We start from the raw sequence: 57671 nt of genomic DNA on the forward strand, positions 1-57671 counted from the left end.
CGAAGTTACATTTCGGTTATCAAAACGCAAACCTGCTTGTAACACATTGCTTTTCCATTCGTAATTTGCAGTTCCAAAAACACCAAAATCATTTGTTGTTGCATCTGGAATTAAAAACTCTTCTCCCGAATTGGTATTCGTTTGATGCATTCCCTGAACACCTACAATAGTTTCGATTTTACCCATTTTTGGCAAATGATATTTTGCACTGTAATTAAACGTTTTCAATTTCATGTGCAATGAAGCTTCATTACTATCTTCAAACTCACTTCTATCATTTGTGATGTAACCTAAATCAACATCTAGTTTTGAATTTTGAAAGAAGAATACGTTGTTCAAACTCAATAAGTGGTTAAAAACTCCTTGTCTAGGAAACTCAGTATTCTTTGTTGTTGTTTGTTCTCCAAATCCTTCTTCTGGGATTCCTAAATCCAGTTTATTGTAATTGTAACGCAATACACTTGAGAAACTAGAATTACTATATCCAATTCCTGTTTTGAAATCAGTTTCATTGTAACGTGTATTTGTTACACGGTCACTATCGCCTGCTTTATAATCTGAATGTGAATTAAAACTCCCACGTGCCAAAAACTTCCAATTTTCTGTAGATGTTTTTAATCCTATTGAAGAGTTACTTCCTTGTGTATTGGTGAAATATTTCTGACTGAAATTTGCCTTAAAATCTCCTGCATCAGCAAATTTTTCTGGATTAAAATACAGAACTCCTCCCAAAGCATCTGAACCATATAATAAAGACGCTGGGCCTTTTATAACCTCAACACTTTCGACTCCTGCATCGTTTAATCCTAATCCGTGCTCATCTCCAAATTGTTGATTTTCTAATCGAACTCCTTGCGAATACACCAAAACACGGTTTCCGCTTAATCCACGAATTACGGGTTTACCAATAGAAGTTCCTGTAGAGATTTGAGAAACCCCTGGTATTGTCGCCAATCCTTCTATTAATGTTGAAGTCCCTTTTTGCTGTAATGTTTTGATAGTTTCATGCTCAACTTTCATTACATTTTGCGATTGTAATTTGCTAAATGCAGTTGATACAATTACCTCATCCATTTCGAAAGCTGCTTGCGAAAGCAAAATATCTAGTGTATTCTCTTTTAATAATTTTTCGATGTTTTTATTTTGAGTCGTATAACCTACAAACGTAAATACAATACGCAATCCTCCTTTTGGAAGATTATTTAAAGTATACTTTCCGTTTTCATCGGTTGTTGTTCCTTTATGCAATTCTGATACATAAACTGAAACTCCTGGAACTGGTTGATTTTGTAAATCGGTTACTGTTCCTGAAACTGTATTCTGAGCATTAATCAAGCCCGTAAACCCTAAAATTAGGGCAATTATGATTTTTTTCATTGAAAATGATACTATAGTTAGATGATTACTTCTTTCTAAAAGATTCAAAAAAATGTATAAATACGCTCAATAACTCCGATAACTACCAGAATTAGTAAACCATTTTTACCATTCGAATCTATGACCGAAGATTTTGTTTGACTTTATGAAAATCAAAACTGGGTAAACACGTTGTATTCCGAATATATCGGATACTAAAAATCTAAACTATAGGAGGGCCTCGAAGTGAGTATAAACTTCCGGAAAATGAAATTGCTATTTCCGAAAAAGATATGAAATAAGGGATTTCATCGTGAAAAGTAGGCAACTGAAAAGTAAATTTTTCAGGTGTAATATAACTGCTTAAAGCAAAATGACACACATAGCAATAATCGAAATTATGATGCTGATGTGTTATTTCGGTATTTGTTACGTTATAATCATGATGACATTGCTTTTCTGAAAATGCTTGCACAATATGCTCATAACTATGGAATGACTGAAACAATATCGAGAACAATATTGTTATAGCCAAAGAAATACTTAGTATGAGTTGCTTCTTTTTCATGCGCTACAAAGGTATAAAAAACATGCTACAGAAATAAAAACTGTGTTAGTTTCATTAAAAAATATAACTGTAATACACAAAAATATAACATATATGCACCTTTCTTTATCTAAACCATATATTCTCGCAAAGATGCAAAGTCAAAAAATTCGAGCTTACTTGATACCTTTTCTATGTATTTCAGCGACTTTACGTAAGGTTTCAGAAATTAAAATCTAAGTTGTTTATTTCAAACAAGGCTTAAACAATTCAAAAAAACAGACAAATCATAACAGAAAACAGAATAATCACAATCAAATCACGACCGAAACACTCAAAATCTTATATTTGTATGGTTTATATCAAAATGCAAAAATCACTTATACTCTTGGAACAATCATTAAAACCAAAATCCAAAATGCGATTATTTTTTAGTTGTTTATTTTTAGTATCATTTCTGAATGGTTTCGCTCAGGAAGAAAAAACTCCTGCGACTGAAACTCCAAAAGTAAAAATTGATTCTCTATACCGAGAAGATCAGTTTTATTTTGCGATAACTTATAATGCATTAAATAATGGTCCTGACGGATTATCACAAAAGAAATTCTCAACAGGATTGAGCTTTGGTTTTTTAAGAGATATGCCTATTAACAAAAACCGAAACGTTGCAATTGCAGCTGGTTTGGGTTTGAGCTACAAAAATTACTTTCAAAATCTTGCCATTACTGGAACAAGCGATGCGCCTATTTATACTGTTGTAAATTATTCTGATGTTAATACAAACAAATTCACTCAGTATTTAGTCGATTTCCCTATTGAATTTAGATGGCGAACCTCTACTTTCGACAGTTATAAATTTTGGAGAATATATGGTGGAATAAAGTTTAGCTATGTATTGTTTGACCGATCTGTTTACAAAGATTCAGAACAGAAAGTAGTTATTAAAAACAATACTGATTTTGAGAAATTACAATACGGTGTATACCTATCAACTGGTTTCAACACTTGGAATGTCTATGCCTATTATGGTTTAAAACCCTTATTTAAATCGGCTAAAACTGCTACTGAAAGTATAGATATGAGAACAATGAATATTGGTGTAATCTTCTATATTCTATAGCCAAAAAACCAAAAACAACAATTGCGGAATTACCCCTATCAGTAATCCTATAATGAGTTCCTTATTGGTATGCGCATTCATTTCTAAACGAGATGAAGCTACCAAACCATTCATTAATATAAAAAATGCAACCCAATACATCATGCCTGGCACTTGAAGATGTCGGCTCAAACCAATTGCAAAAATTGTTAGACCACTAATAGCGATCATGTGCAAGCTGGCTTTTACTTTAAAAAAGGATAATACCAGTGCAATTATAGTACTAAACAATCCTCCTAGAAAGAAGAAATGCAACTCTGGATATCGCGTAATCACTACACTTCGCTTGACTAATAAAATAATTAAAAAACAATGAAGCACCAGCGGAATCTTACGTTGTGATGTTTCATGAATCATAATCGAATCTACATTTCCCGTTGAACGAAGCAGCAAGAAAAACAACATGGGAACCAAAACCGTAATGATTAATATCTGAAAAAGAATAAAAAATTTCTCCTCATTAGCAAATACATCTTCTTTAAAAAAAAGATAAAACACACTCGCATACATCGAAATAAACAATGGATGGAATAGATAGGAAATTATTGGAAGAATCTTTTTCAACGGCTTGAATTTATTGTCTTGAACAAATATAAAAAAATATAGATACGCTTATAGAATCTGGTTTATTTTTAAGAAAATATTAAAAACTCTTTTCTACCTTTAATGTTTCAAATTACACTATAATTTTCTGAATCTGATTTACCATCAATTTACCTATTACATTTCAACATAAAACAGTACACAACATAATGCCTATAAATCTTAAAAACATAATTCAAACACTTCATGCTAAATGGTTTGGTGGTAATTCTGATATCAACATCGACCATATTTCTATTGATAGTCGTTCTTTACAAAACGGACCTAAAACTTTATTTTTTGCTCTAAGCGGACCAAACAATAATGCCCACAATTACATTCCGGAATTAATTGAAAAAGGCGTTCATAATTTTGTGGTAACACAAATTCCTGAAAAATACACACAAAGAGCTAATTATATCGTTGTCGAAAATCCTCTAGCTGCTTTACAAGCTGTGGCTGCTTATTATCGTAGTCATTTTGATTTTCCTATTATCGGATTAACCGGAAGTAATGGAAAAACGATAGTAAAAGAATGGCTTAATTTTTTATTAAGTCCCGACCATAATATCATTCGAAGCCCTAAAAGTTACAACTCACAGGTTGGTGTTCCGTTATCGATTATTGCAATCAATGAAAAACACAATCTGGGTATTTTTGAAGCTGGAATTTCTACAACTTCAGAAATGGATAAACTAGAGAAGATCATAAAACCTACAATTGGACTTCTTACTAATATTGGCTCAGCTCACGATGAAGGTTTTTTGAATCTTGTACAAAAAATAGATGAAAAACTACTTTTATTTAAAGAATCTCCTATAATTATATATCAAAAAACCGAGGTAGTACATTCTTGTTTGACTCAATTTGCAGCTGAATATATGCTAGAATCCAGAGTGCTTTTCTCTTGGAGTTTTACTGATAAAAGTGCCGATGTTTTAATTTCTAAAAAAGAAACGCATAATGAAAGCACTCTAATTCAATACAAATACGAGAACGAAATAAACGATTTTACTATTCCGTTTCAAGATGATGCTTCTATAGAAAATGCTGCTTCATGTCTAATGGTTTTGTTGTCTTTAAAATATGATTCGGCTACCATTCAAAACAGAATGCATTTATTGTATCCAGTAGAGATGCGATTAGAAGTGAAAAACGGAATCAATAATTGCAGTATAATCGATGATAGTTATAGTTCAGATTTTCAATCTCTAAAGATTGCATTGGACTTCTTGGAAAGCCAACATAAATTCAAAAAGAAATCTGTTATTTTATCGGATATTCTTCAGAGCGGATTTACTAATGAAGAGTTGTATACAAAAGTAGCTCAACTTATTGAATCGAATAAGATAAGCCGTGTAATTGGTATTGGTTCAACCATTTCAAAATTTGCAGACAAATTTTCTAATTGCGTTGTCTTTCCTGATACTGCCGGATTTATTGCTCACTATGAATCATTGGATTTTGTAAACGAAACTATTCTTATAAAAGGAGCCCGCTCGTTTCAGTTTGAAGAAATAGTTGCGCTACTTGAAGAGAAAACTCACGAAACAATTCTTGAGATTAACCTCAACGCCATTGGTCATAATCTCAATTTTTTTAAATCTAAAATAAACCCTAGCACCAAAATGATGGTGATGGTTAAAGCATATAGTTATGGAAACGGTGGTCTTGAAATTGCCAAATTACTTGAACATCACAAAGTAGATTATTTGGGTGTGGCTTTCGCTGATGAAGGAATCTCTCTTAAAAATGGTGGTATAAAACTACCTATTATGGTGCTTAATCCAGAATCGACTAGTTTCTCTGCAATTATTCAGCACCAATTAGAACCTGAAATCTATAGCATAAAAGGTTTAAAAGCCTTTTTAAAAATTGCCAAAGAGAAAAAACTACACCATTTTCCAATCCATATAAAATTAGATACAGGAATGCATCGATTGGGATTTGAAGCCAATACAATCGATGAGTTAATTACCACTCTAAAAGGAAATTCAACCGTTGAAGTAAAAAGTATTTTATCTCATTTGGCAACTAGTGATGAAGAGAAGCATTTTGACTTTGTTCTTTCTCAGATTGACTTATTCGAAAAGCTATCTTCTAAATTATTAACCGCATTAGATATTAATCCGATTCGTCATATTTTAAATACTTCAGGAATTAGCAATTTCCCACAAGCCCAATACAATATGGTGCGCTTAGGAATTGGTTTATACGGAGTTTCTAATGACCCCGCTGAACAAAAATACTTGGAGAATGTAAGCACATTAAAATCAATTATATCCCAAGTAAGAACCATTCCTGTCAATGACAGTGTAGGTTATGGGCGTCGTTTTATGGCCGAAAAAGAAACTCGAATCGCTACAATTCCGATAGGTTATGCCGACGGAATTGCCAGACTTTGGGGTAATGGAGTTGGCTTTGTAACCATAAAAGGTCAAAAAGCACGAATTATTGGAAACATTTGTATGGACATGCTCATGGTCGATGTCAGTGTTATTGATTGTAAGGAAGGTGACGATGTGGTAATCTTTGGCGAAAGCCCAACCGTGATAGAAATGGCCCAAGAATTACGCACTATACCCTATGAAATCTTGACCAGTATTTCGCAACGTGTCAAACGTGTGTTTTTCCGTCAGTAATATTTTAGTCGATAATTAATTAAAATATGCGAAATATTACTTATTTTCGAATAAGTAAAAATTTCAAACTAAAACAATATCAAATATGGGAATGTTATCTGAATTTAAGGAATTTGCAATGAAGGGCAACGTAGTAGATTTAGCTGTCGGTGTCATAATTGGTGGAGCTTTTGGTAAAATTGTAAGCTCATTTATCGAAGATGTTATCACTCCATTGCTGTTAAAGCCTGCATTAGACGCTGCGCATTTATCAACAATCGAAGAACTAACCGCTTTTGGAGGAGTAAAATATGGTTTATTTATTTCAGCGGTAATTAACTTTATAATTGTTGCTTTTGTATTGTTTATAATCATCAAAGGAATAAACCATGCTAAGAAAAAAGAAGTGGCACCACCTGCTCCAACTGGACCAACTCAAGAAGAATTATTGACTCAAATTAGAGATTTATTAAAAAAATAATCCGCTACACTATTGTCTAACTAAACCGTTCAGGATCTGAACGGTTTTTCTTTTTTGTTACAAATATAACTTTTTGTTATTTTTTGTGAAGCCGATTGTTTTAATCTCCATTATGCCTATTTTTGCACTTTAAATATAAATATTCATAATAAAAAATATAAAGATGAGAATAGCGATTGTAGGCGCTACCGGTATGGTTGGCGAAGTAATGCTAAAAGTATTAGCGGAAAGAAATTTCCCTGTTACTGAATTAATTTTAGTTGCATCTGAGAAATCAGTTGGAAAACAAATTGAATATAAAGGAACAAATTACACCGTAGTTGGATTGCAAACAGCTGTAGATATGAAAGCTGATATTGCAATATTCTCAGCTGGTGGAGAAACTTCATTAGAATGGGCTCCAAAATTTGCTGCAGCGGGAACAACTGTTATCGATAACTCATCTGCTTGGAGAATGGATCCTACAAAAAAATTGATTGTTCCAGAAATCAATGCATCTACATTAACCAAAGAAGACAAAATTATAGCAAATCCAAACTGTTCGACTATTCAAATGGTCTTGACATTGGCTCCATTGCACAAAAAATACGACATTAAAAGAATCGTTGTTTCTACTTACCAATCTATTACAGGAACTGGTGTAAAAGCGGTAAAACAATTAGAGAATGAATACGCTGGAATAAAAGACGAAATGGTTTATAAATACCCTATTCATAGAAACGCTATTCCACATTGTGATAGCTTTGAAGAAAATGGATACACTAAAGAGGAAATGAAACTGGTTCGTGAAACACAAAAAATTCTTGGTGACAACACTATCGCTGTAACAGCAACTGCTGTTCGTGTTCCTGTTGTTGGAGGTCATAGTGAGGCTGTAAACGTTGAATTTACAAATGATTTTGTTGTAAATGATGTACGCGAAATTTTACATCATACAGATGGTATTGTTGTTCAAGATAACATTGACACATTTACTTACCCGATGCCTCTTTATGCAGAAGGTAAAAATGATGTTTTTGTAGGTCGTATTCGTCGTGACGAAAGCCAACCAAACACTTTAAACATGTGGATTGTTGCTGACAACTTAAGAAAAGGTGCTGCAACAAATACAATTCAGATTGCTGAATATCTAGTAGCTGCAAAATTGGTATAATACCCAAAATAATATTTACTAAAAAGCCGTAATCGCAATTTGTGATTACGGCTTTTTCTATTGAAAAATAACATTCTCAACAATAAAAAAGCCATATCTTAGCTATTAAAAATAAAAAACGCATGAACTTCGACAACTATAAAGTAATTCCGAATTACAACACCCACAGAACCGACTTGTTTCTTGCTGATGATGAAGACATTCAAGCCTGCGAACAAACATTAAACATAACTTTTGACAACAATTATAAAGAATATGTTGTAACATACGGAAGTGGAATTTTAGGCGGAACCTACGTAAGAATCTATCTTCCGGAAACAATCGTACTGACTATTACTGAATGGAAAAATAGAATTACAGAATATTGGTTTTGGGATGAAGGCGCAGCAGTCTTAACAAAAGAACAGGTTTTAGATTCCGTTAGAATTGGAGATACATTTGACGGGGATGAAATTATTCTTTACAAAAGCGAGTATTATGTATTACCTCGAAATAGCGAAATGATATACAAAGCTGGTAAAACACTCGAAGAAACTGTGAATTGGTTGTGCTCTTCGGGAATTTTAACTGAAGCTTTTACCGAAAGGGAATTCGAACCCTTTAACCCAAGCGAATGGGGAGATAAATTATAATAAAAAATAGCATTAAAATAAAATGGCAGAAGAACAAGACAATTATGTCAAAATACTTTTTAGATTTTTCAGTAACATCCTTAACGAATCGGCTGTAGAAACATTATGGGCAACAACAATTAACGCTGAAAATGGATTATATAAATTAGATAATATTCCGTTTTATGCTCCCGTTTCTTGTGAGGATGTAGTGTTTGCAGAATTTGACGAAACAGAACAAAAATTGGTCTATAAACAAACGATTGAACATTCTGGAAACTCAACAATTCAGGTTATTGTTTTAGACAAAACCGCTCAGATAAATGATTTACGCGAAATGTTTAATGAACTAGGCTGCGAATCTGAGAAATTCAATAATGACTATTTTGTAATACAAGTTCCATCAACACTAAAATACGAACCTATCCGACAAAAATTAATTGAATTAGAAGAAGCTAAAATTATAAATTACGCTGAACCTGATTTATCAGATAACCATTGGTACTAGATGATGTAAAATGTAGAATGTGAATAAGGTAAAATGAAAAATATAGACGAATTAATTAATACTACTGATCCAGGATGGGATATCGTAACCGAATGGATAAATGATGCTAGTAACAAAGTAGAAGTTTTAGAAGCTAATACTGATAAGGCTAAAGATGCACTATATAAAACTCAAGTATCTACTCGATCTCCGATGGGTGCAATAATTTTTAGTACTGGTGGAATATTAGTTGACAATGGATGGATTAGAATTCTTGGTTCAGGAAGTGAAAGATTAAATCGCTCATTACCTGATTGGAATATTGGAAAATTTACTGAAGAGTTTGGAGAAAATCCAAGACTGCTATTAATTGCTGATGATGCAGTTGGTGGTTTTTTTATTCTAAATGGTGGTGACTTGGGTAGTGATCTGGGCAAAATATATTATTTCGCACCTGATAATTTAGAATATGAACCTCTTGACATAACTTATAGCGAATTTTTATCGTTTTGTTTCAATAATGATTTGAATGAGTTTTATAAAAATCTAAGATGGAAAAATTGGGAAACTGAAGTTTCTAAATTAGACGGAAATACCGTTTTTAATTTTTTCCCTTTTCTATGGACTAAAGAAGGTAAAGACATAGACAAAAATAGTCGTAAGGAAATTCAAATTGAGGAGCAGTTTGCTCTTAATATTGAAATAAAAACCACAAAAATATAATCCATTTGACCTGATATTAGGAGAGGTAAAATGTAAATAGTGAAATGAGAAATGGCCAAAGTCATCAATCTTACTTACAATAAAAATACAATAACAGACATTCATGGATATCATAAAAACAGAAAAAGTAACAATTGCAGATATTGAAAGACTGCAAGTTATAGGAAAACAAACTTTTCTAGAAACCTTTTTGGAAGACAACTCCAAACAAGACATGGATAACTATTTGTCCAACAGTTTCTCATCTGATAAACTTAAAAAAGAAATTGAAAATCCAAATTCTGAATTCTATTTCGCTTCATTAAACGATGAAGTTATTGGATATTTAAAACTAAACTCTGGGGATGCACAAACAGAACTAAAAAATAATGATGCCCTTGAGATAGAACGCATTTACGTTTCAAAAAGATTTTTAGGCAAAAAAGTGGGGCAACTTTTATATGAAAAAGCACTTTTAATTGCTAAACAGAAAAACGTTGATTATATATGGCTTGGCGTATGGGAAGAAAACCATAGAGCATTGGCTTTTTATACCAAAAATGGGTTTATAGAATTTGACAAACATGATTTTAAATTAGGAAATGATATTCAAACGGACATCATGATGAAACTAGTCTTAAAAAATTAATAAAAACAAAAATGAGTTTAGAACTTGATAATTTCTACCTAAAGCAAGAGGAGCCTAATAAAGGTTGTTTACTTGCATTGCGAGGAATCATTCTTTCGCAAGATTCTGAAATCACTCATACATTAAAATACGGCATGCCTTTCTTTTGTTATAAAGGAAAGATGTTTTGCTATTTATGGACTCACAAAACGAATAATAAACCTTACCTCGGTATTGTTGAGGGAAAACATTTTGACAATCCTGAGTTAATAGCCGAAAAGCGTTCCCGAATGAAAATTATGTTTTTTGAACCTAATGAAGACATACCGGTTGACACCCTAAAAGCAATAATAGCAAAAGCAATTGACCTTTACAAAAGCGGTGTAATCAAAATAAAAAACAATTAAACCAGATTGAGATGATAACTATTAATGATTTCATACAAGATTTCTCTTTGTTGTTTCCAAACCTAACAAACTTAGAACCTTGGAATATTACTGACAATCTAAAAGAAATTATAGAGAAAACGATTCCAAATCTTGACGATACCTATACCATAAACAACAATATTGCTATTCATAAAACAGCAACAATAGAAGATGGTGTAACCATAAAGGCACCAGCAATTATTGGAGAGAATTGCTATATTGGGGCGCATGCCTATTTTAGAGAAGGAGTTTATCTAGGAAACGCAGTGAAAATTGGTCCTGGCTGCGAAATTAAAAACAGTATTATTTGCTCAGCAACAGCAATTGCCCACTTTAACTATATTGGGAATAGCATTATTGGAAGCAATATTAATTTTGAAGCAGGTTCTATTGCCGCCAACCATTATAACGAAAGAGACATCAAGAAAATCTCAGTTTTGCACAATGATAAAATTATCGAGACTGGCAGTCAAAAATTCGGTTCATTGGTTGGAGATAATTCCAAAATTGGAGCAAATGCAGTATTATCACCAGGAACGATATTAAAGAAAAACACAGTTGTAAAAAGACTAGAATTAGTTGAACAAGTAAAAGAATAATTATGCCATTTGTTAGAATAAGTCTGCCGAAAAAATTATCACAAGAAACAAAAGACAACATTTCGATCGCAATACACGAATCACTAATTCAGGAGTTCAATATTCCTGAAGATGATTATTTTCACGTAATTGAAGAACTAGAAAGCACACAAATTAAATACCCAAAAAGCTACCTTGGCATTACGCATACAGCTAATATGGTTTACGTTCAAATAACCGCTGGACAAGGAAGAACAAAAGAGCAGAAAGCAAAATTATATGCTCAAATTACAATTAAAATTTCGAGTACAACAGAAATTCTAAAAAGTGACATTATCATAATTCTGCTTGAAAATAACGGAGGCGAAAACTGGTCGTTTGGAAATGGAGAAATACAAGAACCAAAACATTTAAAAGCAATAAGTAACAATCAATAAAATGGACAATTACCTAAGACAATTAATCTCAATCGAGTTTGAAGACAGAAAAGAAATTTTCTCTGGATTCCTTATAGATTACACAGATGATTGGATTTTAATCAAAAACAATCCTGTTGACTTTATAATTGATGGTTATGTAATTTTAAAAAACAAAAACATCAAATCTATCACTCGCGATGAAGACAATGCTTTTACTGAAAGTGTTATACGATTGAAAGGCCTAAAAACCAATTCAGATGAAATAATTCCGCTTAGAGACCTCTCTTCTATCCTTACTTTTATAACAAACAAATATGATATTTTTCAGATTGCAAAAAAATCTGAAAAAGCAGTTTATCTTGGGAAGTTAATAAAACTAGACGATGAAGAATTAGTCATTGATTTTCTAGAAACTAGAGGGAAATTTGGTGGCGAATTAAGTTTTAATCCCAAAAAAATAAGAGTAATAGAGTTTGATACAGATTATATCAATTCACTAAAACTACTTGTTAAAGAAGAAAAAAAGTAATTCGTTTATAGTATCTTAAACAAAATCTATCATGGCAATTATAAGACCTATTTTTAGAATTTTTGATTATGAAAAAACTATTCAATTTTATGTAGACTGGCTAGGCTTTAAGATTCTTGACAAACATACTTTTGGAGAAAACTTTCCTTTATATATTCGAGTTGCTCTCGAAGATATAGAGATTCATTTGAGCGAACATCACGGCGATTGTTCTCCTGGAGCAAAAATAATTATTGAGAACTTTATTGGCTTAAAAGAATATCATCAAAAATTAATTCAGAAAAACTATAAATACAATAAACCCGGAATTGAAAAAGCTTTCTGGAACGAAGCCATTTATTGTGTAGAGGTTATAGACCCATTTGGTAACAAAATACTATTTACTGGAGAGTAAATACTCAAAATCTTTAATTTTTAAACCAATTTCAATGAAATTAAACTTATATCAAATAGATGCATTTACGGATAAAATCTTCGGAGGAAATCCTGCTTGTGTTGTCCCCTTAGAAAATTGGCTACCTGATGAAATTCTTCTAAAAATTACCCAAGAAAACGCAGTTGCCGAAACCGCTTTCTTTGTTGTTAATGACAAAAGGATTCACCTACGTTGGTTTACTCCCGAAATTGAAATGGATTTATGCGGACATGCAACTCTTGCAACTGCCCATACTTTAAAAGCTATTCTTGACTATCCTGAAAACACTATAGTATTTGATACATTAAGCGGTGAATTAATTGTTACAATTACCGATGATGTATACACTTTGGATTTTCCGTCTAGAAAACCTGTTCCTGCTGAACTTCCAGAAATCATCAAGAATTCAATAAACATTCAGCCAAAAAGAGTTTTAAAATCTAGAGATTATGTTTTAGTCTACGAAACCGAACAGGAGATTAAAGACATCGTAATCGACAGACAAACTTTTGATAAAATAAACCTTGATCCTGGCGGTGTAGTAGTTACCGCAAAAGGAAATAATTGTGACTTTGTTTCGCGATTTTTCACCTCACAAGCTTCTATCCTAGAAGATCCTGTTACAGGTTCAGCACATTGTTCTTTAATCCCATATTGGAGTGAACAACTTGGCAAAAAAGAAATGCATGCTAAACAGCTTTCAGAAAGAGAAGGCACATTGTATTGTGTTGATAATGGCGAAAGAGTTTTAATAAGTGGAAAAGCAAAAACCTATTTTACAGGAACATTCTGGATAGATTAATTGGCGTTAAATCAATTATGTAATTCTCCAAATGACAAAAAATAAAAATGATGGAACAAACAAACTTCAATCACATAGATTCAGACAATTTTGTTTTACAAGATTATTTGGATAGAATTCATTTTACTGGAGACATTAATTTAAGTATTGATGGCATTCGAAAGTTAATGCAACATCAACTGTACAGTGTTCCGTTTGAAAACTTAGATGTTCAAGCAGGCAAATCTGTATCATTGCTTGTAAATGATATTGTCCATAAAATTGTTGGACAAAATCGTGGTGGTTACTGTTATGAAGTCAATGGAATATTTGCTTTGGTGCTTCAAGAAATAGGAATTCCGTATCGTTTTGTTGCAGCCCGCCCATTAGTAAATACCATCGAAAATGCTAAAACACATATGGCACTAATTGCTCTTATCGAAAATGAGGAATATCTCATCGATTTGGGTTTTGGTGGCAGCGGAATTAGAGAACCTCTACAACTGAACAATAACGAATCTGAAGTACAGCAAGGTCTTGAAACATTTTCTCTAGTAAAAATTGAACGTGGAGAATACCTACTACGCGTAAAACTAAATAAGGAATGGAAGAATCTATATTCTTTTGATTTATCCTATCAGAGATGGATTGACTTTAAACCTGCAAATCATTTTAATTCAACACATAGTGATTCAGTTTTCACTCAAAGTACAATTACAGTTTTACAAACACCACTTGGCAAAAAAATCCTATTCGGAAATTCTTTTAAATCCATAGAAAATGGAATTGCTAAAGAATATCTATTCGAAGCAGAGAAACTAGAAAGCATACTGCTTAGTGAATTTAATCTGAAAATCTAAATCTTTGAGAAAACATAGAAGCTTATATTCATAAATACAGAAAAACTATATTTTTGAATCATTCTTTTTCGATTTCCAAATAAATCCATCTAATAAATAATGTGTAAACTGAGGTACGCTTAGCAATGGAACTATTATAAATTGCCAATTCGAGAAATCAATTTTTTCAAGTGAAAAATTCTCATTCCAAACCAAAACCTCCCATAAAAACTCTTCTGTAAAAGCTATTACCAATAAAATCAAGATATAAATAAAAATCAAATTATAGTTTTTTAAATAACTAAAAACTCCCCAATTCGTATTTGTCTTATTTTCAATTTCTCTAAAATAAACTAACGCCATATAAGGGATTCCATGTGATACTACATTTAGCAAAGTAAAAATAAGATCATCATTAAAGTAAACAATTCCAAAATACCATGAAAGTGCCGTTCCTAGAATAATAGCATTCTTAGGAATATTAAAAAAATTATTAGTGATACTTTTATAAGCTGTGTAGATTACATAAATCACCATAATAACAACATACCCAAAAAAGAGTATTTCCAATAACGATGAATTATGGAAACGAAAAAACTCATCTTCAACAAACCAATTGAATTTTCTTCCAGAAGAAAAGAACCAATATAACATTGGATAACCTGTTGAAGCATAAATTGCAAGATTATCTATACCAACAGAAAGTTTAGTTTTCTCTTCAGTTCTGGCATACAAACGCATAAAGCCATATTGCTGTCTTATGAAATGAAAAACTGCTACATAAGCCAAAAATGACCAGAATACAAGGCTCCCAAAAGAAAAAAGAACTATCCCAATAGCAAAACAAATAGTAGGCAGAAGCAATAGTCTTTTTTTATTTTTTTTGAATTCATCAGCTACAAAATAGGTCTTAAATAAAGTTGCATACACATGTGCAACATCAATAAAAACAATTAAAAAGAGCCACGTGTAAAACGAGTATTTATTCTCAATTTCTTCTATATATTTTTGAAACAGAAAAATAAGTGCCAATACAAAAAAAGATGGACCAATTATAAATATTAGATCTGTTTTAGCCTTATGAATCCAAGGTTGTCTCATCCAAAATTTGATTTACAATATTAATTCCGTGATGAAAAGCTTCTTCAAAAATTGAAATTCCAGATAAATCTGTATGCGCAAAATAAATAGCGTTTTGAATGCTTTTCGATGCTTTCTTTTTAGCCTCCCCAAAAATAAACCCTGGTACTGGGCTAACCATACCATGCCCCAACAAAAAGACTTCCATTTGTTCTGTACAATCTTCAATATTAGAATGTGCTATTTTTAAATCATCAAAAACAAGTTGCTTCCAATATTCTTTATTTTTCTTATAGAGTTCTTTTCTTGATTTTCTTAAATCAGAGGATGAAAAACTATGATAATAAGTAATTACTTTTTTCGTCTGAATCTGATTTAAAGTTTGATGCTGATCATAAACATATCCTAATCCTTTTGCTCCATAAATAACATTATCCCAAGAAAGAGGAAAACTATAATTCTCTGATAAATCAGTAACGGTTAAAGTAGCCAGAAGCCATGGGGCATAATGAAACTCTTTCGTATATTCTTTTCGATCTTTAATAAGATACTGATTTACAAACTGTGGTGTTGCCATGATTACTTTGTCAGCAATAATTTCTACAGAAACCTTTTTAGCATCATCAAATACTTTAGCAACGACCTTATTGTTTTTGACTTTTACTTCATAAACCAAATGATTTTTCAATGTTTTCTCATGAGTATATTTTTTGAGATGAGATGCTAATCTGGCGTTCCCTTCTGGCCAAGTTAAAACGCTTTCTTTTTTATCAGAACTAGCATTTTGCTTTCTTCCTGCAAAATAATGAATTCCCGCCCAAGCTGAAACATAATCTATCCCAAGTCCAAAATCATCTTTACAACAATAATCAATATAATGAAACAAAGGTTCCGCTTCAAAACCATTCCTCTTGAACCATTCTCCCATTGTTATTTTATCCAAACTTCTTATTTCCAAATCATCTGAAGAAAGATGAAGTGGAATATCAAATAAATATTTCTCATCTTTACCTTTCCCTTCCCGAAAAGCATCCATTAATTTAAAAAATCTTAGAAATTCAATATCCTGATCTTTAGAATTTCCTTCTTTAGGGACCACTCCATCTTGCCAATTATTTTTATAAAATAAGCGTTCATCAGGTGCAAAAGATAATTGTAATTCATCAAAAACAGGAAATCCTTTTTGATCGTAATCCAAAATGATTTTCTCTTCTTCAAGAAATTGTAATAATTCTTTATCCTTAAAATTTGGCAAAGGCAGATAATGTGCTCCTAAAGGAAATTTAGAATATTCATTTTCACCGTTTGAAGAATTTCCTCCCAGATGCCCTTCTAATTCAACCAGAAGAAAATCTGAAATTCCTTTTTTCATAAATTGTCTAGCAGCACTTAAACCTGAAATTCCACCACCCACAATAAGATATGGAATGTGTATTTGACTCGTTGGTTTAGGAAAATCTTTAATCCAAAGACGATGCCCCAAAAGATGATTTGTTCCTGACAAACGAATTAACAAGTGAACTATTTTATCTGAACAAAATTGCAACAAAGGAAGCAACAACAAAGAAGCTCCAATTCCTTTTACAAAACTTCGTCTTGATTTACTATAACTTTCCCCATTCTTCATCAAAATAACGTACTAAAATTTGGTTGTCTAAACGATTAATTTCAATTTCATTTGAAATCATATCATTGGTAAAATAGTTGAATCTGTCGAATTGATAATTGTAGAATTTTAATCCCGAAGCTTTTCTATTTACTTGATTAAAAGTAGTTCCAAAACCATTAATCGCAATGGTGTATCCCCATTCTCCAAATGAGGGAACATAAGCATGGTAAGCATCAACCTGAGGAAAAACCTGCATAACAGTTTTATTGATACACCAAAATGACTTCGGAGCAAAATAAGGAGATGTCGTTTGTATAACAACGGCCGCATCTGGCTGTAATGTATTTTTTATGGTTTGATAAAAATTCAAAGAATATAATTTACCTAAACTATAATTTGATGGATCTGGAAAATCAATAATCACAACATCAAATTTTTCTTGACAACTTTTAGCCCAGATATAAGCATCTGTATTTATAATCGTCACTTTTGAATTGTTAAGTGATCCTTTATTGAAATCTGTTAGAACCTTATTTGTTTTAAACAACTTTGTCATTCCCTGATCTAAGTCAACTAAAGTAATTTTCTCTACTTCTTTATATTTTAGAATTTCACGTACTGCTAAGCCATCGCCTCCTCCAAGAACTAAAACATGTTTGACATTTTTGGCTATTGACATTGCGGGATGAACTAAGGCCTCATGATAACGATATTCATCTGCAGAACTAAACTGTAGGTTATTATTTAAATACAAGCGGTAATCGCTCTTATTATGCGTCAAAACGATACGCTGATAAGAGGTTGTATTGGTATAGATAATATTCTCTCCATAAAGTTTCCCTTCTGAATAAGACAAAATAGAATCTGAAAAAATAAAAACACCCAATAAAATTATAAATGAAGCAACAGCTTTTACTTGTAAAAAATAGCCGTTTTTTAATTCTTTTTTTAGAAGAAAACATAAAACAATTGCAATACTTACATTAATCATTCCGAAGAATAGTGATGTCCCCATTATTCCTAACTTCGGAACTAAAATCAAAGGAAAAAGAATTGATGCTAATAAAGCTCCAATGTAATCAAAGGTAAACACATTGGAAACTAAATCTTTAAACTCCACTTTGTCTTTTAGAATATTCATCAATAATGGAATCTCTAATCCTACTAAAAACCCTGTTACAAAAACAAGTAGATATAAAACAAATTGAAAATATTCAACATTTTCAAACAATAAAAATAAGGCAACAGAACTCAATCCTCCAATTAACCCAACTAGTATTTCGATTTCTACAAAAGTGTTGAGTAAATTTTTATGAAAAAATTTTGAAAAGAAAGAACCAATCCCCATTGAGAATAGGTAAACACCAATAATAAATGAAAATTGTTTTACTGAATCTCCCAATAAATAACTTGCCAAAGTACCTGCAACAAGTTCATAAACAAGTCCACAAGTAGCAATAACAAATACTGCAAATAGGAGTAAAAATTCAAATTTAAGAAACTTTTTACCCATGAATTGCTGCACTTACAATCATCGAGATACCAATGATAAATGCTGCAAACACAATTGCAACAGCAATATTATTTTTTTGAACTATTTCTTTCCAAGTGTTCTCTGGAGTAATTTTTTCGATTATGAAATAGGCCACTAGCAAGATTACAATTCCTATAAGAGAAAAAATAATCGAATTAACGATAGGCTGTAAATGTATTAAATCCATACTTTAGAAGTTTATTTATGATAAAAACGGTTAACGGAACTACGATTTCCTGATGTACTATATTTTTCTGTTGTTTCGCAATCACAAATTCGGTTTCCAGAATAAGCAAAATACAGATAGGCAATAAAGCAAAATAACCCTATTACTACTGCAGCTAAATTATTTTTTATAAAATCAAAAATTACTTTCATATGACTCTCTCTTGATAAGGTGAGTAATCGCTATGCTCCCATCTTTTCTTTTCAAAATTAATTTTGCAATATCTAATTACAATATAAACTACTATCATAAATCCAATAATTATCCATGTATTATATAATGATGGTTTATTCCAGACTACATTTACTCTTACTACATTATTGCTTATATCCTCAGGTGCCTTCTGTGGCGTAATAACAAGATGATATTTTCCAGCTTTAACTCCGCAAATATTAAACTCCTCTGATGGATTTCCTTCTGTCCAATTTTCACCATCTGTATAACCATGATAATACTCTACGTCTTTATTAGCATGTAATTCCTCATTTGTATCTTCATTAACCAAAGCTACATCTATATTTGCCCAAGAATTATCTACATCAGAAGACACATAAACCGTCAGAGGTGCAGACCCTCCTTTTAGAACAAACGAAGAACCAAAAATTTCTTTATTATTGAATTCATCAAAAGTGGCTTCTTTATAAAATACACTTTGTTCCGACTGATCTTTATATATATACCAATTAGTGCATATAATCATTAATGCAACAACACAAAAAATTATTGCTGTATCTTGTAGATCAAAATAATAAGGCTTCGTAATATTCACACCCGTTTGATATGGCAAGTCAACAGTACGAAATCCTTTTTTTATTTCGCTCTGACTAATATATTCTCCAAGAAAAGCAGTTTCATCATCATTAATTTTTTCAATAGAAATCATTAAAGGCGGATGAATATACTCTACCATATGAACTTTCTTGACTGGTAATGAGAAATCAAAATATCCCTGAGCATTCTCTATTTCGACATCACAATATTCATAAATATCAAATATATCTCCGTTGTGAATTATTGTTTTAGGATGTTGATTTACACTAAATTTCTCTACCATTTCAGTTAAGAATATCCAATTCCCATCTGATTCTGAAAGATAAACAAAATCACCTTTAGCGCTTTTTAAGATATATTCTGTCCATCTATAACCTTCACCGACCTGTTTCACTAAAGCAGCAACAACAGTATATTCTACTGCTTTAAGAATTCCTTTATCTCCAATTTTAAAAGTAAAATTCTTTATCTCAGACTTAAATTTAGATTTTAAACGAAGTTGTCCTTCATTGTCTGATAAATACAAGCTATGACAATTTGGGCAGACAAAATTCACTACTTCAAAACCAATCTCTAATTCGGTAACGGTATTACAACTGTAACAAGGAACTTTCATATACTAACGATTAATTTCAAAATCTTTTATAATTGTTCCTTCAAAATAAGTTATATAATCATCCATAACTTGTCTTACTTTTTGAGAATTATCTTGTTGATAATTACATAAATAAACATCTAAAGTTAATTGATTATATTCTGGCCAAGTATGTATACAAATATGTGATTCTTTTAAACAAAACGAAATAGTAAAGCTATCATTTTCAAAATCATGAACAATAACACCTACTTTTTCAAGTTGATAAGTTTCCAAAATTGAATTAGTAACAGCAACAAAACCTTTACTATCCATTAATTTTTGAATTTTATCGACGTGTAGAGTAACCAGCTTGTGTAAACCTGGCGAATAAGGAGGTAAATTCATTAAAATAGTTATATACGCTCCAAATGTATAATATTTTTTGGATAATTTTAACAAGAAGGATATGATTTGAATTTCTAATCCAATTATTTTAAATAATCATTTTTACCAGCCATTATTGACGAATAGCTTTGCCTAAATAAATCTCTTCATAAAGAATTACTGAAATGTTTACCATATTAAACATTACAATAGACAGATAATTTTACGATCATACAAAAATCTACAATCCAAAAAATATAGTTAATTTTGCAATAATTGATTCTTCACGATTCAAAACAAAAAAGTAGATTAAAAACAATGTTATGAAATTAACATCCGAAGAATTAATAGTAATTATTGACCCTCAAAAAGATTTTACGGATAGCAACGGAGCTTACGCAAAAAGACATCCCGCCATTCGTAATATAACTGAAGTCAAAGCTAGAATAAACCAATTAACGAAGCTTATAGACAAAGATAGATTTGTAATTATCTTTTCAAATTATCAAAAAGACCAATTCGGAATCGGGCTATCAATGTGCATTGAAGGCACGACTGGTCATGAAATTGACATTGATTTTGACGACAGTACAAAGTTAATTCCCAAAATGCAACATAGTTGCTTTAGCTCAGAGGAATTCGAAAACTTATTAAAAATCAACAACATAAAAAAAATTATACTTTGTGGTTTTCTAGCTGAATATTGCATAAAAGAAACTGCAATTGACGCACTTCATAAAGGTTACAAAGTTGCATTAGCAACAGAATACATCGGAACTGGTGATGATGTTCAACATAGAAAGCAAGAAACACTACTCGATTTAGAGAGCAAAGGAGCTGTAATTATTAATTCAATCTTTGATTAAGTAATCCTGATTTTAGAACTATGCAAGTTTTACCGCCAAAAGAATTATCGCCATATATCAAACATTACCTTTTTTTAGAGAACAAAGGTAGTGATGCTCAAAAACTGCGTTTGTTTTCTGATGGTAATACTGGTGTTGTATTCTCTTTAAAAAGCAAACTCATTTCTGGTTTTAGCAATTATGAAGCACAAAACTACCTGCCAACTTCGTTTTTATATGGTCAATTAAATGGTTTTAAAGATATTTACTCTGGCAACGAAATGGCTATTGTAATTGTTGTTTTTCAACCCAACGGCATAAACCAATTATTAGGAATCACCAGTAGCGAATTGCGCGATACTATTATCTCTATCGATACTGTTTTTGGTCAGGAAGGAATCGAGCTCCAAGAAAAATTATCAGAACAACATACCATTCAGAATAAATTGAGTCTTTTAAATCATTTCTTTAAAACACTTGAAGCAAAAAAACCTATCTCAAATCAGTTAATCGCCACTGCTTCATTAGATTTTATCCTAAAAACCAAAGGACAATTTTCGCTCAAACAATTGGTTGATTATACGGGTTATACCGAAAGACATATCGAAAGAAAATTTACGGAGTGTGTGGGATTAAACCCTAAGAAGTTTGGTAATATTGTAAAGATTCATGGGTTCTTGAAGTTACTTAAAAACAAAACCGAAGATACTAGTCTTACCACTATTTCGTACGATGCTGGATTTTCAGACCAATCACATCTTATCCGAGAATTTAAAAAACATACTGGAATGACTCCTAAGGAGTATTTGCATAATGCTGGGAAACTAACCAACAACTTCATCAAAACGATTCCTGCAAAGACATTTTAGAAATGTCGGTTTTATACAATTTGTAAATTATCATGCACGCTATTTTTGTCTGAATAACAAATAGCATCTAACATGAAAAATCTAAAAATAGCTACAGCTCAGTTTGAGAATAAAAGTGGCGATAAAATTTATAATTTATCTGTAATTGAAAAACTTTCACAAAAAGCATCCAGCGAAGGTTGTGATGTAATTGCATTTCATGAATGCTCCATTACAGGATATACATTTGCAAGGCATTTATCAAAAGAACAAATGCTAAACCTAGCAGAAGTCATTCCCAACGGAGAAAGCGTCTTAAAACTAATAAAAATAGCCAAAAACAACAATATAGTTATATTGGCAGGACTTTTTGAAAAAGACGAGAACGATAATCTGTTCAAAGCTTATGTTTGTGTTGACAAAAATGGCTTGGTTGCAAAATACCGAAAGTTACATCCGTTTATAAATCCAAACTTAACACCCGGAGATAGCTATTGCATCTTTGAAATCAATGGTTGGAAATGCGGAATCTTAATTTGCTACGACAATAACATTATCGAGAATGTTCGTGCAACAACTCTTTTAGGTGCTGACATTATTTTTATGCCACATGTAACCATGTGTACCCCTTCTACCCGACCTGGTGCAGGCTTTGTTGCACCTCAACTTTGGGAGAACCGCGAAGCTGACCCAACTTCACTACGATTAGAATTTGACGGAATGAAAGGACGTGACTGGCTGATGAAATGGTTACCAGCTAGAGCTTATGACAATGCTATTTATGCCATTTTCTCTAACCCAATTGGTATGGACGACGATCAACTAAAAAATGGTTGTTCTATGATTGTTGACCCGTTTGGAGATGTAATTGCCGAATGCCGAACTTTTGATGACTCTTTTGCAACAGCAATAATTACTCCCGAAAAATGCATTCAGGCTGGGGGAAATCGATACATAAAAGCTAGAAGACCAGATTTATACCGAGATATCATTGGGCAAGACCACAAATCGGAACAAAATGTAGTTTGGTTAAACACTGATGAAAAAAGTTAAAACTAACAATGCTACAGATTTTAAGCTACTAAAAAGATTTATCTTTGAGGAATTGATTAATCTACAGAATAAACATTACAATGGAATTTTTTAAAACTACAAATGAAGATATCGATGCCGTTTTCGATATTTATAATGAAGCCACATCGTACCAAAAAACAGTTAATAATAAAAGTTGGAGAGGTTTTGAAAGAGCCTTAATAGAAAAAGAAATCGCCGAAGACCGTCATTTTGTAATCAAAGAAGAAGGGGAAGTTGCCTGTACATTTGTTCTTACTTTTAATGATTTAATTATTTGGAAAGAAGCTAGTGCAGATCCTGCTGTCTACCTGCATCGTATTGCCACAAATCCAAAATTTAGAGGTCAATCTTATGTCAAAAAAATCATAGAATGGGTGAAAATATATGCCAAAGAAAATGGAAAATTATACATAAGACTCGACACACATAGCGGAAACGAAAGAATAAACAAATACTATATGAGTTGTGGATTTGATTTTAAAGGTGTTAGCGTTATCGAATGGACAAGCGAATTACCTGAGCATTACAAAGAAGGTTCTTTTAGTTTGTTTGAGATTAAATTATAGATTCTGACATGAACACACACAACGATTTTAAAGTTGGACAATGGGTTAAATCCTATTCCAAAGGCATACATAGGATTGAGAAATTTATTCCAATTGAATTTGAAGAGTACCATTCATTTGTTGGAGCTATTCCAAAAAATAAGATTGGAACTCTCGATGCACCTTTGGTAATATTAAAGCGCCTTTTTAATTCAAAATTTAAAAAACAAGTGGGGGCTGACTTTTGCTCTAGCTCATTCTTAAAACAAATTTCTGCTGAAGAAAAAAGCAATATTGAGGAACAACTAAAACTAAATCCTAAATACATAACTGATTTAGACAAGTATAGCATTCCTAAATTTGAATCAAGATATGGAATAAACATCCAAATTTCTGAAGAGACAAAATCACTCATTCCAGAATTGGCTGCATTTATAAAACAAGAAGGCCGAACTCTAACCGATATCTTCAATTGGTTAGATAGCAAAAACTACAAAGACCTCTTGGATAACCGAAGTACTTTAGGCAATAATGATCGTTCTCATTATTTTCAGTTTATAAATTGGAGCTACAAAACGAAAGACAACAAGCTCTTATTTACAGATTTGCTTGCCTTTATGCCTAACTTCGAAAAAATTGACCTAGGATAAATCCGTAGTACAACTATCTAAAAACAAAACCCTTGTGAGTAAATTTCACAAGGGTTTTGTTTTATACGTAGACTAACTATTCCGTTTACAAGATTAATTCGCTACTTTTTTATATTCAAATGTTCCTAATTGTTCGTAAGTCATAACACGCTTTTGAGCGTCAAAAGAATCAATATGGAATTTTACTGGAATGATTGCTGAGGTTATTGTAAGCTCACTATTGTCCTTAGATAGTTTCCATTTTGCCTTATGTACCTCGTCACCATTGACACTTTCAAAATGACCTCCATCCAGAAAAACTTGAAACACTTGATCGGTTTTAAAATAGGCATTAATGTCTTTTTCCTTCCCATTTTGCACCCATTTCACGAGTTGCCATTTCCCTAAAAGTTCTTTAGAAGTCTGTGCATTCATAGAGAATCCAACAGCTAAGAAAACAAATACTATAATTTTTTTCATCTTGTTGTTTTTATAATTGATGATTAAAATTACATGTTTTTCAGTTAATTGAGACAATATGATGCAAACCACCTGAAGAAAAAATAAAATCATCAAAAGGAAAAGGCTTCACTTCTGTCTTTTTAGCACAGGAAAGCAACATAACGAAAAAGCATATAACTATAATTTGCTTATTCATAATATTTAAAAACTGTTCCATTTTTATCTAACAGTTTGCGGCTTTGCGATGGTGGGTAAATCGAAGCTATTCTGTTCGTTTTACACTAAATTTCAATAGAATTACAACTGTTGAACTTTACACTTTCGCCTCACTATTGCGAAACCTTTGTTGACTGTCAGGCATATTTCTTTTTCACTTTTTCTAATCTTTTAATTGCATTTTCAAAATCTTCATCGTGGTCAATACAAAATGCAAAAAAGTTGTCTGTTTTTGGAGTTTTTTTAAATGTTTCAGTTTTTGAAAAATCTAACAACACTTCGCAAAAGACTTCTAATAAATTTTCAACAAACTCTTTCCACGATTTATAATCGTCTTCTGGAAAGTCATAAAATATTTTGGTTAATTCCTCGTCTGTCAAAACATTTAATGTTTCAAAACATTGGTATTCCCAATCTCCTGTATTAAATTTTAAATCATTGATCTCTTCGTCTGATTTATAATATTTAGAAAATTCGCCTGTCTGATAATGTTTCAGTGTTTTTTCAAATTCAGCTTCTGTGTTAAAACACAAATTAATTTCTGCATATTCCGCATTACAGTTGTAGGCAAATGAATAAAATTCAAGACTTGAATGTTCATTCAAAAAGCTTTCAACAGCGTTTATTGTAAACTCCAAAAGTTGTTTCTTTATTTCTATTTTGTCCATATTTTTTTAATATTTCATTCAGGTCATTTATTAGCAGTATGATTGTCAATGTTTACAGCTAGCGGTTTGGGGCTTTGTGTTCGGGTGGAAAATCAAAGCATAAAAGCTGATATTATTACTAAAGTTCAATTGAAAAACTACTGTTGAATTTTGCAATCAGCCCGCCTGACGCAAAACCCTTGTTAGCGGTAGTACTTTTATTCTAGTAATTGTAAATCTATTTCATTCATATAGCAATCAAGTACTCGATATACTTTAATTTCAGGTCGCTCGGATAGGTATGATTTTATTTCACTTATTTTCTTAAATTCTTCATACATATCATATTCGCCTTTAGAAAAATACTGGTATTCTATTGTGTAAATTCCCGCTTCAATTCGTTCATTATCTTTTATTAACTTATTGTTGTTGATTATTATGTCTGTATTTGACTTTAAAAGTTCAATATCGCCAGATAATATATTGCTGTGTCTTTGTATTATATTACTTATTTCCTTTAAATATTTATCGTTTATACGTTGTCCATTTATCATATATTTTTTTGATATCTTGTCCAAAAAAGTATTCTTGTTAGTCTTTAAATATTGCTTGAATAAATAATCATAATTTTCTTGCAATTCCGTTTTGTAGTCTTCAATTACTTGGTTTTTTAATTCAAGATTGTCAATATAATAATCATTTATTTTCGCCCAAATTGGGGTTGATGGAGTTGCTTCAAACCATATGTCGATTGTAACAAATTCATTTTTAGCAACTAGATGTATTTCATATGCAAGTTGTTGATGTTCAAATTCAGAAAAATGAAATTCTGATTGAAGAAAAGAAAAAATTTCTTTTACACTATTGATTATATCTGTATAAAAATTATTTACTTCCATTTGTTACTTCTAGTTGTTTTAGTCGGTGTACGTATTACTGCTAACGTTTTTCAACTTCGCAAAGTAGCGAAAATCGAAGCACAAATCTTCAATTCTGCACTGAAGTGGAACCGAAGAACAACTGTTGAACTTTACACTAAACCCGCCATTTTGCCAAGCTGATGTTAGCGGTACTTATTTTTTTTCATTCTGATTTTCTTCTGTTTATTATATAATTCGGCACACTTTTCAGCGTAGTTAAAATAGATTTCATCTGAAAAGTCTTCTATATTAATAATTTTAAATTTCATTTTTGACTTTATAGTTGGTATTTTAACTAACTCACCTTCTTCATTGTTTGCTAAATGGTCGAAATAGTTCCAATTTCCAATATAATCTCCAGTCAATAAATTTACACTTGATTCTCCACTTCCGTCATTTGCAGCATTTCCAAACTCATACCTACTCATTCCAATTAATTGTATTTTTTTTGTTTTGGAATTATATCTAAATTGATTTTTGTAGCCAGCACGCATCCAGTCATTGAAAAACGCAAATCCATTTTTTGTTTTTAAAACTCTAGAAGATTCGTTTAAAATTTCGATTGGTTTACTTGATACAGATTTATAATTTAATGTTGATAAATTACAAACGATTGTCGATTTTTCAACATCAATAAAAACAGTATCATTTTTACCATCATTGTCTATATCCTTAACTAACTTATTTTGTCCAAATGTAAAATTTGTAAAGATTGTTAAGGATGAAATTATTATGATTTTTTTCATTTCGTCTGTTTGTTGTGTGTCGTTAGTATAATTACCACTAATGTTTTGGCGCTTTGCGATGGTGTGGCTTAAAATGCCAAATCTTTCTATTATAAAATTAACTTCGGAAAATCTAAAATCTTAAAACTTGCGAAAATCCCGCACTATTGCAAAACCGCTGCTAGCCACAGTTATTTCTTTTATTTTCATAATATTCCATCCAAGTTCTAATTCTTCCAACAAACATTTTAAGATAGTTTTCGGTAAAAAAGATGTTAGACCAATCAAATCTTTGTGCTTGTACACCAAGATAAAACACAAAAATTGATGCTCCAACTTCTGGAATTAATTCAATTTCTTTTTCTGATAAATGCCTTATTTTTTGGTAACCGTTTAGAAAATTTTTAGTTTTTAATTCATATTCACTTTTGTCAGATTCTATGAAAAATAATTGTTTACAAAAATAACCAACATCTAAAATTAATAAACCATTTCCGCAATTATCAAAGTCAAAAATAGTGATTTCATTTTCATTATTTACGCTCAAATTATCGTACCAAATATCTAAATGGACTATTCCTCTTTTAATTTCTAATAAATTACTTTCATTAATTTTTTTTGGAATTTTATCACTAATTTCTTTTAAAAATTTCATTTCGTCTAATTCTTCTGAAAAAAATGGCTTTAAATGATTATAAGATTCATATAATAGAATTTCAGTATCGTAATTTACTCTGTCGATTTTTTTATTTTCGGTGACATTATGAATTTTAGCCATTACAGATCCAATAGAATAACAAGTTTCATTAGACATAAAACGCATTTTTTCGCCTTTAGCAAATGAAAAAAGTACTCCATATCGAATTCCTTCGGGAGCATTAATTTCTTGAATGAAGTTTCCATTTGTATCTGAAATTGGATATGAAACAGAAAGTGATTTTTTTTTGAGTAAATTTAATAACTCTAATTCTTGCTCAATTTCAATTTTTGTTCGCCATTTATAACAGTAAACTCTAAAAACGAATTTAGTTTCGTTGTTCGAAATAAAATAAGTGTGATTTACTCCCGTTCTAAATAATTTGCAATTAAAATCTTCTGTCAGCTCATATTTTCTTTTGATAAAATCACCTAATTCTGTTTCGGATAATGTTGAAGCACTTACTGGAAAAGTTGTCATTTAATACGGATTTTTTATAATTGTGGCTAACGTCTTGGCGCTACAAGAGGTTTGGGATTAAAGATGCGAGTTTTTTCCATTATGCACAAGTTTTCCAAGTACAAAACCAACTTCAAATTAAGCCTAAAGCCCCAATCACGACAAACGGATGTTTTTTTTAACTTATCCACGTTCTCCATTTGTCTATTATTTTCCACTTTCCATTAATTTTTTTTAGAAATATAGATTTTCCACTTCCACATAATCCGTCACAATAATGATTTAATTCTAAATAAGCTTTCTGATTGTCAGAAGAAAAAACTGGTATTGTCATCTCATAGAAATTATACGATTCACCTAATTTCTTTTTATTTATTTCTTTTTCTTTAGTTGTTGAATTAATTTTCTCAACAACTTCTTTTTCAATTTTCAGTGTTTGTGGATTCGAATTTTGTTGAAGTAAATACAATGAATCTCTAGAAGTAAAAAATATTTCATTTCCTATTTTTGAACACAATAAATCTTCAATTGAAATAGCATTGAAAGATGGTGGAGGTGGAGGAGGAATTGGTTCGTTGTCTTTTGTTTTTTCAGGAATATAAATGTCAAGTTTGATTAATTCTTCGCAAAACATTTTTGTTCCTTTTCCATTTATTAAAACATTCAGACTATCTTCTATAATCACTGTTTTAACAATTTCATTAATGTCTTTAATTTTAGAAGAATCAAATTTAGTTTCATTCTTGATTTTTTTACAATTGGTAAATGATAAAGAAACTAGTAATATTAAAAATATCTTTTTCATTATTTATTTGATTTTCTTTTATTTCTGATTTTCTCTAAAATATCCGCTAACATCCTGGCGCTTGTAGCGGTTGTGGAATAAATTAAGATTTATTTTTCGGTTGAACACTAATTTTCAAAGCACAAAACCATCCTTAAATTCAGCCTAAAACACCAATCGCTACAAACGGCTGTTAGGCGCTAGCATTATATCTCATTAAGTTCTTTTCTAATTTCTTGCGTTAGTTTTTCTTTCAAATCTAATCGTTTATTTCCAAAATTGCCACCAGTGTTTCTTCTTTTTATTGGTCAAATCAATCGTTATGTCTCCCAATTCTTCAACTTCCCAAAGAGATACACTTTCTAAATTGATTGCATTTAAATTAAGAAATGAATCCATTTTCGAAATCAGATCTTCTTCAATTATTTCACCAAATCTTGGTAAGACAATAATAGAATTAGAATCATTTTCTATTCGTTTTAATCTATCTATTAATAGCTTCAAATTGACATCTGAATAATTAGAAGAAGTATTTTTATTAATCTTAAATCCTTCATCAAAAAGAAAATAGTCAGTAATTAAAATAGAAAAGAATTGATTATCTCTTTTATCAAAATAAAAAGTTTCTGAGATTTTATCAGGAGATTGGCTCAATCCTATTTTTAACCAATTCTCTATTTGTTCGTTATATGACTCTTCATTCATAAAGATTACTATAAAATTTCTTACTTGCTAATATAGATTTTTTTCAGAAGCAAAACTTTCATCTACATATAAACAACCATTACGGAAATCCGTAGTTACGAAATTTCTTTAATTAATAGATTTGCCTAACATAATTCATTACAAGCCACGCAAAATTTATTTTCTATTGTACTCAACCTTCAAATTATATGTAGATCTCAAAAAAACATTGATAAAAAACACAGAACAACTCTTAAAACTATTATAAATATATTTAAAAATTACCATGAAAAGAACTTCAATTTTATTCCTTTTTAGTTTAGCAATTATTTCTTGCGGAAAAAACAAAGAAGAAAAAATGTTTACAGAATTCAAAGCAAAAGAATTACAAGAAGCCTTAAAAACTACTCCAGAAGAATTAAACTTTAAAATCGAATCGATTACCAAAACAAAAGAGATAAAAGCTTCTGACAGCATAAAATATCTTCATAGTAAACTCTTAGAGACTTACAAAGGAGCAGAAGAAGAAAAAAACATCATCACTTATGATTATGCAATAAAACAAATTGACACACTGATCACTTCGATTCAAGAATTAATATCTCTAAATACTCAAGCAGGTAAAAGTTATGAAAATTATGATTTTAAAGACGAAAGAGATAATTGGATAAAGAAAAAAACTAATCTTGAAGCTTGGAAAAACGAAACTGAAGAATATTCTAAAAACAAAAATAAAATTCTAAGTATTGAATATACTGTAAAGTATGCAATCGACAATCCACTTTTAAAAATTAAACAAAACTTTACAAGTCAAATTTACTCCAATAGAGAAAACGCAAAAATTATAAATGAAATCAAAAAAGAGTAGAATTTTCTACTCACACACTCAGTAATTAAAATAAAAACCGCAATTTCATATTATATGAAATTGCGGTTTTTATTTTGCAGAGAGGATGGGATTCGAACCCACGTTATGTTGCCATAAACACGCTTTCCAAGCGTGCGCCTTCAGCCACTCGGCCACCTCTCTAATTAGGATTGCAAATAACACGAAAAAAACTGAACTAATGAAATAAAATCAACTAATCCTTACATACTTTTCCTAAATTCCTCTACAAAAAGTTTTACTGCCTTTTTTTGATAGGCACCGCCTATGGTTAGCATAAACGAATCTCTTTTGGTCGCCACTCCTGTTATCTGAATTGCTTTAAGATTATCCCAGCCTTTCAGGGCTTTTTCGGTAACTATTGTTGCCCAATAACCTCCTTCGACCAATCGGAATAGTGCATGAATCGCATTTAGCTCTATAGAAACTCGGGGTTTCATATTGTTCTTTATAAACAACTCATCCAAAAATTCTCTAGAATTAAATCCTTTTGCAGGTAAAATAAGCGGTAGTTTTTCTATTTCTTTAAAAGCAATTGTGTCTAAGGTTGCCAGTTCATGCGAGTTAGAAACAGCCATAACCAAATTAGAAGTAAACAAAGGAACCTTATGGAATGGCTCTTCTATTTCATTGGATGAAATTAACAAAACCAAATCCAACTCATTATTCAGTAATTTCTTTTGCATTGGTTCAGTAGTACCATATTCAACTACAATTTTTAAATTCGGATAGGTTCTAGCAAATAAATTGACAATCGGCAAAACCAAAAGTCCAAAAATATAAGTTACTCCTATTCGTAATTCGCCACCAATCATTTCATTTAAATCATCAATTGCCTGCTTGCTACTCTGCACACTTTCTATCACTTGTTTGGCATGAATCAAGAAAACCGATCCTGCTTCGGTGAGTTGGACTTTTTTCCCAATCCTAATAAACAAAGGCATTCCGAGTTCTTCCTCGAGTTTTTTTATTTGTTGTGACAATCCCGATTGGGTTACAAAGCACAACTCAGCAGCTTTTGTAAAGTGAAGTACTTCTGCTGTTTTAATAAAATATTGCAATTGATAGATTTCCATATTGATAAGTTTTACTACTTATTATCAGTAAAATTATTAATTTTTCTAATGAAATCATAATCCCGAACTTTGTAAAAAAATATTCAGCATTATGTTTAAGGCTTTAAAATCAAAAAACTTCAAATTATTCTTTTACGGACAATCAGTGTCGGTAATTGGTACGTGGTTACAAAAAACAGCCGTGAGTTGGATGGTTTATAGCATAACAGGTTCAGTATTTTTATTAGGATTAACTACTTTTTTAAGCATGATTCCCTCATTGTTTCTAGCTCCTTTGGCTGGAAGTATTATTGGTCGTTATGATAGACATCGTAGTATTATTATTTTGCAATCTTTGGCAATGTTACAAGCAGGTACATTGGCTTTGCTTATTTACCTAAAAATATACAACATCAATTTTATTTTGGCATTGAGTCTTTTGCAAGGGATTATAAATGCATTTGATATGACCTGCAGACAAACAATGATGATTGATATTGTAGACAATAAAGAAGATTTACCAAATGCTGTTGCGCTAAACTCTACCCTGAATAATTTTGCTCGAATTGCGGGTCCTGCATTGGCAGGTATTATTTTGCATCAGTATGGCGAAGACATCTGTTTTATTGGAAACTTTTTGAGTTATATTCCCGTTTTAATTTCTTTATTGATGATGAAGATTACGCCTCACATTAAAGCAACTGATAAACTTAAAATGCTTGAAGACTTTATTGAAGGCTGGGATTATGTAAGAAAAGAAAGAGAAATGGCAAGAATGCTTTTGATGTTAATGTGTAGCAGCTTGTTTGTTATTTCTTTCAACACCTTGATGCCTGTTTTTGCAAAAGATATTTTTAGCGGTAATGCTGAAACTTTTAGCTGGTTTGAAAGCGCTGCCGGTATTGGTTCTATTCTATCTGCAATATATCTTGCCAATTTAAAAACAGCAAAAAACATGAATAAAATAATGATTGCAGCCAGTATCTTAATGGGGTTTAGCATTATTATTTTGGCATATTCTAACAGCCTAACAATAGCTCTTATCTGTATGGGATTAAGCGGTGTTGGAATGATGGCTCAAACCTCATCAATAAACATATACATCCAAACCCAAAGCACCGTTAATATGCGTTCAAGAAGCATTAGCTATTATCTTATGGCTTATCAAGGAATGATTCCTGTCGGAAGTTTGATAATTGGATATGTTTCACATACTCTCGGAGTACGCCACACTGTTGCAATACAAGGTGTAATCTGTATCGTTTCGGTTATTGTGTATGTATATTACCGAAATCACAAGGTTTCCGAAGAAATAGAAACCTGTACTGTACGCTATAAATCGTAGTTATTCCCAATCCTATAAGGGATTAGTAAAACTTACATTCGCTTAATCGTTTTTATAGGATTGAATTTAAATTAAAGCGAAATCTCACCTCGTAAAGAGGTTTCAAAGATAGTTTTGAAATTTTTTGCTTCAATTCCATGTCCCAACAAATACATTAGTTTCGTAATTGCAGCTTCGGTTGTAATGTCTTTTCCAGAGACAATACCAAGTTGTTTAAGTTCAGTACTCGTTTCGTATTGTCCCATATTCACACTTCCACCTGAACATTGTGTTACATTTACGATATGAATACCTGATTGAATTGCTTTTTTAATAGCATTCAAAAACCAGTCTTCTGTTGGTGCATTTCCTGAACCATAAGTTTCCAACACAATTCCTTTTAAGCCTGGAATTGCAAGTATTCCTGCAAAAACAATTTCGCTCATTCCAGGAAACATTTTTATGATAGCAACATGATTGTCTAGTTCTTTGTGGACAATCAGTTTAGCATCCGTTTTTATGGGAAGAAACAGGTGTCTATTTAATTTTAAATGAACTCCAGATTCTACTAATTCAGGATAATTAGGAGCTGTAAAAGCTTTAAAGTGTTCTGCATTTACTTTTGAAGTTCTATTACCACGGTACAGTTTGTATTCAAAGTACAAACAAACTTCATTAATAACAGGTTTTCCATCTTCCTGAAGTGAAGCAATCTGAATCGCTGTAATTAGATTTTCTTTAGCATCTGTTCGCAAATCTCCAATTGGCAATTGCGATCCTGTAAAAATTACTGGTTTTGCTAAATTTTCGAGCATAAAGCTCAATGCTGATGCTGAATAAGACATCGTATCCGAACCGTGCAAAACCACAAATCCATCAAAAGAAATGTAATTCTCTTCAATGATAGTGGCAATTTCAGTCCATTTATCTGGATTCATATTTGATGAATCAATAGGATTGTCATAAGAAACCGTTTCGATTTCACAATCCAATTGTTTCAACTCAGGGATTTTTTGCAATAACTTGCTAAAGTTGAAGGCTTTGAGCGCTCCAGTCTCAAAATCTTTACTCATACCGATAGTTCCACCAGTATAGATTAAAAGTATTTTGGCTTTAGATGGCATCTTGGTATTTTAATTTATTGACAACTGGATTTGCATACATTGACAAAATTCCTTGTACTGCAATTGGATTATCACTACCGATACGCATTTCTAAACGTCTTTCGAATAACGATTTTTCGCTTTCTTTATACAAATGTGAAAACTTATCTGTCTTATTTAAAATATCGTACGCAATATAATTCGTTGGCCACAATTTGTAGTTCTTCAATATCGAATCATCTATAACTTGCGCCAATGCTTGAATCTGTTTATTAGCATTGTCATTTTCTGCAGAAATTTGGTCAATTTCTTTATCCAAAACATCCCCAACAGAAATGTGTATTCTTTTTTTAGTTCCCATGATACCACTTAAAATGGTCATGAAATCTTCATTTTTTTCTTTAATGTAAATCTCATTATTGGCTTCTGCCATTAATTGTGGCATTTTTAATGCATCTGTCGGATCATATTCATACGAAATAGAAACTGGAACTATTTTCATTTTCTTGAAATAATCCATCAAGTTAGCTTCATCCGATCCCATTCCTAACATCTTTAAAACCCCAGGATTTGTAGCATCATTGCCATCTTTGGTTCTTCCTTCACGTTGTGCAATCCAAACCGAACGGTTCTCACGAAACAATAAATGTCCGATATACTCTGATAACAACTTTGAACTTTGTAACATTTCACGAGGTGAAAGCCCACGAAGAACCAAGAAATTACGGTTTAATTTAGCCAATATATTTAAGAAAGATTTCTTAACTAAGTTGTCTCCAATTGCTGAAGCTGTCATTACTAAACCATGTTCGAATAAGCAAACATTTAATAATGTGGTATCTAAAAGTATGTCTCTATGATTAGAAACAAATAAATAAGAAGTGTTTTTTTCAAGTTTCTCAAATCCCGAAGTAGTTAATCCTTCTGAGCTTCTTTCAAGAACTTTCTGAATTGTCTGATAAATAAAATTGCATTGAAAATCACGAATAGAGTGAGTTCTCTTCAATTGTTCCTTCCAAACTTCGTCTTCTAACTCTGGAAATGAAAAATTCATCATGGCTTTCATCATCGGATGATTTGCCACACCATGAAGGGCTTCATTTACTTCTGAATCATAAAACGGTCGAATTGCATCAAATTTCTGCATTATTAATATCTATATTTAAGTGGACAAATGAACAAAAAAAAAATTAAAGTATCATATGTTCTAAGTTAAATCCCAAAAACGTCTTTTGAATTTTGGGTTGTTATTGTCGCTATCTCTTCTTCTGAAACATCATATATGTCGGCTAATTTTGCCACAACGTTCACCAAATAACTACTTTCGTTTCGTTTTCCACGAAAAGGAATTGGTGCTAGATAAGGAGAATCTGTCTCTAACACTATATGTTTTAAATCAATTTGACTAAGAAATTGATCAATTTTTCCATTTTTAAATGTTACCACACCGCCTATTCCAAGTTTCATATTATAGGATAATGCTTGTAATGCTTGTTCATGAGTCCCTGTAAAGCAATGAAAAATCCCAAACAAATCATCTGATTTTTCTTCTTCCAAGATTTCAAAAATTTCATCAAAGGCATCACGGCAATGAATTACAATTGGCAGTTTATATTGTTTTGCCCATTGAATTTGGGTTCTAAAAGCAATTTGTTGCTCTTTAAGATGTGTTTTATCCCAATACAAATCAATTCCGATTTCTCCAACTGCATAAAATTTTCGTTTAGCCAATTCCGTTTCTACATGCTTTAGCTCGTCTAAATAATTATCTTTTACGTAAGTAGGGTGCAACCCCATCATTAGAAAAACATTGTCTGGATATTTTTGCTCCAAATCATACATGGGTTGTGTAGAAGCAGCATCGATTGCAGGAATAAAAAAACGAGAAACACCCGCATCGATTGCTCTTTGAATCATCTGATCACGATCTTGATCAAATTCTTCTGAGTATAAATGGGTATGCGTATCGGTAATAATTGTATTTGGATTCAATTTTATAATTTTAAAAGCCCAAAATTACGACAATAATAAAAACTTTCCCAATTTGATTACAATTACTAAAAAAAGCGACAAAAATTGTCGCTTTACTATTTACTTATCATTGCTTTAGATAAAATATTGCCTTTCTGATAACGGAAAATCTAAGTCTATTTTCCTGTTCCAATAAACAACAAAGCGCGATCAAGAACCTCATCTTTTCCTTGCTGAATACCTAAAATTGTAGGCTTAACTTCTATATCTGGAACAATTCCTATTCTTTGTGTTTGGCGTTTATCAGGATAATAAACTCCGATTCCTGAAAACATGGTATGAAATCCTTTGAAATCAAAATGACTCACATTCCCATCGGCACCTGCTGTTTGGCTCCCAATGATAGTCGTATTACCTGCTGTTTGAAAACACATTGCTGTCCATTCTGACTGACTGACAGATTTTTCGTTAAGCAATACAATTACTTTTCCTTTGTAGTTATCTTTGTTTTCAAGACCACTCGAAGTTCCTTCGCTCCATTTAAACCTACCTGGATAACTCAAATCTGGACGAGTATATATTGCAAATTGCTTTTCCTGTGGATTCAAAAAATTTGAAATTTCCCTAAAAGTACCATTCGGATAATTTCTCATATCAAAAACGATGGCTTTTGTAGATTTGAGCATTTCAATCATTTCAGGAATATGTCTAGTTTTTATAACTCCCATATCGACATAACCAATATTATTCTCTAGAACCTTAAATTTTTCTTTCTTTTTTCGAGCACCTTTTTTAAATTCATTTCTATGAGAATCATGATAATCAAACCAAGTCATTGTTTTTGTTGTGTACTTACCGTCTTTTAAAAACTCAACTTTAACAGTTTCGGAATTCTTCATTAAAATTATCTTTGTCAATTTATCTAAATACGACGCATCATTCGATGCACAAATTAAATCCCTATTCTCGTCTATATACTCTTTAATAGTTTTATTATCTACTTTCGTAATTAAATCTCCTATTTTTATATCATCTGCTTGTGCTAAACTATCCCCTAAGATTTCTGTAACGACTATTTTCTCATCAATTATCTTACCGTCAGCAGGAAAATAAGTTTTACTTCCCGAAAATTGATATGCAATAAATTCAACATGGCTATCATCTAGCCTGCTCACCACCTTCTTAATTTCAGTAAAAAAACTACTACTATCTTTTGCATTAATGACATTAGGTAGAGCTTTTTCTAAAACTACTTCCCATTTCTGATCCATTTGATATTTATAAGGAAAAAAGTATTCAATTAGATTCCAATACATAAACAACATTCTAAGTTTGGAATTTTTATCATTGAAATCTGGATTTAAATAACTTTCATTTTTCAAAGAAACATTCCCTACATGTTCTGCTCCATCAATATAAAACTGACTCCCCTGAAATCTATTTGTCTCAATAAATTTTAGCTTTTTTGAAAGTTTTTTTGAAAACAGTTTATTAGTATTAATCCATGATAAATCGAAGTTTTTATCAAAATACTCAATATCTACTGCAGGAGTGATTGGCACTATCGATGGCACTTCTCCTAAAGAATCAATCCACTTTTCTATTACTAACGAAAACTCTTCTTTTGTTTGTGCTTTATCAATCTTTGGCAGCACTTCAATTAATTGATTGTCCCAATTAAAATCACCTTTGGCTACTTTGGGATGATAGTATTTTAAGAAACCCCACACTTTGCATGTGGCTACAAGTTTTTCTGTTTCTGTAATTTTTGCATTTGCTAATAAAATCTGGGAAGAAACAAAAAGTAATAATACGGTAATTTTTTTCATTTAATTTAATGGTTGTTTTTTTGGTTAATCGAATGTAAATATTAAAATTTAATTTCGGTAATTTTAGCACAAAAAAAGAGACAAAATTTCGATAATCCACATATCTAATCAAGAAGAACTAGAAGTTGATTATTTCATGTAGCGTTTCCTCAGGTTCTGAATGAGTACAGTTGATACTCCTTGATAAATTACTTACTTTTAGCAATTCAATTTAAAGACTATTTTAGTGATATCTGATCGCCATATTTCAACATTTATTCTCCATTTAGAAGAAGTAATTCCGCTAACCGAAAAAGATAAAATACTATTATCAAACCACTTGGAACTTGTTAAATTAAAGAAAAAAGAAAACCTTCTTGAACCCGGACAAGTCTCTAGACATTTACGTTTTATTGCAAAGGGAACTATGCGATCTTATTATCTTGACAAAAACAGTCAAGAACACACCCTACAACTGGGTATTGAAAATTGGTGGATCAATGATTTATATAGCTTCCTAACTGAGAAACCGTCACGTATGTATGTTCAAGCTATTGAAGCTAGTGTTGTTTTACAAATAAACAACCGATCACTCGAAGTACTATATGAGCAAATCCCTGGACTCTCTACCTTTTTTCGTTTAAAAATTCAAGCTGCTTATATCGCCCTACAAGAGCGCACTATTGAAAACATGAGTGAAGATGCTTATGAGCGTTATCAAAATTTCCTAACTCAATATCGCGAAATGGAACAACGTGTTCCACAATATATGGTAGCTTCTTATTTGGGTATTACTCCCGAATTCTTGAGTTATTTGCGCAATAAACATCGAAAAAGCATTTCTTAAGTTACCTTAAGTTTTATCTTCATACTCTCCTCTAGTTTTGCTCTTATAATTTATAATCAAAACCAGATGGCTTATTCCTTTCCTTTAATTTTCATTGCTCTTTTATGCAGTTATATTGTTGGTGCTCAAAAAATAGCATATCAACCTGAATTCATCACTGGGGATCGATCTGTTAACTATACACATAATGCCAGTTATTCCTTCAACGATTATTTCAAGTTAAGTAACCTGACGTTATTTGACACAGATTACAACAATGATAAAGACAATATTTTCTTTATCCGAAATACCCTTTCTTACAAGCTATCCGATTATATAGTTTTCAACGCCGCTATGGGTGTAAAGAATCCAGGGAAATTCACACATGCATCTGCACAATTCCAACTTATTAGAACTGATTTTTCTCTGATTTATCTATTGGGTACAACATACCAAGCTGGGTATACTGTGGAGCAATCGCTCAACATACAATACACTCCCCAACTTACTGATAAAATACAACTTTACATCAAAGCAGTAGCGGTTGCCAACATCAATAAACATGAATACCAACGAGGGTTTCAATGGTTTCGATTTGGAATGTCCCAACAAAAAATGACTTATGGACTAGCCCTCAACCTCGATCAATTTCACAACAGCACAAAAACCTTAAAAAATGCTGGTCTATTTATAAAATTCAACAATTAATCTTTAACAACTTTTACAATGAAAAAAAATCAAAACATCGGCCTATTAATTCTTCGTATAACTATTGCTTTTCCAATGTTTATATACGGGATAAGTAAATTATTTAATGGAATATCCTTTATTCAAAATGTACTTGAAGACAAAGGTTTACCTATCTTTTTGAGCTACGGAGTTTATGTTGGAGAAATTATCGCTCCTTTGCTTATGATAATCGGATTTAGAACCCGCTTGGCAGCTGTATTTTTTTCAATCAATTGCCTAACAGCAATTTTTTTAACTCAAACTGCTTTTATTTTCCAATTAAATGAAAATGGTGGTTGGGCATTAGAACTATTGGGGATTTATTTATTTGGTGCAATTGGAATTTACTTTACTGGTGCAGGAAAAATAGCTCTATCTTCTAAAAGCAAATGGGACTGATTTCTAAAGACTGAGATGTTTCAATCCTAAATCGCATAAAAAATACAGCTGTATAAACTTCAGCTGTATTTTTATCTTAATCCAATTCGTTCAGCAGTTCCTGAACATCATCATACCCTTCATAATCTTGAGAAATAGTTTCTAAGATTCCTTTACAGGCAGTATAGTCTTTCTGTTTTAGTTTCAATAGTGCAAGGTTCCACAGCGCTTTATCTTTATACACTGGTGCTCCCGATTTTAATTCGTTAAAAACCATTTCAGCCTTCTTAAGCTGATTATCTTCCAACAAGGAAACGCCATAAAAATATTGAATTTCGGGTGTTTTGGTTTCTTTAAGAATTTCTTCAAAAAGCGGAATTGCTTCTTTATATTTTCTAGCATTAAATGCTACTTCGGCTTCTTTTAAAGTTACATTTGTATCTCCTCTTTCAGTAAAAGAGGCCTGCTCTGGATGATTAAAGTCCTCAAAAACAGGATTTATATCATAATTAAAAAAGAACAACCCTATTAACACAGCTACTGAGGCTGCTACTGCATAATACCAAGGTTTTAAAGATACCGCTTTATTCTTTTTATGCTTTTTATCAAAATGAGCATCAGAAATATGTCTCAAGTTTTTCTTAAAAGCAGCTCTCTCTTGCTCATATCCAAATTTGGTTTCTAAATGAAGGTTTACATTTTTGAAAGTCTCAAATGAAGAAGCAAATTCTGGATCTTCAGACAACTGTTTTTCAAAACCATTTCTTTCCTCAGCAGTCATTTCTCCCTGAAGATATTGATCGAATAATATATGGCGTTCTTCGTTCATGGCTACTTGTTTTTTAGAGTTTTAAAATTTTTCGTTTCCTGAATCCACTCTGTTAATTGACCGATGCATAGCGATTTCTTTTTACGAACATAACCATAAGTCACATTCATTTTTGCAGCCACTTCCTCCATCGATTTAATTGTAAAGCTCAGCTTTAATAATTCTTGACATTTATCTCCAAGCTTTTGAAACATCGTATCAAAAAGGTGTTGTTTTTCTTCAAACGCTTCTGTTTGATCAACCAACTCATGTGCAGATTCATTCATAGATGCTACATCTTCATTAATTGTTACCCCTTTATTTGATGTTTTTTTCAATTCATTTAACCATTTCCTTTTGCATAACAAAAAGAAGTAAGCATCAAAAGGGCAAGTTAACTCTAGCGACTTGGCTTTGGCTTGATTAAATAATAAAATCATTATTTCCTGAACCACATCTTGCGCCTGATCCTTGTCTCCAGAATTATTCATTATAAATGAAACCACTTTGGGAACAAACTTTTTATAGATCGATTGAATTACAGCCGAATCATTTGCAGCAAGCCCTTCGATATACATTTGATCTGGGTGGATTTTGGATTGGCTCATAAAATGATTTTTTAATTAGCTAAAGTAAAAAAAATCTAAAAACAAATTTCAAATAAGGGGGTAACAATTATAAAATCAGATTGATATACAAAAAACAGGCATCTTTTAAAACCAATTAAAATTAAGAGAAATGGAGAGTTATCAATTTGTAAACGAAAAAAATCTGGATCAATTTCATAAAATGCTTTCTACCAAAATACGAAATGGTTTTGTGATTGTAGAGCATAATGAAAAATTACCTTATGTGGTTTTATCCAAAGAAAAAAAAGAAATCAATCATCCTTTACACCTCTTTTTTACTTGCACTACACTTGGGCTTTGGTCAATTGTTTGGATGTATCAAATCATCACGCTATCAAAGAAAAAAAACATTCTTGTAGCCTTAGATGAAGATGGCAATCTCTTTGAAGAAAAATGTCTTTAGAAATAAATCGAAAAAAAATTAAGTATAAGGGGGTAACAATTATCTCAACCCAAACATCTATTACTACAATAACTATTAAAACTAGAAATCATGAAAACACTACCCATTTTAATATTATGCATCGCAGCTTTTACAATCTCGAGTTGTGATAATGACAATGATCCAACTAATAATGTTTGCGACTCTACTTATGTTTCTACACTTATTACAACTGCTTTTACAACCGCAAACGGATACGACGATATTACTACAATGGATTTGGAAACACATGAATACACAATCCAAATTAACGCAAATGGAGAAATTTGTACCGTAGGATATCAAAATGCGAGTACCTACACAGGCGGTTATACTATAGAAATTACAAACACAACTACAAGTGCGACTTACACAGGCGTTCATACTTTTTCTCAAACTACCTTAGATTATCAATCTATAACGCCAGTACCAGTTGCTTCAGGTGATATCATAACTGTAAAAAGAACGATTCTTCCTGGTTACACAGCACTCAATCAAACCGTAGGACGTATTTTAAGAAAAACCAATTTCACAACAGTGCCTTATCCTATAACACAAGGCAATGCCGTTTTCTTAAGTTCCAATTTTTATGGTGCTGGTGGCCCTGTTCCTAATTACGCACAACCTTATATTGCCCTTGGTTTTAAAGTAATTTAAAAATAAACCAAAAACAAGGGTAACAATTATCTCAACCCAAACATCTATTACTATAATAACTATTAAAACTAGAAATCATGAACACAAATTTTAAATCAATCGGACTTTTATTTTTCGCGATAATCACATTAGTAAGTTGCGACAACAGCGATGGCGACAACAACAATTTAAATTTGCCTCCTACTTCTGGAGCTTTTAAGAGCATTAGTGAACAAGGAGTAAAAGGAAATACACAAAAATTTACAATAACAGCTGGAACTGGAGCAGTAACAATCACTTCTGCCAAAGGAGTTAAACTAACTATCAATGGGGACTGTTTAACCAAAAACGGAAATCCTGTTACTGGAGTAGTCGATATTGAATACATTGAACTTTTTGACAAAGGAAATATGTTGATAACAAACAAACCTACAATGGGAGTTATGCCCGATGGAAAGAAAAACTTATTGATATCTGGAGGTGAATTCTTCATTAAAGCAACACAAGGTGGTGTTGAACTTGCAACATCTTGTTATATGAACATGATTGTTCCTGCAGCCTTAACAGACGGGGTGGATAATGCTATGACTTTATGGACAGGTGTAATCGATGACAGAGGAGAATTAGCATGGAATGAAGCTAAACCAGATGCAACTGGCGGTAACGGAAAAGGTGGTGTACAAGGCGAAGGAACAAATTATTATGTAACATTTGGAAAATTTGGATGGACAAATGTTGACCGTTTCTACAGCGATCCAAGACCTAAAACAACCTTACTTGTAGATGCTCCCGATGGTTATGACAATAACAATAGTGCAATCTATTTGTCTTATGATGGAGAGGGAACCAACGCCCTTGCAAAATTAGACAAGTATACTCCTGAAGGATTATTTAGCGAACATTACGGACAAATCCCAATTGGTTTAGCTTGTCATGTGATTTTCGTAACCGAAAGTAATGGTCAATGGCGTTACGCAATCAAAGCAGTTACAGTTGCTGCCAATGATGTTTATACTTTCACACTTGCCGAAACAACAGTCGGTAGTGAAGCTCAGCTAGTAGCAGCAATCAATGCTATTCAGTAACTTACAAAATACTTTTTAAGAAAAAGTGGTGATTTGCTCATCACTTTTTTTTACATTTAATCCTGATTTTAAATTCTTTAAACAGATTTCAAGAAGCTAATCCTGCTGTATGCTATATCTTTTCCTAGCTAAAGAAACTAGAAAAAGGATGTCGCTCCCATCAGGGCTAAAAACCCCCTCGGCTATGAAAAAACTTTTATGCTATTTAATTTTTCTTTCATCGACAATGGTGTTTGCCCAAACCAAAGTAAAAGACACCATAACCCGAAGAGCGAATATTAGTTACAACCAAAACGGAAATCAGGTAACTTTTAAACCTGAAACACCACCATTAATTCCAATTTCTGGCGCACCAAAACCAAATTATTCCTATCTATGGGAACTCGGTGACGGACATTACAGCAAAGCTGCCGAACCCAAACACGTGTATAAAAACAAAGGGACATATACCACAAGATTGGCAGTAACCAACAATTACGACAATGGAAAACCACCTGCTACTCGTCCGAAAAAAGTAGCAATCAATGACATTAGTGATACCAATTACAAAGACATTGCGTCGATTGCTGACCAAAACGGATTTGCCATCATAAAAAATTGCGATCCAATCCCTGATCAAGAAATGGTTGTTGTAGTAAGTTATCAAAATCTCGAAAGCTATGTTTCCAGCGGAAAACTCTATCTCTTTTATAACGAAAAGCAATTCAAAAACAACAACTTCGAATTAACTGATTTCCGAACCTACGCTGGTGAACGCGAAATAAAAGAAAACACAATCGCTATGGTTAATGATCTTGACGATACTAAATCCTATCTGGCTACAACCGAAAATACCTCCAAAATAAAAAAGTACCGAAATACAACCACCGAAGAAGACCTTGAAGCTTCCCTACTCGATGCAAATAAAACCTATCATAATGTTTCTGTTTTAGAATTCGACGATGCTAATCCGAGTGAAACCCGAAATGTTTTTTACACATTCAAAACCACTCCCGAAATGATTAAAGACACCAGCGCAACAGTAACTATGCGTGGGATTTTTGTACCGAATCGAAGTTATAAAAATCATAAAATAAAAAATCTAGAAATGGAAATCGTAACTTCTCATGACCCAAACAAAATGGGATCTAACGGAAGTTTTATGAATTATAGATTGGTGCGTTTTAAAAGAGTCAATTTCAAAACTCGTTTTCAAAATAATGGCGAAGGCCCTGCAAGAATGATTCGACTAGAAACCGACATTCCAGATATGCTTGACAAAAAAACGTTTCAAATAGAAGACATGTATCCCAAATGCCCAATTTGTCCCAAAGATGAAATTCCCACAACAAGTTGTTTGGATACAATCATTAAAAAAAATCAAATTTTCTTTATCTTCAAGAACATTTACCTACCCGGAAGCGAACAAAAAAACGTAAAAGAAAAAGATAGCACCAAAGGCTTTGTCAAATACTCTATGAAATTTAGTGAGGACTTTCATAAAGTAAAAACAAGAAGTAGAACTGCCATAATATTCGACAAAAACGAACCTATTATTACCAATTATGCTACAACCCGATTCTTACCCGGAATATCCATTGGTGTAAAAGCGGGTTACAATCTATATCCCGATTTAGACAAATCGACAAGCTACTTTGTAGGCGCAACCATTTCTCCTTTTAAATCGTATCGCTTTTATTGGCAAGCTGAATGGCTTAACGCTATAAACAAATATGAAAGTGGTGTTACGGTAAGAGAAGGAAATAGTGTAAATCCAAATGGTGTAAAACAATTTCAACGAATAACAACTAGCACCGAAAACAAGAATATCAATTGGGAAGTCCCAATCCTTATTCGGTACAACATCAACAATTATATAGGTGTTGGCGCAGGTTTGCAAGCCAATATCAATGTTTCGCAAGAACAAAATCAAACCATAAAAACTGAAAGCTTCGAAGGAGGAACAGATCAGTTTTTAATGGATACAAAAATAGAATCAAACACAGTCAAAACCACTTTTACCGATTTTAAAACCGGTCTTTTATTTGACTTAACTGCTGGCTTTGCCAGAATTGGTCCAAGTTTGGGTGCACGTTATGTAATTAATTTTGAGCAGAATTTTAACTATTTCCAGTTTTATGGAATTTGGAAGTTTTAGCATTTTCTTTAACAATATGAGCGATGTAAGTACATTTAATTAAACTGCTTAGATAAAGTCAACACCAATCTGATATGAACTTACATAACTTATATGTTTTAATTTTCTTCTTCATAAGCTCAATCTCTTTTGGGCAGAATCAAGCAGATAAAACATATCAAGTAATTGATGCTTTTATTGCCAATCCATCAGCTAAAGCTTTACAGAATCTTACTGTTTACGAAGCCAATTTCTGGAAAAACACAAAACCTAAAAGTAAAGATGAGTTACTAGCAATCGTAGTTTTAAACTGCAACAAAGCCTATTATGAAAATCAGTTTGGACAATCAGAAAAAGCAATTAACAGCTACGAAAAAGCTTGGCAGGTTTATGAGAAAAACAAACTGAAAGATTACGACATTATCGAATATTGTCTGAAACCTTTGGGCAATTTATATACTGCTTTGGGTGATTATGATAGCGCTGAAAACACAATAAAACAATATTTTTTTATTGTAAACACCTCCAAAAATTATCCTGATGCTCAAAAACAAAGATTTGCAGCTATTCTTAATTTATCCAATGTTTACCAAAGTTCTGGTAAAACTACATTAGCAATCAATCTACTCGAAAACACTTTAAAAACGGAGAGTTTATCAAATATTCAAAAAGGAATTCTATTCAACAATCTTGGGAATAGTTATCTATTAAGCTCCACAGCAAACCTAATCAGACCCGAAACTCGTGACAATGCAAGAAATGCGTTTGAATCGGCTATAAAATATTTGAAAAATGAAAAGAATCAATCAGAAGCTTTATCAAATTCATATCGAAATCTAGCCACTTTAAACAGACAATGGCAAAAATTTGATATTGCAAATTCTTATCTTCAAAAAGCAGAAGCATTGTTTTTTCAAACCCCAAACCAACAACCAAGAAAAATAGCTAAGTTGTATTACGAAAAGGCTTTATTACTTTTTGACCAACAAAAATATGACGAGAGCTCAAAGCAAGTTAGTACTGTTTACAAACTTTTACTTCCGAATTATTCAGAACAAAAAAACAGTTTACCAATCCAAAACGAATTATATGCCGAAACTGTTTTAATGGATTTGCTTGATCTACAAGCTGATATTTTCTTGAAACAAAATCAACCCAAAAAAGCACTCGATGCTTTTCATCTTTCTTTTCATATTGAGGATTTATTAATGAATGTACTGGTTTATGAGAATTCCAAGATTGTTAACCAAATACGCGCTCGTAATCGTACCGAGAAATGTCTATCGATTTATAACCGATTGTATAAAAAAGAAAACAAGATTCAATATCTAGAGCAAGCATTTCAATTGTCTGAAAGAACCAAATCAGGTATTTTAAAAAGTTATCGTTCGACCATTAAAACTGCAACTACCGAAGAAAAATCACTTTTGCAGCAGCTTCAAAATTTAAATAATAACATCATAAAAGAACAGCAAAAAGGAGACTCTGCTAATATTTCTAACATCAATAAAACTATAAAAAAACAAAATGAACTGATGCTTTACCTAAAGCAATTACACTCTCAAAACCCCAATTATATTCCAGAAAACTGTGATTTAAAAACCCTATTGTCAAAATTAGAGAATGATAAAGCTGTAATGGTTTATTACTTTATGGGTTTTGAAGAAGTTTATTATTTCACATTACAAAATAAGCAGATAGAATTAAACCATTTTAATATCACTGATACTGCAATGCCAGAAATTATGCATTTCATAAATTATTTTAGCAACGCCAGTGCAATCACCAATGATATTTCAGGATATAACAGAAACGGGAAAGCCGTTTATAAAATGCTCAAATTACCATCAAACATCACTTACAAAAACCTTATTATCATTCCCGATGGAGTTCTAAATTTCCTACCGTTTGAAGCTTTGATTACTCGAGAGTCTACTACAACCAATTTTGCTAAAATGCATTATTTAGTAAATGACTTCAGAATTGCGTACAATGTTTCGGCTAACTCTTATGTCAATGCAAAACCAACTTCTATTTCGACAAAAACAGTTTTAGGTATTTTTCCAGTTTTCGAAAAAACGGCTTATGAATTAAGCTATTCTAAAAAGGAATTACAATCAATACAGGCCAATTTTCAAGGAAAATTTCTTGAGAATTCTCATGCTACTTTTGATAATTTTAAAAATGATGCTACAAATTATTCCATTTTACATTTAAGTACACATGCTTCTTCTGGCGATATCGAAACTCCAGCAAGCATCAAGTTCTATGATCAAGAAATAGTATATTCTGAATTGTATAATCTTACTTTAAATCCAGATTTAGTAGTTTTAAGTGCCTGCGAAACTGGAATTGGAAAACTATATAAAGCCGAAGGTGCAATGAGTATTGCAAGAGGTTTTCAGTTTGCAGGAGCACAAAACTTATTGTTTTCGTTATGGAAAGTAAATGATTATACAACATCCGTTTTCATGTCCGATTTTTATAAAAATATCAAAAACAACATTCCTTATTTTGAAGCCAATACAAATGCTAAACTTAATTTCTTAAACGACAAATCAATTCCTAATGCAAAAAAATCTCCTTATTATTGGAGTTCTTTTGTGTATTATGGCTCCATTTCTTCTGAAGAAAAACCAACAAATTATATCTTTTACATCATTAGCTTTTTGAGTGTAATTGGTTTATTTTTGATTTTCAATCCCTATCAAAAATGGAAAACCTTCACCAAGTCCTCAAAAAAGAGAAATACAAAAAAATAAAATTCAAAGTTACCAAAACACAGCATCTCTTGATAAAAGCCAAAATCAATGGTATTTCTGGAAATTTCATTTTAGATACTGGTGCTTCTAATACTTGTGTAGGATTTGAAAGTATAGAGCGTTTTGCATTGGGTGCCGAAGCATCCAAGACTAAAGCTGCTGGAGCTGGAGCAACTGGAATGCTTACTCAAACTGCATCCAACAATATATTACAGATTGGCTCTTGGAAAGATTTGGATTTTGCTTTGGTAATTTTTGACCTTTCGCATGTAAACGAAGCGTTGCGTCAGTACAAAGCCAGACCTGTTCATGGTATTATTGGAGCCGATGTTTTACTACAAGGCAAAGCAATTATAGATTACTATAATCATTATGTATATCTGCAATAAAAAAGAGGCAGTTATAAAACTAGCCTCTTTTTAAAATTTAAATAAATCTAAAAACTAAGAATTTGCCGATGGATTAGGAATAATACATCCTGCCCAATTAAAAGCTCCATTAGCAATATTGTTATACGTTACGTAAAAGAAACCACTACGTCCCCAGCCTGCACCCCAGGAATTTTGTACTTTAAAAAGCTGTGTTGCATCATCATATCCTACAATACACACACAATGTCCACCTTGTCTACTACCATACAGATTAGACCAAACATGATTGTTATTACGGATGTCATAAAAACTTTGATTTACATCAAAACATACTGCAACTGCATAATTTTGATTAAGATAGTACTTAATATCTGCAGCACTTCTTGGATTTACATTAAACCATCCGCCTGATTTTCTCGCAGCTGCCCAATTTCTTTGTTGTGTAGTTGGTTGTGTATAACATCCTCCAGCAATATAAGGCATCTGTGCATTGCCACATTCTCCTTGATTTTTTATTAAGTTCATAGCATCATTTGGATAGGAACCAGCACCACAATTACCTAGTTTTATTTGATTATAAACGTATGCTGCACTTCTTGAAGCATTACTCCAATCATTTTGATGCACTGTGTTATTTAGGTATCTGGCAATACTGTGTGCTGCATAACCAACTCCCCAACCTACACAAGACCCTTCATTTCCTTGATCTCCAACTGGTGGCGTAGGTAAGTTTTTTGAAGCAGCTACTTTGGCTGTTAAAGTTGACTTTTGAGTTTCTGTAACTAAATCTGGTCTTAGTTGAGCAATTTTTAAGCGGTATTCGTTTGGTGATAGAAACTGAATATTCTTTAAATATTCATCAGACATTGGGGCAAGTCCATATCTTCCTTTATCCAGAAGATTCACATCTCCATCCATTAATTTCTCCTGAACATCACCTTCTTGTTGATCATTACTTTTCTCGCAAGAATAAAAAGCTAGCAATGCAAAGAGTAAGAGAGCAATTTTTTTAATGGAAATTTTACTTAGTAGGTTTTTCATGGTTTTGTTGTTTTTAGTTAATTAATTATTTCATTCATAAAATCATTTAACGAATTTATTAGTAATTTTGGCATAATATTAACATTAACAGACTCATAACTATAACTTATCTCATACACAATTGTGCCACACAGGCTCTTATTAACAAGAATTGTATTTAATTACCGAAGAAAATCAATGTCAATTATAAAAAAACATTTATAACATGGAAATCATAATAGACAAACTAATACAGGGCATAAAATCCCATTCTACCATACAAAATAGCACCTTATCAGGCGTTAAAGAATGGAAAAGGGCTCATTACATTATTCTATCGGAAATAATCTCTGATTGCTTAGAAAAATCAGAATTTATGCAAGGTTCTAAAAGAAATGAACTTGGATGTTCTATCTCTAGTGCCACACTACAAAGAATTTTCACCAACGATACCTCTAAAACCAAAAATTCTGATTTACGTTTCTTAAAGAGCTTAGACAAACTAGCCATTTTTATTGGGCATCCTTCCTTAAATAGCTTTCTGAATTGTGAAGCTGAAGATTACAACAAACCTTTGGAATCTGAAAACAAAAAAGAATCTGCCTCTTTTTTTGAAACATTAGTCACTGATTATTGCCAAGAGGAATTCAATAGTTTGAAAAAATTACCTGAGATTACCATTTCAAACTTATCTCAGTATGTCTTTATTGAAGGTCCATTCTCAAAAAGAATCAAGGATCTTTTTGAGAATTATTCGAGATTGAATTATCATTTGAACTGCATAAACAATCGATCTAATTTTGAAATTTTTGATTTTAGAGTTTCCAGTATCACTGAGGACATAGCTATTATTACCGTAAAAGAGTTTTGGAATCTAGAATGGAAAGATGAAAATGGCAATATTTCAATTGTTTTTAATAGAGTAAACCGACAAACTTATTTTATAAAAAAAAGAAATAATACATGGAAAATCTGGGACAACTACAATCCTGATTATAATGAAATATCAACCAGAATAAACTCGGCTATAGAAAACCAAGACATAAAAAAAACTACAACCTAAGAACGAGTATTCAATTAATTACCAAATTAAACCTCACATTGCAACACATTTAACTATAATTCCGTTTTTTAAGTATATTTGCCGCATCATTTTAACAAACCTATACGTATGAAAAAAACTTTACTTTATCTATTATTATTTACCACCTTTAATTTTTATGCACAAATTAGCATAGTTAGCCCTATTATACATTGTAATGGAGATACCCAATTTGATTTGACTATTAAAAAATCTGAAATAATTGGGGACTTAAATCCTTCCGAAACTACAATTAGCTATCATCTTAGTAGCGATGATGCTACAAACAACACTAATACAATTCCAAATCCGACTTCATATGTAAGTACAAGTGAATCTAAAAATATTTATGTCCGAATTAATAATAAAGGAAACATTACCCTAAAATTTTTCCGTTTAAACATAAACTTTAATTTAGCTGTAGACGCAACAATTAAATATTTAGGATGTAGTTCCCCAATATTATTTTTAAATGCTACAGGAGGTTCACCTTCATACCGGTATTCAATAGACGGAATTAAGTACCAAAAAGAAAACTTTTTTTATGTAAGCTCAGGAACCTATACTATATACACTTTAGATAATAATGAGTGCACCGCTTCAGCGATTAAGGTTGTAGAAAACATAACTATCCCCCGTTTAGAAGTGAGGACTGTAGCAACGATGCCAAGATGTAATGGCGACAACAACGCCGAAATAATGACATTTGTATCTGGAGGAACCCCTCCATATAACTGCTCTATTCTAGAAAATCCAAATGCTTTTGCGACTGTATATGACAACATTTATACTTTCCGTAATATGTCTGCAGGTAGACACACTGTACTTATAAAAGATGCAATGGGATGTAATGAAATTTCTTTTATAGAAATTCACGAACCACAAATACTTTCGGCTACTACTACAATTACGGATCAAACGATAAAAGTTACCGCAAATGGAGGATCCAATCAATACACTTATGCAATTTCACCTGCTTTATATAAGTTTTCAGAAAATAATACTTTTGCAAACCTAGCTCCAGACACTTACGAAGTACTTATAAAAGACTCTAACAATTGCTATTTAAGCTTAACATCTCTTATAATCAACCCGCCTGCACCTCTAGTAGAGGGTAAAAAAGCTATTATCTTGAATCTTACTACTGGTCAAACACTCGCAGATATTGATATTCCCGTTACAGATATTAAATGGTATAGTAATGCAATTACTCCTTCTGGAAAGACTAAAAAACTGAACGAAGCATCTTTGCCCTTAACAACCGTTTTAGTTGATGGCGTAACTTATTATGCTTCTCAAACTATTAATAGAATTGAAAGCAAAGAAAGGCTCGCAGTAACGGTAAAACTAAATACGTTATCAAATCCTGACTTTGTACTTGGCAATTTTAAATACCATCCTAATCCTGTAAAGAACTTATTAAGTATCGAAAACTCAGCGGTAATTGATGAAGCAACTCTTTTTTCTTTAACTGGAAAAGTCATTTTGAATAAAAAAATAAATGGTCTGCATTCAGATCTTGATTTATCTAATGTTGCTACAGGAATTTATTTTCTTAAAGTAAAATCTGAAGGTCGCGAGAAAACGATAAAGATTGTAAAGGAATAAATACCGTACACGTTGCAATAGAAAGCCGCCATTAATATTAAATGGTGGCTTTTTTTTATAAAATATTCTAATAAAAAAAACCGTTTAGTAAAACTAAACGGCTTTTCAATTGAAAATTATTATAAACTATAACTCTAATGCTTTTTTAGGATTGTTATCCATCAATAATTCAACTGGATTTTCTAATGCTTCTTTAATAGCAACTAAGAATCCTACTGACTCACGACCATCAATGATTCTGTGGTCATAAGAAAGTGCTACATACATCATTGGGTGAATTTCTACTTTTCCATTTACAGCAATCGGACGCTCAATAATATTGTGCATTCCTAAGATTCCTGATTGTGGTGGATTGATAATTGGTGTACTCAACATACTTCCGAAAACTCCTCCGTTAGTAATTGTAAATGTACCACCAGTCATATCATCAACTGTAATCTGTCCATCACGTGCTTTAATAGCCAATCTTTTGATTTCTGCTTCTACACCACGGAAAGTCAAATTCTCTGCGTTACGAACAACAGGAACCATTAATCCTTTTGGTCCAGATACTGCGATTGAGATATCACAGAAATCATAAGCTACTTTATAGTCACCATCCATCATAGAGTTTACGTCTGGATATAATGCTAAAGCTCTTGTAACTGCTTTTGTAAAGAAAGACATGAATCCTAAACCAACACCTGCATGTTTAGCCTTGAATGCATCTTTGTACTCATTACGCAAATTGTTTATTGGTGTCATATTAACTTCATTGAATGTAGTTAACATAGCTGTTTCATTTTTAGCTGCAACTAATCTTTCTGCTACTTTACGACGTAACATTGAAAGTTTTGTACGCTCTGAACCACGGTTTCCTCCTGTTGGAGTTCCCATTGAAGGTACTGCATTTAAAGCATCTTCTTTAGTGATTCTTCCATCTTTTCCTGTTCCTGAAACAGTTGATGGAGTTATATTTTTTTCGTCTAATATTTTTCTTGCTGCTGGCGAAGGTGTTCCTGAAGCATAAGTTGTAGTTGCTGCTGGAGCTGCTTTTGGAGCTTCTGCTTTAACTTCCGCTTTTGGAGCTTCTGCCTTAGGCGCCTCAGCTGCTGGAGCTGATCCAGATGGTTTTGCTGCGCTAGTATCGATTAAGCAAACTACTGCTCCTACTGCTACTGCATCTCCTTCTTCGGCTTTTAATGTAATTGTTCCACTTGCTTCTGCTGGCAATTCAAGTGTTGCTTTGTCAGAATCAACTTCGGCGATAGCTTGGTCTTTTTCTACATAATCTCCGTCTTTTACTAACCAAGTTGCAATTTCAACTTCCTTTATTGATTCCCCTGGTGATGGGACTTTCATTTCTAAAATCATGTCTTATTATTTTAAATTATGAATTTTATGTTTTTAAATTGTTTTGAAAACAACTTTTCTTAATTGATTTTTATTCTTTTAGCCCTGATGGTAGCGACATCCTTTTTCTTTTTGCTTCCAAAAGGAAAAGATATAGCGTACAGCAGGAAATAGCTCCTTATGATCTGAATAGATTTTTATCAAAAACCATTCTTATCGCATCTGCATGACGACGTTTTGCTCTTGTATAACTTCCTGATGCTGGTGCTGCGTATGCTTTTAATGATGCTAATCTCCATTTTACTAGATCAAAGTTCATTAACATAAAGCTGTAAGCTCCCATGTTTTTAGGCTCTTCTTGTGCCCAAACATAATCATCAGCGTTAGGATATTGTGCTATAATCTCTTTTAACTGCTCTACTGGTAATGGGAACAATTGCTCGATTCTTACTACCGCAACATCATTACGTCCGTTATTTTCTCTTTCTGCAACAATATCGTAGTAGAATTTACCTGTAACAAAAACTAATGTTTTTACCTCTTTTTTGTTTACTGTATTGTCATCAATAGTTTCTTGGAAACTTCCTGTTGCCAATTCTTCTACTGTAGATACACATCTTGGATCACGCAACAAACTTTTTGGTGAGAACACTACAAGTGGCTTACGGAAAGTTGTTTTCATTTGTCTTCTCAATAAGTGGAAGAAGTTAGCTGGCGTTGTACAATCGGCAACATACATATTTTGTCTTGCACAAAGTTGTAGGTAACGCTCCATTCTTGCTGAAGAGTGCTCTGCTCCTTGTCCCTCGTATCCGTGTGGCAATAATAAAACAATTCCGTTTTGGTTGTTCCATTTGTCTTCTCCACATGAGATATATTGGTCAATCATGATTTGTGCTCCATTTGAGAAATCTCCAAATTGTGCTTCCCAAATAGTCAATGCATTAGGGTTAGCCAAAGCATATCCATAATCAAATCCTAAAACTCCATATTCTGATAAAAGTGAATTGAATACTCCGAATTTTCCTTTTTTGTTTTCGATAGCATTCAATAAGATTACTTCTTCTTCTGAATCTTCTACCTTAACTACTGCATGACGGTGTGAGAATGTACCACGCTCTACGTCTTGACCTGATATACGAACATCAAATCCTTCTGTTAAAAGCGAACCATAAGCTAATGTTTCGGCAGTTCCCCAATCAATTGTATTGTTATCGTACCCTTTCTTTCTATCAGTAACAATTTTAGTTATCTTATTGATAAACTTCTTGTCTGATGGCAAAGTTGAAATTGTTTCTATGATAGAATCCAATCCAGCTTTTGCAAAAGTAGTATCAAATTTCTTTAACATCACAACATCTGAAACTTGCTCAAAACCTTTCCACTCATTTTGCATAAATGGAGTAATAACTGTCAAGTCTTTTTTACGAGATGCTTCAAGATTTACTTCCATTGTCGATTTGTATTCTTTCTCTAACCCATTTACATAAGTAGCATCGATAATACCTTCTGACAATAATTTTTGCGCATAAATATCTCTTGGATTTTCATGCTTTGCAATGATTTTATATAAAACTGGTTGTGTAAAACGAGGCTCATCTCCTTCGTTATGACCATATTTTCTGTATCCTAATAAGTCGATAAATACATCACGACCAAATTGCATTCTGTAATCTAATGCGAATGAAACAGCATGAACTACTGCTTCTGCATCGTCTGCGTTTACATGTAATACTGGTGATAATGTTACTTTGGCAACATCTGTACAATAGGTAGATGAACGTGCATCAAGGTAATTCGTTGTAAAACCAACTTGGTTATTAATTACAATGTGTATTGTTCCTCCAGTTTTGTAACCGTCTAATTGTGCCATCTGGATAATTTCGTACAAGATACCTTGTCCTGCAATTGCAGCATCACCGTGAACGGCAATAGGTAATACTTTTGAGAAATCGTCTGCGTAATATTTATCTTGTTTTGCTCTGGTGATTCCTTCAATAACTGCTCCAACAGTCTCTAAGTGAGATGGGTTTGGTGCTAAATTGATATTGATGTTTTTTCCAGTTCTTGTTTTTTTATCAGCAGTAAGTCCTAAGTGGTATTTTACGTCACCATCAAAATATTCTTGATCGTAATCTTTACCATCAAATTCTCCGAAGATATCTTGTGTCGATTTACCAAAAATATTGGCTAATACGTTAAGACGTCCACGGTGAGCCATACCCATTACGAATTGCTCTACACCTTTTTCAGCAGCTTTTTCAATTAAAGCATCTAGAGCTGGGATGATTGATTCTCCACCTTCTAGTGAAAAACGTTTTTGCCCAACATATTTGGTATGCAAGAAGTTCTCGAAAGAAACTGCTTGATTTAATTTATTTAAGATAACCTTTTTCTCATCAGTAGAGAAATTAGGCTGATTGTCATTTACTCCAAGTTTGTCTTGAATCCATTTTACAACATTTGGATTTCGAATATACATATACTCTACTCCGATATGTTGACAATAAATTGCTTGTAAACGTTTCACAATATCTTGCAATGAACAAGGTGGAACACCAATTACTTTGGCAGCATCAAAAACAGTCGAAAGATCTGCTGCTGTAAGTCCAAAATTTTCGATGTCTAAAGTTGGTGATGATACTCTACGATCTCTTACTGGGTTTGTTTTAGTAAACAAGTGACCACGAGAACGATATCCATCAATCAACTTTAATACGTTGAATTCTTTTTGCAATTTTTCAGATACCAAACTACAATCGGCGTTGTTCGCTGCGAATTCAACAATTTGTTGAACTGGCGTCTCGTCGTTGTAAGTTGTCATTCCAAAATCAAAACCTTGGAAAAAACTTCTCCAGCTTGGCTCTACGCTGTCTGGATTTTGCGTATATTGATCGTACAATTGTGCGAAAAACTCTGTATGCGCTGCATTTAAAAATGAAAACCTATCCATAATATTAGTGAATATACTTTTTGTTAAATAGAATGGCAAAAGTACAATAATCGAGTTTATTTAAATCTTTTTTTTACGTACTTTTACGTAAAAATTTGTTAAAATCCGTTTAACTATGAAGAAAAATCATTTTTCAATCGTTTTCAAATCATTTTTTATCATTTTGGGCCTATTATTTTCAACTGGTGCATTAGCGCAACAAAAATATTACATCCCACAAAAGCAAAATGATTTTTGGAGCAATGTACAATTTGGAGGAGGAGTTGGATTGAGTTTTGGATCTGGATATACCGATATTTCATTATTACCAAGTGCCATTTACAACATTAATCCAATTGTTGCTGTTGGTGTGGGTGCTCAAATAGGATATGTATCTTCTAAAAACGAATATTCTTCTTTTATTTACGGAGGGAGCCTTATCGGATTAATAAACCCTATTCCCGAAATTCAACTTTCGGCAGAGCTAGAACAAATCAATGTAAGCACAGATTATAAATATTTTGGAGAACCTCGTTATAGCGATACTTTTTGGAATACTGCTTTATTCCTAGGCGCAGGTTACCGAGCTGGAAATGTAACTATTGGAGTTCGCTATGACGTACTACATGATGACAAAAAAAGTATTTACAGAGAAGCTTTTATGCCGTTTGTAAGGATTTATTTTTAGTCTCTAAGAAGCTAAGTTCCTAAGACACTAAGTAAAGAGAATTACTAAAATGAATCAAGCTTTATATTCC

General features: G+C 32.2%; 61 protein-coding genes and 1 tRNA gene (1 of these 62 running past the window's edge). 34 read left to right on the top strand and 28 right to left on the bottom strand.

The features are described from left to right. Both LNQ49_RS11125 and LNQ49_RS11130 read right to left on the bottom strand, forming a co-directional pair. Positions 1–1377, bottom strand: partial view of a TonB-dependent receptor gene (locus tag LNQ49_RS11125; RefSeq protein WP_229988889.1) — the 5' portion only. 831 nt of this gene lie to the left of the window's left edge; 1377 of the gene's 2208 nt are visible here — the first part of the coding sequence; it begins with the start codon at positions 1375–1377; its stop codon lies off the left edge, out of view. Between the two features lie 202 nt (positions 1378–1579). Continuing rightward, the gene (locus tag LNQ49_RS11130; protein WP_229988891.1) at positions 1580–1924 is read right to left on the bottom strand and encodes a hypothetical protein; all 345 of its coding nucleotides are present in this window, start codon (positions 1922–1924) and stop codon (positions 1580–1582) included. Positions 1925–2270: 346 nt separating this feature from the next. Here LNQ49_RS11130 and LNQ49_RS11135 point away from each other — a divergent pair, with 346 nt between their 5' ends. After that, on the top strand, positions 2271–3023 hold the full coding sequence (locus LNQ49_RS11135; RefSeq protein ID WP_229988893.1) for a porin family protein: 753 nt from the start codon (positions 2271–2273) through the stop codon (positions 3021–3023). Here LNQ49_RS11135 and LNQ49_RS11140 read toward each other — a convergent pair. After that, on the bottom strand, positions 3018–3626 hold the full coding sequence (locus LNQ49_RS11140; protein ID WP_229988895.1) for a hypothetical protein: 609 nt from the start codon (positions 3624–3626) through the stop codon (positions 3018–3020). The genes LNQ49_RS11135 and LNQ49_RS11140 overlap by 6 nt on opposite strands. Before the next feature lie 188 nt (positions 3627–3814). Between LNQ49_RS11140 and LNQ49_RS11145 the strand changes: the two genes are divergently transcribed. From LNQ49_RS11145 to LNQ49_RS11210, 14 genes are all read left to right on the top strand, one after another. Beyond that, entirely contained in the window at positions 3815–6286 is a 2472-nt protein-coding gene (locus LNQ49_RS11145) for a bifunctional UDP-N-acetylmuramoyl-tripeptide:D-alanyl-D-alanine ligase/alanine racemase (RefSeq protein ID WP_229988896.1), read from the top strand. Between the two features lie 85 nt (positions 6287–6371). Further along, positions 6372–6746: a large conductance mechanosensitive channel protein MscL gene (gene mscL / locus LNQ49_RS11150; protein WP_229988897.1), complete on the top strand. Its 375-nt coding sequence runs from the start codon at positions 6372–6374 to the stop codon at positions 6744–6746. A gap of 163 nt (positions 6747–6909) precedes the next feature. Continuing rightward, entirely contained in the window at positions 6910–7899 is a 990-nt protein-coding gene (locus tag LNQ49_RS11155) for an aspartate-semialdehyde dehydrogenase (protein WP_229988898.1), read from the top strand. 122 nt (positions 7900–8021) lie between these two features. Beyond that, positions 8022–8531 (top strand): SMI1/KNR4 family protein, encoded by a 510-nt coding sequence (locus tag LNQ49_RS11160; protein WP_229988899.1) that lies wholly within the window; start codon positions 8022–8024, stop codon positions 8529–8531. 22 nt (positions 8532–8553) lie between these two features. Next, entirely contained in the window at positions 8554–9018 is a 465-nt protein-coding gene (locus LNQ49_RS11165; protein ID WP_229988900.1) for a DUF4265 domain-containing protein, read from the top strand. A gap of 33 nt (positions 9019–9051) precedes the next feature. Beyond that, positions 9052–9720, top strand: a complete 669-nt coding sequence (locus tag LNQ49_RS11170; protein WP_229988901.1) for a DUF2625 domain-containing protein — start codon at positions 9052–9054, stop codon at positions 9718–9720. Between the two features lie 103 nt (positions 9721–9823). Further along, the gene (locus LNQ49_RS11175; protein ID WP_229988902.1) at positions 9824–10348 is read left to right on the top strand and encodes a GNAT family N-acetyltransferase; all 525 of its coding nucleotides are present in this window, start codon (positions 9824–9826) and stop codon (positions 10346–10348) included. Between the two features lie 11 nt (positions 10349–10359). Next, complete coding sequence (locus tag LNQ49_RS11180) at positions 10360–10734, top strand: DUF1801 domain-containing protein (protein WP_229988903.1); 375 nt, start codon at positions 10360–10362, stop codon at positions 10732–10734. 11 nt (positions 10735–10745) lie between these two features. After that, on the top strand, positions 10746–11354 hold the full coding sequence (locus LNQ49_RS11185) for a DapH/DapD/GlmU-related protein (protein ID WP_229988904.1): 609 nt from the start codon (positions 10746–10748) through the stop codon (positions 11352–11354). Positions 11355–11356: 2 nt separating this feature from the next. Next, a complete protein-coding gene (locus LNQ49_RS11190; RefSeq protein WP_229988905.1) occupies positions 11357–11770 on the top strand; it encodes a tautomerase family protein in 414 nt (137 codons plus the stop codon). Position 11771: 1 nt separating this feature from the next. After that, on the top strand, positions 11772–12281 hold the full coding sequence (locus LNQ49_RS11195; protein WP_229988906.1) for a hypothetical protein: 510 nt from the start codon (positions 11772–11774) through the stop codon (positions 12279–12281). 31 nt (positions 12282–12312) lie between these two features. Beyond that, positions 12313–12675: a glyoxalase superfamily protein gene (locus LNQ49_RS11200; protein ID WP_229988907.1), complete on the top strand. Its 363-nt coding sequence runs from the start codon at positions 12313–12315 to the stop codon at positions 12673–12675. Positions 12676–12709: 34 nt separating this feature from the next. Then, a complete protein-coding gene (locus LNQ49_RS11205) occupies positions 12710–13498 on the top strand; it encodes a PhzF family phenazine biosynthesis protein (RefSeq protein ID WP_229988908.1) in 789 nt (262 codons plus the stop codon). A gap of 47 nt (positions 13499–13545) precedes the next feature. After that, positions 13546–14337: an arylamine N-acetyltransferase family protein gene (locus LNQ49_RS11210; RefSeq protein ID WP_229988909.1), complete on the top strand. Its 792-nt coding sequence runs from the start codon at positions 13546–13548 to the stop codon at positions 14335–14337. 45 nt (positions 14338–14382) lie between these two features. Here the strand turns inward: LNQ49_RS11210 and LNQ49_RS11215 are convergent, their stop codons facing one another. The 7 genes from LNQ49_RS11215 to LNQ49_RS11245 are packed head-to-tail and all read right to left on the bottom strand — an operon-like array spanning position 14383 to position 20518. Continuing rightward, complete coding sequence (locus LNQ49_RS11215) at positions 14383–15417, bottom strand: hypothetical protein (protein WP_229988910.1); 1035 nt, start codon at positions 15415–15417, stop codon at positions 14383–14385. Next, positions 15395–17023 carry a flavin monoamine oxidase family protein gene (locus LNQ49_RS11220; RefSeq protein ID WP_229988911.1) on the bottom strand — a complete coding sequence of 543 codons (1629 nt, stop codon included), beginning with the start codon at positions 17021–17023 and terminating at the stop codon, positions 15395–15397. The genes LNQ49_RS11215 and LNQ49_RS11220 overlap by 23 nt, the downstream gene beginning before the upstream one ends. After that, positions 17001–18518 (bottom strand): polyamine aminopropyltransferase, encoded by a 1518-nt coding sequence (locus tag LNQ49_RS11225; RefSeq protein WP_229988912.1) that lies wholly within the window; start codon positions 18516–18518, stop codon positions 17001–17003. The genes LNQ49_RS11220 and LNQ49_RS11225 overlap by 23 nt, the downstream gene beginning before the upstream one ends. Beyond that, positions 18511–18726 (bottom strand): DUF350 domain-containing protein, encoded by a 216-nt coding sequence (locus LNQ49_RS11230; RefSeq protein ID WP_229988913.1) that lies wholly within the window; start codon positions 18724–18726, stop codon positions 18511–18513. Before LNQ49_RS11230 ends, LNQ49_RS11225 begins: the two co-directional genes overlap by 8 nt. An 11-nt stretch (positions 18727–18737) precedes the next feature. Then, entirely contained in the window at positions 18738–18917 is a 180-nt protein-coding gene (locus tag LNQ49_RS11235) for a hypothetical protein (protein ID WP_229988914.1), read from the bottom strand. Next, a complete protein-coding gene (locus LNQ49_RS11240; protein ID WP_229988915.1) occupies positions 18914–20152 on the bottom strand; it encodes a DUF4178 domain-containing protein in 1239 nt (412 codons plus the stop codon). The genes LNQ49_RS11235 and LNQ49_RS11240 overlap by 4 nt, the downstream gene beginning before the upstream one ends. Before the next feature lie 3 nt (positions 20153–20155). Continuing rightward, positions 20156–20518, bottom strand: coding sequence for an S-adenosylmethionine decarboxylase family protein (locus LNQ49_RS11245; protein ID WP_229988916.1), 363 nt, complete (start codon positions 20516–20518; stop codon positions 20156–20158). A 302-nt stretch (positions 20519–20820) separates the two neighbouring features. Here LNQ49_RS11245 and LNQ49_RS11250 point away from each other — a divergent pair, with 302 nt between their 5' ends. From LNQ49_RS11250 to LNQ49_RS11270, 5 genes are all read left to right on the top strand, one after another. Next, positions 20821–21363, top strand: coding sequence for a cysteine hydrolase family protein (locus LNQ49_RS11250; protein ID WP_229988917.1), 543 nt, complete (start codon positions 20821–20823; stop codon positions 21361–21363). 20 nt (positions 21364–21383) lie between these two features. Continuing rightward, entirely contained in the window at positions 21384–22211 is an 828-nt protein-coding gene (locus tag LNQ49_RS11255) for a helix-turn-helix domain-containing protein (RefSeq protein WP_229988918.1), read from the top strand. 72 nt (positions 22212–22283) lie between these two features. Then, a complete protein-coding gene (locus LNQ49_RS11260) occupies positions 22284–23243 on the top strand; it encodes a nitrilase family protein (RefSeq protein WP_229988919.1) in 960 nt (319 codons plus the stop codon). Positions 23244–23323: 80 nt separating this feature from the next. Beyond that, complete coding sequence (locus LNQ49_RS11265; RefSeq protein WP_229988920.1) at positions 23324–23830, top strand: GNAT family N-acetyltransferase; 507 nt, start codon at positions 23324–23326, stop codon at positions 23828–23830. An 8-nt stretch (positions 23831–23838) separates the two neighbouring features. Next, positions 23839–24459, top strand: coding sequence for a hypothetical protein (locus LNQ49_RS11270; protein WP_229988921.1), 621 nt, complete (start codon positions 23839–23841; stop codon positions 24457–24459). A gap of 93 nt (positions 24460–24552) precedes the next feature. On the opposite strand, the gene LNQ49_RS11275 is transcribed toward LNQ49_RS11270, so the two are convergent. From LNQ49_RS11275 to LNQ49_RS11305, 7 genes are all read right to left on the bottom strand, one after another. Further along, positions 24553–24918, bottom strand: a complete 366-nt coding sequence (locus LNQ49_RS11275) for a lipocalin family protein (protein WP_229988923.1) — start codon at positions 24916–24918, stop codon at positions 24553–24555. A 335-nt stretch (positions 24919–25253) separates the two neighbouring features. Next, positions 25254–25784: a DUF4303 domain-containing protein gene (locus LNQ49_RS11280; RefSeq protein ID WP_229988925.1), complete on the bottom strand. Its 531-nt coding sequence runs from the start codon at positions 25782–25784 to the stop codon at positions 25254–25256. 197 nt (positions 25785–25981) lie between these two features. Further along, complete coding sequence (locus LNQ49_RS11285; RefSeq protein ID WP_229988927.1) at positions 25982–26662, bottom strand: hypothetical protein; 681 nt, start codon at positions 26660–26662, stop codon at positions 25982–25984. A gap of 164 nt (positions 26663–26826) precedes the next feature. Further along, positions 26827–27429, bottom strand: a complete 603-nt coding sequence (locus LNQ49_RS11290; protein ID WP_229988928.1) for a hypothetical protein — start codon at positions 27427–27429, stop codon at positions 26827–26829. A gap of 160 nt (positions 27430–27589) precedes the next feature. Further along, the gene (locus LNQ49_RS11295; RefSeq protein WP_229988929.1) at positions 27590–28585 is read right to left on the bottom strand and encodes a phosphotransferase; all 996 of its coding nucleotides are present in this window, start codon (positions 28583–28585) and stop codon (positions 27590–27592) included. Between the two features lie 157 nt (positions 28586–28742). Next, on the bottom strand, positions 28743–29369 hold the full coding sequence (locus LNQ49_RS11300) for a hypothetical protein (RefSeq protein WP_229988930.1): 627 nt from the start codon (positions 29367–29369) through the stop codon (positions 28743–28745). Positions 29370–29615: 246 nt separating this feature from the next. Further along, positions 29616–30053, bottom strand: a complete 438-nt coding sequence (locus LNQ49_RS11305; RefSeq protein ID WP_229988931.1) for a hypothetical protein — start codon at positions 30051–30053, stop codon at positions 29616–29618. 265 nt (positions 30054–30318) lie between these two features. On the opposite strand from LNQ49_RS11305, the gene LNQ49_RS11310 reads away from it, so the two are divergent. Next, a complete protein-coding gene (locus LNQ49_RS11310) occupies positions 30319–30900 on the top strand; it encodes a hypothetical protein (RefSeq protein WP_229988932.1) in 582 nt (193 codons plus the stop codon). Positions 30901–30977: 77 nt separating this feature from the next. Here LNQ49_RS11310 and LNQ49_RS11315 read toward each other — a convergent pair. After that, positions 30978–31062 (bottom strand) — tRNA-Ser (locus tag LNQ49_RS11315). 59 nt (positions 31063–31121) lie between these two features. Continuing rightward, complete coding sequence (locus tag LNQ49_RS11320) at positions 31122–31994, bottom strand: LysR substrate-binding domain-containing protein (RefSeq protein ID WP_229988934.1); 873 nt, start codon at positions 31992–31994, stop codon at positions 31122–31124. 91 nt (positions 31995–32085) lie between these two features. Here LNQ49_RS11320 and LNQ49_RS11325 point away from each other — a divergent pair, with 91 nt between their 5' ends. Continuing rightward, on the top strand, positions 32086–33318 hold the full coding sequence (locus LNQ49_RS11325; RefSeq protein ID WP_229988935.1) for an MFS transporter: 1233 nt from the start codon (positions 32086–32088) through the stop codon (positions 33316–33318). A gap of 71 nt (positions 33319–33389) precedes the next feature. Here the strand turns inward: LNQ49_RS11325 and LNQ49_RS11330 are convergent, their stop codons facing one another. From LNQ49_RS11330 to LNQ49_RS11345, 4 genes are all read right to left on the bottom strand, one after another. Continuing rightward, positions 33390–34421 (bottom strand): asparaginase, encoded by a 1032-nt coding sequence (locus LNQ49_RS11330; protein WP_229988936.1) that lies wholly within the window; start codon positions 34419–34421, stop codon positions 33390–33392. Continuing rightward, the gene (locus LNQ49_RS11335; protein WP_229988937.1) at positions 34411–35547 is read right to left on the bottom strand and encodes a 1-acyl-sn-glycerol-3-phosphate acyltransferase; all 1137 of its coding nucleotides are present in this window, start codon (positions 35545–35547) and stop codon (positions 34411–34413) included. Before LNQ49_RS11335 ends, LNQ49_RS11330 begins: the two co-directional genes overlap by 11 nt. A gap of 65 nt (positions 35548–35612) precedes the next feature. Continuing rightward, entirely contained in the window at positions 35613–36392 is a 780-nt protein-coding gene (locus tag LNQ49_RS11340) for a TatD family hydrolase (protein ID WP_229988938.1), read from the bottom strand. Between the two features lie 155 nt (positions 36393–36547). Then, the gene (locus LNQ49_RS11345; RefSeq protein WP_229988939.1) at positions 36548–38200 is read right to left on the bottom strand and encodes a S41 family peptidase; all 1653 of its coding nucleotides are present in this window, start codon (positions 38198–38200) and stop codon (positions 36548–36550) included. Between the two features lie 226 nt (positions 38201–38426). Here LNQ49_RS11345 and LNQ49_RS11350 point away from each other — a divergent pair, with 226 nt between their 5' ends. From LNQ49_RS11350 to LNQ49_RS11360, 3 genes are all read left to right on the top strand, one after another. After that, positions 38427–39026, top strand: coding sequence for a Crp/Fnr family transcriptional regulator (locus tag LNQ49_RS11350; RefSeq protein WP_229988940.1), 600 nt, complete (start codon positions 38427–38429; stop codon positions 39024–39026). Positions 39027–39092: 66 nt separating this feature from the next. Further along, positions 39093–39713 (top strand): hypothetical protein, encoded by a 621-nt coding sequence (locus LNQ49_RS11355; RefSeq protein ID WP_229988941.1) that lies wholly within the window; start codon positions 39093–39095, stop codon positions 39711–39713. Between the two features lie 18 nt (positions 39714–39731). After that, positions 39732–40133, top strand: coding sequence for a DoxX family protein (locus LNQ49_RS11360; protein WP_229988942.1), 402 nt, complete (start codon positions 39732–39734; stop codon positions 40131–40133). A 76-nt stretch (positions 40134–40209) separates the two neighbouring features. On the opposite strand, the gene LNQ49_RS11365 is transcribed toward LNQ49_RS11360, so the two are convergent. Both LNQ49_RS11365 and LNQ49_RS11370 read right to left on the bottom strand, forming a co-directional pair. After that, positions 40210–40941: a tetratricopeptide repeat protein gene (locus LNQ49_RS11365; protein ID WP_229988943.1), complete on the bottom strand. Its 732-nt coding sequence runs from the start codon at positions 40939–40941 to the stop codon at positions 40210–40212. A gap of 2 nt (positions 40942–40943) precedes the next feature. Then, the gene (locus LNQ49_RS11370; RefSeq protein WP_229988944.1) at positions 40944–41528 is read right to left on the bottom strand and encodes an RNA polymerase sigma factor; all 585 of its coding nucleotides are present in this window, start codon (positions 41526–41528) and stop codon (positions 40944–40946) included. A gap of 130 nt (positions 41529–41658) precedes the next feature. Between LNQ49_RS11370 and LNQ49_RS11375 the strand changes: the two genes are divergently transcribed. The 6 genes from LNQ49_RS11375 to LNQ49_RS11400 all read left to right on the top strand — a co-directional run bounded on the left by LNQ49_RS11375 (position 41659) and on the right by LNQ49_RS11400 (position 48958). Continuing rightward, positions 41659–41952, top strand: a complete 294-nt coding sequence (locus tag LNQ49_RS11375; RefSeq protein WP_229988945.1) for a hypothetical protein — start codon at positions 41659–41661, stop codon at positions 41950–41952. Positions 41953–42042: 90 nt separating this feature from the next. After that, positions 42043–42627: a hypothetical protein gene (locus LNQ49_RS11380; protein WP_229988947.1), complete on the top strand. Its 585-nt coding sequence runs from the start codon at positions 42043–42045 to the stop codon at positions 42625–42627. A 77-nt stretch (positions 42628–42704) separates the two neighbouring features. Then, the gene (locus LNQ49_RS11385; RefSeq protein ID WP_229988948.1) at positions 42705–43691 is read left to right on the top strand and encodes a hypothetical protein; all 987 of its coding nucleotides are present in this window, start codon (positions 42705–42707) and stop codon (positions 43689–43691) included. Between the two features lie 184 nt (positions 43692–43875). Then, positions 43876–45828, top strand: coding sequence for a PKD domain-containing protein (locus tag LNQ49_RS11390; RefSeq protein WP_229988949.1), 1953 nt, complete (start codon positions 43876–43878; stop codon positions 45826–45828). A 74-nt stretch (positions 45829–45902) separates the two neighbouring features. Then, complete coding sequence (locus LNQ49_RS11395; protein WP_229988950.1) at positions 45903–48569, top strand: CHAT domain-containing protein; 2667 nt, start codon at positions 45903–45905, stop codon at positions 48567–48569. Further along, positions 48521–48958, top strand: a complete 438-nt coding sequence (locus LNQ49_RS11400) for a retropepsin-like aspartic protease (RefSeq protein WP_229988951.1) — start codon at positions 48521–48523, stop codon at positions 48956–48958. Before LNQ49_RS11395 ends, LNQ49_RS11400 begins: the two co-directional genes overlap by 49 nt. A gap of 54 nt (positions 48959–49012) precedes the next feature. Here the strand turns inward: LNQ49_RS11400 and LNQ49_RS11405 are convergent, their stop codons facing one another. Then, positions 49013–49981, bottom strand: a complete 969-nt coding sequence (locus LNQ49_RS11405) for a C1 family peptidase (protein WP_229988952.1) — start codon at positions 49979–49981, stop codon at positions 49013–49015. 205 nt (positions 49982–50186) lie between these two features. On the opposite strand from LNQ49_RS11405, the gene LNQ49_RS11410 reads away from it, so the two are divergent. Further along, on the top strand, positions 50187–51023 hold the full coding sequence (locus LNQ49_RS11410; protein ID WP_229988953.1) for a hypothetical protein: 837 nt from the start codon (positions 50187–50189) through the stop codon (positions 51021–51023). A gap of 108 nt (positions 51024–51131) precedes the next feature. Further along, on the top strand, positions 51132–52649 hold the full coding sequence (locus LNQ49_RS11415) for a T9SS type A sorting domain-containing protein (protein WP_229988956.1): 1518 nt from the start codon (positions 51132–51134) through the stop codon (positions 52647–52649). Between the two features lie 126 nt (positions 52650–52775). Here the strand turns inward: LNQ49_RS11415 and odhB are convergent, their stop codons facing one another. Both odhB and LNQ49_RS11425 read right to left on the bottom strand, forming a co-directional pair. Beyond that, complete coding sequence (gene odhB, locus LNQ49_RS11420; protein ID WP_229988958.1) at positions 52776–54002, bottom strand: 2-oxoglutarate dehydrogenase complex dihydrolipoyllysine-residue succinyltransferase; 1227 nt, start codon at positions 54000–54002, stop codon at positions 52776–52778. A 157-nt stretch (positions 54003–54159) separates the two neighbouring features. Continuing rightward, positions 54160–56934: a 2-oxoglutarate dehydrogenase E1 component gene (locus LNQ49_RS11425; protein WP_229988959.1), complete on the bottom strand. Its 2775-nt coding sequence runs from the start codon at positions 56932–56934 to the stop codon at positions 54160–54162. A 115-nt stretch (positions 56935–57049) separates the two neighbouring features. Here LNQ49_RS11425 and LNQ49_RS11430 point away from each other — a divergent pair, with 115 nt between their 5' ends. Further along, positions 57050–57601, top strand: a complete 552-nt coding sequence (locus tag LNQ49_RS11430; RefSeq protein ID WP_229988961.1) for a hypothetical protein — start codon at positions 57050–57052, stop codon at positions 57599–57601. Positions 57602–57671: the final 70 nt, after the last annotated feature.

This window comes from Flavobacterium pisciphilum (assembly GCF_020905345.1).
Taxonomy (GTDB): Bacteria; Bacteroidota; Bacteroidia; order Flavobacteriales; family Flavobacteriaceae; genus Flavobacterium; species Flavobacterium pisciphilum.

Bases quoted from the DNA above. Each gene is read 5' to 3' on its own strand.
- LNQ49_RS11305 (WP_229988931.1), bottom strand. From the start codon at position 30,053: ATGAATGAAGAGTCATATAACGAACAAATAGAGAATTGGTTAAAAATA.
- LNQ49_RS11285 (WP_229988927.1), bottom strand. From the start codon at position 26,662: ATGGAAGTAAATAATTTTTATACAGATATAATCAATAGTGTAAAAGAA.
- LNQ49_RS11335 (WP_229988937.1), bottom strand. From the start codon at position 35,547: ATGCAGAAATTTGATGCAATTCGACCGTTTTATGATTCAGAAGTAAAT.
- LNQ49_RS11280 (WP_229988925.1), bottom strand. From the start codon at position 25,784: ATGGACAAAATAGAAATAAAGAAACAACTTTTGGAGTTTACAATAAAC.
- LNQ49_RS11345 (WP_229988939.1), bottom strand. From the start codon at position 38,200: ATGAAAAAAATTACCGTATTATTACTTTTTGTTTCTTCCCAGATTTTA.
- LNQ49_RS11410 (WP_229988953.1), top strand. From the start codon at position 50,187: ATGGAAATCATAATAGACAAACTAATACAGGGCATAAAATCCCATTCT.
- LNQ49_RS11275 (WP_229988923.1), bottom strand. From the start codon at position 24,918: ATGAAAAAAATTATAGTATTTGTTTTCTTAGCTGTTGGATTCTCTATG.
- LNQ49_RS11290 (WP_229988928.1), bottom strand. From the start codon at position 27,429: ATGAAAAAAATCATAATAATTTCATCCTTAACAATCTTTACAAATTTT.
- LNQ49_RS11175 (WP_229988902.1), top strand. From the start codon at position 9,824: ATGGATATCATAAAAACAGAAAAAGTAACAATTGCAGATATTGAAAGA.
- LNQ49_RS11360 (WP_229988942.1), top strand. From the start codon at position 39,732: ATGAAAAAAAATCAAAACATCGGCCTATTAATTCTTCGTATAACTATT.
- LNQ49_RS11250 (WP_229988917.1), top strand. From the start codon at position 20,821: ATGAAATTAACATCCGAAGAATTAATAGTAATTATTGACCCTCAAAAA.
- LNQ49_RS11205 (WP_229988908.1), top strand. From the start codon at position 12,710: ATGAAATTAAACTTATATCAAATAGATGCATTTACGGATAAAATCTTC.
- LNQ49_RS11385 (WP_229988948.1), top strand. From the start codon at position 42,705: ATGAACACAAATTTTAAATCAATCGGACTTTTATTTTTCGCGATAATC.
- LNQ49_RS11300 (WP_229988930.1), bottom strand. From the start codon at position 29,369: ATGAAAAAGATATTTTTAATATTACTAGTTTCTTTATCATTTACCAAT.
- LNQ49_RS11425 (WP_229988959.1), bottom strand. From the start codon at position 56,934: ATGGATAGGTTTTCATTTTTAAATGCAGCGCATACAGAGTTTTTCGCA.
- LNQ49_RS11195 (WP_229988906.1), top strand. From the start codon at position 11,772: ATGGACAATTACCTAAGACAATTAATCTCAATCGAGTTTGAAGACAGA.
- LNQ49_RS11135 (WP_229988893.1), top strand. From the start codon at position 2,271: ATGCAAAAATCACTTATACTCTTGGAACAATCATTAAAACCAAAATCC.
- LNQ49_RS11240 (WP_229988915.1), bottom strand. From the start codon at position 20,152: ATGAAAGTTCCTTGTTACAGTTGTAATACCGTTACCGAATTAGAGATT.
- LNQ49_RS11185 (WP_229988904.1), top strand. From the start codon at position 10,746: ATGATAACTATTAATGATTTCATACAAGATTTCTCTTTGTTGTTTCCA.
- LNQ49_RS11265 (WP_229988920.1), top strand. From the start codon at position 23,324: ATGGAATTTTTTAAAACTACAAATGAAGATATCGATGCCGTTTTCGAT.
- LNQ49_RS11320 (WP_229988934.1), bottom strand. From the start codon at position 31,994: ATGGAAATCTATCAATTGCAATATTTTATTAAAACAGCAGAAGTACTT.
- LNQ49_RS11330 (WP_229988936.1), bottom strand. From the start codon at position 34,421: ATGCCATCTAAAGCCAAAATACTTTTAATCTATACTGGTGGAACTATC.
- LNQ49_RS11370 (WP_229988944.1), bottom strand. From the start codon at position 41,528: ATGAGCCAATCCAAAATCCACCCAGATCAAATGTATATCGAAGGGCTT.
- LNQ49_RS11325 (WP_229988935.1), top strand. From the start codon at position 32,086: ATGTTTAAGGCTTTAAAATCAAAAAACTTCAAATTATTCTTTTACGGA.
- LNQ49_RS11180 (WP_229988903.1), top strand. From the start codon at position 10,360: ATGAGTTTAGAACTTGATAATTTCTACCTAAAGCAAGAGGAGCCTAAT.
- LNQ49_RS11355 (WP_229988941.1), top strand. From the start codon at position 39,093: ATGGCTTATTCCTTTCCTTTAATTTTCATTGCTCTTTTATGCAGTTAT.
- LNQ49_RS11255 (WP_229988918.1), top strand. From the start codon at position 21,384: ATGCAAGTTTTACCGCCAAAAGAATTATCGCCATATATCAAACATTAC.
- LNQ49_RS11295 (WP_229988929.1), bottom strand. From the start codon at position 28,585: ATGACAACTTTTCCAGTAAGTGCTTCAACATTATCCGAAACAGAATTA.
- LNQ49_RS11430 (WP_229988961.1), top strand. From the start codon at position 57,050: ATGAAGAAAAATCATTTTTCAATCGTTTTCAAATCATTTTTTATCATT.
- LNQ49_RS11130 (WP_229988891.1), bottom strand. From the start codon at position 1,924: ATGAAAAAGAAGCAACTCATACTAAGTATTTCTTTGGCTATAACAATA.
- LNQ49_RS11210 (WP_229988909.1), top strand. From the start codon at position 13,546: ATGATGGAACAAACAAACTTCAATCACATAGATTCAGACAATTTTGTT.
- LNQ49_RS11165 (WP_229988900.1), top strand. From the start codon at position 8,554: ATGGCAGAAGAACAAGACAATTATGTCAAAATACTTTTTAGATTTTTC.
- LNQ49_RS11310 (WP_229988932.1), top strand. From the start codon at position 30,319: ATGAAAAGAACTTCAATTTTATTCCTTTTTAGTTTAGCAATTATTTCT.
- LNQ49_RS11215 (WP_229988910.1), bottom strand. From the start codon at position 15,417: ATGAGACAACCTTGGATTCATAAGGCTAAAACAGATCTAATATTTATA.
- LNQ49_RS11260 (WP_229988919.1), top strand. From the start codon at position 22,284: ATGAAAAATCTAAAAATAGCTACAGCTCAGTTTGAGAATAAAAGTGGC.
- LNQ49_RS11415 (WP_229988956.1), top strand. From the start codon at position 51,132: ATGAAAAAAACTTTACTTTATCTATTATTATTTACCACCTTTAATTTT.
- LNQ49_RS11375 (WP_229988945.1), top strand. From the start codon at position 41,659: ATGGAGAGTTATCAATTTGTAAACGAAAAAAATCTGGATCAATTTCAT.
- LNQ49_RS11390 (WP_229988949.1), top strand. From the start codon at position 43,876: ATGAAAAAACTTTTATGCTATTTAATTTTTCTTTCATCGACAATGGTG.
- LNQ49_RS11190 (WP_229988905.1), top strand. From the start codon at position 11,357: ATGCCATTTGTTAGAATAAGTCTGCCGAAAAAATTATCACAAGAAACA.
- LNQ49_RS11200 (WP_229988907.1), top strand. From the start codon at position 12,313: ATGGCAATTATAAGACCTATTTTTAGAATTTTTGATTATGAAAAAACT.
- LNQ49_RS11145 (WP_229988896.1), top strand. From the start codon at position 3,815: ATGCCTATAAATCTTAAAAACATAATTCAAACACTTCATGCTAAATGG.
- LNQ49_RS11170 (WP_229988901.1), top strand. From the start codon at position 9,052: ATGAAAAATATAGACGAATTAATTAATACTACTGATCCAGGATGGGAT.
- LNQ49_RS11395 (WP_229988950.1), top strand. From the start codon at position 45,903: ATGAACTTACATAACTTATATGTTTTAATTTTCTTCTTCATAAGCTCA.
- LNQ49_RS11365 (WP_229988943.1), bottom strand. From the start codon at position 40,941: ATGAACGAAGAACGCCATATATTATTCGATCAATATCTTCAGGGAGAA.
- LNQ49_RS11220 (WP_229988911.1), bottom strand. From the start codon at position 17,023: ATGAAGAATGGGGAAAGTTATAGTAAATCAAGACGAAGTTTTGTAAAA.
- LNQ49_RS11160 (WP_229988899.1), top strand. From the start codon at position 8,022: ATGAACTTCGACAACTATAAAGTAATTCCGAATTACAACACCCACAGA.
- LNQ49_RS11400 (WP_229988951.1), top strand. From the start codon at position 48,521: ATGGAAAACCTTCACCAAGTCCTCAAAAAAGAGAAATACAAAAAAATA.
- LNQ49_RS11245 (WP_229988916.1), bottom strand. From the start codon at position 20,518: ATGAATTTACCTCCTTATTCGCCAGGTTTACACAAGCTGGTTACTCTA.
- LNQ49_RS11230 (WP_229988913.1), bottom strand. From the start codon at position 18,726: ATGGATTTAATACATTTACAGCCTATCGTTAATTCGATTATTTTTTCT.
- LNQ49_RS11225 (WP_229988912.1), bottom strand. From the start codon at position 18,518: ATGGGTAAAAAGTTTCTTAAATTTGAATTTTTACTCCTATTTGCAGTA.
- odhB (WP_229988958.1), bottom strand. From the start codon at position 54,002: ATGATTTTAGAAATGAAAGTCCCATCACCAGGGGAATCAATAAAGGAA.
- LNQ49_RS11235 (WP_229988914.1), bottom strand. From the start codon at position 18,917: ATGAAAGTAATTTTTGATTTTATAAAAAATAATTTAGCTGCAGTAGTA.
- LNQ49_RS11155 (WP_229988898.1), top strand. From the start codon at position 6,910: ATGAGAATAGCGATTGTAGGCGCTACCGGTATGGTTGGCGAAGTAATG.
- mscL (WP_229988897.1), top strand. From the start codon at position 6,372: ATGGGAATGTTATCTGAATTTAAGGAATTTGCAATGAAGGGCAACGTA.
- LNQ49_RS11380 (WP_229988947.1), top strand. From the start codon at position 42,043: ATGAAAACACTACCCATTTTAATATTATGCATCGCAGCTTTTACAATC.
- LNQ49_RS11405 (WP_229988952.1), bottom strand. From the start codon at position 49,981: ATGAAAAACCTACTAAGTAAAATTTCCATTAAAAAAATTGCTCTCTTA.
- LNQ49_RS11270 (WP_229988921.1), top strand. From the start codon at position 23,839: ATGAACACACACAACGATTTTAAAGTTGGACAATGGGTTAAATCCTAT.